Source organism: Vibrio sp. 2-Bac 85, from assembly GCF_037546705.1.
Lineage (GTDB): Bacteria > Pseudomonadota > Gammaproteobacteria > Enterobacterales > Psychromonadaceae > Psychromonas.
This window is the reverse complement of sequence record NZ_JALAAB010000010.1, coordinates 57,672-115,342: the sequence shown is the minus strand read 5'-3', so window position 1 is coordinate 115,342 and position 57,671 is coordinate 57,672. Positions and strand designations below refer to the sequence as shown.

The following is a 57,671-nucleotide window of genomic DNA, read 5'->3' as shown; positions in this document are numbered from 1 at the left end:
AATGGTGATTTGAGTGAGTGGGCGAAACAAGGTGTGTTATTAATTAATGCGGTGTTAACCGTTGAAAAGAGTAATGCAGGCAGTCATGCCAAACGAGGTTGGGAGCAATTTACGAATAATGTAATCCAACATATTAATGATAATAATGAAGGGGTCGTATTTTTATTGTGGGGTAGTTATGCAATAAAAAAATCGACTTTGATAGATTCAAACAAGCATCATATTTTAACTGCTGTGCATCCTTCTCCATTATCTGCTTATCGTGGATTTTTTGGTTGCCAGCATTTTTCTAAAACGAATAATTTATTGATTGTGCAAAATAAGACACCAATAAATTGGAAAGCTGACTGATTATACGAATCTAGATTATTAATTGGTTTCTTGATTTACTACAGGTATTTAAATTGTCACTTTGATTATAATTTGACCTTGTTATGAGTGATTAAATACCATCCATATATTGTTCTATTACATTCGAGGCTTAACAAATGATTGCAAAAATTCAACAAGATCACCGCAATATGATGCAGTTATTGCAGGTTCTAGAGGCTAAAGTCAATTTATTAAAAGAAGACAAAGAAATTGATTATCGACTTATTAAATCAATTATCAGTTATCTGAAAAACTATGCGGACAAATACCATCATCCGATGGAAGATCTTATTTATGCTTATTATTTAAAATATCGAGTAGTAAAAGACCAAGTTGCTAATCGTTTGGCCGATGATCATCAACATTTAAAAGTCATGACTCGTGAGTTAGATGATATGTTAGATATGATTTTGTTGGATGCAATTATTCCTAAAGAACTCTTCACTGAAAAATTGGCTCAATTCGTCAGTAATCAAAAGTCGCATTTGAATTATGAAGAGCAAGATATTTTGCCTGCTATCAAAAAAAGTTTAACTGCCGATGATTGGATCCACCTCAGTTTGGAATGGAAACATAACGAATATGCTGACCCACTATTTGGAGCTAACATTAGCCATGAGTTTAAATCTTTAGCGGCACGTATTAACTTAACCTAATTCAACTTAATTTAACCGAACCGAACTTAACTTAGTGGTATAACTCTTTTAAGACTAATTCTTTTAAGCCGCTACCTGTACCACTATTACCATTAAGCTAATGGTTAAAAAGACATATTAAATGTTGGCTTAGATTTAAATGATAAGTGTTTAGATAACAGTTTTTCATCTCAATTTTAGACTTCTCAAACTTCAATCTTAGATTCGCATAATAAAGCTTTTCTTCTGATGTAAAAGTGGCATTATGCGCTCCCGTTAAAAGTAGTAAAAAGACAGTCAACAATTGCCTAATAGCTTTGTTGATAAGGCATTTCATCACCCCCAGTTCATGGTGATAAACGCTCTGCCAATTATGCACTCGCTACTTTTGAGTTAACTTATTATCTATTCATACTTATGTTAAGGCCACCACTTTGCTAGCAGCAAAAAAGATCAGAGAAATAGGCGGAAATAAAATAATTGATGAATCTCTATTTGCATTGATCGCAAAAGATATCCATCAACAAGGTTACAGTATTAGACCAACAGCTTTGCCTGAACAGTTAACTGAAACGCTATTTATGCATCAACAGGCCATGGAGGCTGATAAGTTTAAAAATGCTGGTATTGGTAGGGGGAAAGAATATTTAAAAAATGAGTTTGTTAGAACTGATGCTATCAGTTGGATAACGGGTGAAAGCGAAGCTGGTAAAGAATGGCTGGAGTGGACAGCTAGTTTTCAACGTTATTTAAATAGACGATTATTTTTAGGATTATTTTCATTTGAAAGCCATTTCGCCCATTACAGTCCTGGCGATTATTACAAACGCCACTATGATGCTTTTAAAGGTGAATCAAATCGCATTTTGTCACTAGTGGTCTATTTTAATAGCCATTGGTTAGCGACTGATGGTGGTGAATTGGTGTTATACAAAAGTGACCATGATAAAGAAGGCATTAAAGTTGTGCCATTAATGGGGACTGTGGTGGCTTTTTTAAGTGAAGAATTTCCTCATGAGGTGTTAGCGGCGAATCGTGACCGTTATTCTATTGCTGGATGGTTCAGGGTTAATACATCAGTGACAGACCGCGTTGATCCACCACGTTAATTAGTCCTGTTAATGTAAACGATATACTCGTGGTGATTTAAAATACAAAAATCATCAAGCCATGAACTGAGCAGATACTCAGTATACAGTTCAAGGTCTAATGGGGTAAATCGAACCTTTATTGCCATTTTATAACTACAACTAACAGGGTTACCTCGCGACTTGCCACATGGGTCGTTTACTCAAAAATACCTGTTTGTAAAATGAGGGCGCATTGTAACATTCGATAATGCCTTACAAGATCATCAAGTTATTACTTAGAGTGGCGTTTTGTCTTTTTAGCCTTGTGTGAAAAACAAACAAATTATTAATATTTTACTTTTATTTTCATTGCTAACCCGTCATTACTGGCTTTTCGCTAAAAGCCCCTCTACAATTCGCCGCCAATTTCCGTCTTTATTTGATCCGCTTTGTTAGCTGTCCGCTTTCACGACTTGAGCAATGATCAACAATTATAAGTAGATAATTCATGACTAGTCTCACGACACTACCTAAAAAACGCATTCGCCATGCCAAAGGCCCTTTTGCTATGACCGTTGTTTATAGTTTTACCGGCGCATCTATATTAGCTTCTATTATTTTTTCATTGTTATTATTCTTATCGATTGATGATGGACTGTGGATGCAAGTTTTGTTTGGTTCGTTAGCTGTTATATTTGAATTGGGCAAATTCTTTGCTTGGTACGAGTTTGGGGAGCGTTTAGCAAGGCACAATATTAGCGCAGCTTTTTCCGCTTTTATTTTCTATAGCATTTTAGCCATTATCTCCATTGGCGGTAGTATCGGTGGGATCAATAGTGCAACTAATACTGCGCAGAGCCACTTAGATGTACAAAACAATAAAAAGGCGACATTTGATTTTCAAATTGCGGCAATTGATAAACAGATTGCGCTTAATAATGTTGCAGCAGAAAAATACATTGAGTTAAATCGTATCGTCACTGGTGTTGCGCGTATTCAAAAAGAGAATACTGAATTACGTCAACAACAGTTAGCACTTGCGATTGAACGCGATAAACAACCTGTTGCAAGCCAAGGTTCAGTATTAGGGTTAATCGGTAGTGTGGCAACGGCATTAAATATTGAGACTAAGACTGCACAATTATCACTGGTCATATTTCTATCGGTATTATTAGATTTATTTGCCGCTTTCTTTGTGGGATTAATTGGCGAAGAGCTGCGTTTTACCCGCACCTTAAAATTGCAGGAAGTTGAACAAGATAAGCAATCGTTATCTGACCCCGACTTACTTGATAATACTACAAACCATAAAGCGAGCACCTTGTCTCGCAGTGAAGAACTATTACAACAAGCCATTCCATTATTAAGTAGCGGTAGTGTGCGTTGCTCTAAAAAGGCATTGTCCGACAAACTAACATTGAATGCTGAAGATACGGATCAAGTGTTTACTGCTTTATTAGCAAAGGGATTGATTAGGCAAAAGCCGAATCGCCATTTTGTTTGGCAAGGTGAGGGTGGGCAAAATAGTAATAAACAAAGCGTATCTGAAAAATTACCATCGATGCTTGAACAGGCTGCTTAATCGGTAGCGTTATTTTTAAATAAACGTTACTAGATTAAGGGTTAATAGGTTCAGGGTTAGTAGGATTTACTTATGCTTGTCAACGCAGTGAGGCTAGCTAATAAACATAAAGTCATCACATAATGATTGCTAATAACTGCTGTCATTCATTTGATTTTAACGATACTAGAGGACCTTTACCCTATTTAATCTATTTTAGGATAAAGGTTTTTTGCTTTGTTATTTAATCTATAACCTATAACTTCTGCAGTGCTTCAATAATATCCGAAGGTTCAGAACGAATACGGTAATCAAGGTCAACAAAACGCCATGTCACTTCACCGTCACTGTTAAGGATAAAGGTTGCGGGAATTGGAATGATATTAGCATTACCATTATTAATGGCTTCTAAGTCTAGTTGACGGTCATTACGCATATGATCCAGCAAAAAATCTGGTACTTGCCATGCTACGCCATATTCAGCAGCCACTTTTGCATCTTGATCTGATAATACTGTAAATCCCATATTGTTTATTTCATCGGCAGTTAATGAACCATCGGGTATCTGTGGACTAATTGCGACTAAGGTTGCGCCTAATGTTTGAATGTCTGCTAATTGAGCCTGCAATGCTTTTAGTTGTAGATTGCAGTAAGGGCACCAACTGCCTCGATAAAAAGTGATCACAACAGGGCCTTTTATTAGTAAATCCGCTAGTGAAATAGATTTACCCTGTGCATCAGGAAGTTCAAAATTAGGCGCATTTTTACCCGCATCGAGTGCATCTTTACCTTGCTGAAAAGATTTTGCTTGGGCAATAACCTGATCAACACCGGCCATAAAATCAGGATTACCTTTACGTCCAGCTTCTACTTTTGCTTCAGTTTGTTGTTTTAACGTTGTCATATTTTATTCCTGAGTGGTTGATATGGCGGCCTTGGTATTCCCAATTACATTGAGGTTATAATTACATTAAGGTTATATAGGCGTTATTGTTCCAAGTCTTAAGGTAACAGGCTGTAAGTTATCATGAATAACTCGTTAGTATTCGGATAAATTTTTTGTATTAAATCTTTAAGTGGTTGTAATTTCATTGCTTCTTGTTGAGCATGAAATTCATTAATATCCTCAAACTTTAATGGTGTCACTGATTCAATCTTTATATTACATACCTTTTGATCTGTTTCTAAGGTAAAGACTTCTACCTCAGAACCTACGACATAGTGACTCTCAGATTTATCGCGAATGGTAATGGTTTTTTCACCCGATGCGACAGATGGCGTTAAAAACTCAAAAAACGTAATTTTATTAGTTATCGGGATTGTCATTATTTATATCCAGTTTTGCGATGCCTTTGAAGGGCATAAATTGATTATTTTAAGTTAACCTTTAAACAGTTTTCTTATCTGCGACCAACGGCTAATGAGCATTGCCATAAAAATGAGGAAACACCCAAAAATTTGCCCTAATGTCATCACTTCTCCAAACCACAAAACAGCAAAAATAGCAGCCCATACCGGCTCTAAATTCATAATCACTGCTGCATGACTAACGGGTGTTAAGCTCATTGCATACATTTGAAGTAGGTAACGTAAACTGGTTGCGATTAAAGTACTGGCTAAAAACCAAAGGGTAATACTAAAGGTAATGCCTTGTGGCATTGCTTCAGTAAATAATGACATGATCAGTAATAAAACACCTGCACTGGTTAATTGAATACTGGTGATCACTAAAGCATGCATACGCATTAAAAAACGAGACAGTAGATTAAGCTGGAATGCGACACCGATAGCCGTACCTAAGAAATATAAGTGAGCAATTTCAAAACTCATACCATTACTTAGTGCTAAAAAAATCAAGCCTGTTACGGCAACGGGTAGCGCAACCCAAATGCTGGTGGCGGGCCTATCACCAAACATAAAGCGTCCAATAATAGGAACAAAAACAACACCAAGACAGGTAATGAATGCGCCAACACCAAGGTTAGAGGCTTGATCTAACCCTAATACCCAGCACATCATCGCCAAGCCCATAACGCCACCAATTAACATAATGGGTTTAACATCATTCCATTTCAGGTTTCGAAAATAGCGGGGGCCAATTAAGAACAATACAATGCCGCCAATTAAAAAACGCATGGAAACAAAAAATAGAGGTGTCATTCCCGCTAAGGCTTCTTTAGAAAAAATCCAACCAAGGCCTGCTAAAATAGTCACTAGTATTAAAATCAGTTCTGCTCTGAATGCAAATTTTTGTTGCAAAATGTACCCTTATTTTTAAGGTTGACTGTGTTTGAGTGTTGATAAGGAAGCACATTAGAGTAAACTATTTTTTGCAATAATTCAGTAATAAAAACACGGTTTTATTTTTTTAATTTACTAATGTTAATTCTGTAATGGAAGAATTGTTGCCAATTAAATCATTTAGTTAATTGGCAATAATCGTATTGAACTGTTTCGGATGTTACATTTTATGCAGCTTTATTTTGTACAAGGCAGAGGTTAGATATTAAAGTCCTCTGTCGTTGACCGTTTATGTTTTTGATGCTAATAACTCCGCCAATGCTGTGGGCAGTTTACTTCTCACTTTTTTAGTGAGGATTGGTTCATGTTTTTGCCAAAGAATACCAAGGTAAATGACTAATAAACCTAATGCCGTTAAGATAATTGGAAATAACCAACTGTCTTCAAAAATACTAAAGGCTAGGTGAGCTAAATAACCACTACTCCCTATTGCACCAAAGATAACAAATACACGACGAACTAATGTTACGCCTATAACAATCATCAATAAATTAATGCAAAGGTAAATAAATTTAGATAACTCACTATCGGAATACTGAAGTGACATTCCGCTCCAAAATGCTATCACGCCAAATAAATAGATCCAAAATGCATAGTCTGCTTTATTTCTCGCGCGAATATCGACCCAGAAAGCTAAACTAATCATCACTAATCCACTAATCATTGAAACTAGTTTCCTTAGTTCCCAGTTAAAATCACCGCCTGTCAGCATTGCGGTAATATCCATTGATAGGTACCAAAGTGTCACGGCAATCGGCATCATTAAAAACGGATATTTATATTTCCAAGCTAAAATAATACCGACAACTAATGTGCCTAGCTCCATGTAAAGCCAGTGCCATTGAACATAGCGATGGTAATCACGATAGACACTGTCGTCAGGCCAAAAACCTAATGATTGTTGTAGCCCATAGATAGTTAAAGGAGTCAATGCGATCACAAAAGTAGCACATATTCCAGCGGGTATTGCATAACCTTTGGCTTTAAACTGATGAGTAAGTTTAATACCTATCGCTGTGTATAATAAAGCGATTACAGTAATTCCTATGCCTCCGAAGGACTGCCAGCCTAAATTCATAAAAAGTGTCATGGCACCGATTGCGATCATGCCACCTACATAATAAAGCACATGAGTGAAATCGAATTTAGGTCCCGAGTGGGGTTGTTTATTGAGAAATTCAATTAACTTTTCTGATTGCTCAAAGGAAATTATATTTTCATTTACAGCATTTTTAAGATCTTGTTTTGTTAAGTTCAATCTAATCTCCCTTGTTGCTATATTTAGCTGTTATATTTTACTACCGTATTTCGCCGTCTATTTCGTTATTAAACTGTGCAGTGAGTTATCAGTTTATGCCTATTGGATCATTTTTGGATACAGAATTCTAGCTTTGACTATAAAAGCACATACTTCCCTGAATTACTATAAAACTGAATGCTGCTAGATTTAAATTGGTTACTTAAAACTCAGTAAACCCAAGTTCGGTGATACTGCTTTAACAGTTCCATCTTAAATTCAATAAAACATTAACAGTAATACTGAGGTAATAACAAGGGCATAAAAGAAAGTAATAACAGGGTGAGTTCTTTCAGGTACTTTTGATGAGTTGGTTGTTATGGAGGCAGTAAGGAAATATATAAAGGGTTATCACTTTGACAATGAAAACCCTTTACGTTTTAAATGAAGTTACTTTTCTAATAATAACTTAACGGCTAACCCAATTAATACGACACCGGTTAAACGTTCCATTATTACTTGCGTTTTACCACCATCAAATCGTTTTTGCGCGGTAACAATCATGCGGCTGATGAATGCTTGCCAACACATTGCAATCGCAAAGTGAATAGCTGCCATTAGTAATGATTGCATAAATGCAGAATATTCAGGATTGATGAACTGTGGTAAAAAAGCCAGATAAAAGATAGCTGTTTTAGGATTTAAAACGTTTGAGAGTAAACCTTCTCTAAAACTTTTTGTTAATTTAAAGTTACCCTGTGCTGATAGCTTAGCGGGACCTTTAGTTGAAGCAAAGAAACTGTGTCTTAGTCCCTGAACTCCTAAATATAAAATATACAGTGCACCAATCATTTTTACTGCTTGGAACAACTGCGGTGATTGTGACAATACTAGTGAAATACCTACCGCAGACAAAGATGCATGAAAAAATAATCCTGTACATATACCCAGACTAGTAACAAAACCATCTTTTTCGCCGCCACGACTAGTATTTCTAATCACCAAGGTAGTATCTAGGCCTGGTGTCATCGTTAAAATAGTAATCGCAATTAAAAACGCTTCAATGTGTAAAATAGGCATCAGTAGTCCGTTAATTGTTGTGGGTTATAAAGGTTCACATCTAATGTGACTTGATTTTCTTCAGCAAGCTCATTAAGCTTATTTTCAAGGTGAGTTAAGTGGTTAATAGTTAATGTATTATTGTCTAATTGCCAAAGTTGGCGAGATCCTGCGTAATTAAAGTGTAAAATTTGCATCGCAGTGGGATCACCTTGCTGCGCAGCAGATTCTATTTTTTTCATACGTCGATTAATTCTATTTAAAGCTTGTTTTAAATGCCAAACATAAGTGACCTCGCGGAAATAGGCATGGCTTTTAAGTTTATTTAATATAAATAAAAGTGCCCCTGCAGTAACAATAACACCCAATAAATTCCAGTAAAAATGACTACCGTCGGGCGAAGGCATTAGTCGAATAAGTAATTGGCTAATACCTAAACTGCCAACAGTAAGCGTACCAATACAGGCAAAAATGACTTTGTTTAAGCGTTTACGATAGCGCTCTGGATCTATTTCAATAAGTTGCATTCTGGTTATATATTCCTTTAACAAAATGGGCAAACATGGTTATGAAATGTTAATCCTGAATGTGATGAGAGGGATTGACACTGATTATCAACATAGATTACTAACAATAGATTACTGGTATAGGTTATTAAGAGTGTGAATAATCGCTCATAGGTTATGTAATGTAAATAATTTATAGTCATTTATGGACAGTAATTTATAAGCAGTTATTCATTGATCGCACTGTATTTGTTGCGCTTTGTTTATTGTTATGTGTTTATTGATATTTATTACTATGCTTTTATTGCTATGCACTTATTGATAGTAGCTTTCCATCCAGCTTTCTAAAATAAGAGCTGCAGATACACTATCTACTTTTCCTTTTTCAAGCGCTTTAAATCCGCCGCGTTCAAAAATGAATTCTTTAGCGCTTGCCGTTGTTAAGCGTTCGTCTTGAAAAGCTATTTTTACACCAAAACGCCCAGTTAAGCGATTGCCAAATTTTTTTGCTCTTTGCGTAATAGGTTGCTCGGTTCCATCCATATTTAATGGTAATCCTACGACGACTAAATCCGGTGCCCAGTCTTTAATAACAGCTGCAACCGTATCCCAATTAGGAATACCATCATTTGCTTTAATGGCTGCTAGTGGTTGTGCAGTCGCGGTGATCATTTGCCCTGTTGCAACACCAATACTTTTTGTACCAAAGTCAAAACCTAATAAAGTACTTGGCACTTTAGGCTCGTTTGCTGAGGTGTTCTTTTCTTGTTCTGAATCGCTTACTGATGTCATTATGCGTGGCCTACGTCGCTACTTAATTGTGATGGGTCGACGCCTAAACGTTGTAAGGAAGTATTCCAACGTTGTTCGACCGGTGTGTTAAAAATAATGTCATTTTCACAATGAATGATTAACCATTGATTCTGGTTTATCTCTTCTTCTAATTGTCCCGAGTCCCAACTTGAATAGCCCAAGGCTACCATATAGTGCTCAGGTGCGTTATCTGTCCCTAAACTAGACAGGATCTTATTCGAGTTAGACATCATTAATTGTTCATTAAGCATAGTGCTTTGTGATATGTCAGATGTCGGGCTGTGTAATACAAAACCTCTGTCCATGTCTAATGGACCACCTAAAAAGACGGGGTCAATCAAAGGTGGGCTAGGTTCATGTTCAATGCTTTCTGCATTTTCTAATAACTCTTGTAACGTTAACTTAACCGGGTAGTTAATAATAAAGCCCATCGCACCTTGATCATCGTGCTCACATAAATAAACAACAGATTGCTTAAAGTATGGGTCTGTTAATGAAGGCATAGCGATTAAAAAATGATTCTTTAATGAACTTACGATTTCAGTTTGAGTATTATTTTCCAACTGTTTTTCTTGATCTGTTGGTAGGGGAACTGAATGTTCATCACTCATGTCAGAATCAGAAAAAGGGTTTTTAGTTTTATCTATTGTCATTTGATTCTCCATCAGGAATGAATATATGCCGGTCACTATTTAAGAGGCAAAAATCAGCAAGCCAAGAAGTGAATAGACTTTAGGTATTAAGACTTGTATTTACACCTACCAATACAGGATTAATCTAGTAAACCGCTCAAAAGATCATCATGTTAAGTCTTATCTTGATTGGTCACATGTATATTACCCGCGGTAATCGCGGGTAATATATTCAATCGAATAGCGATCGTTTTGTTGGCCTTAAGTACAATATCTTTTAAGCGCCTTTGATACGTTTTTCAATTGCATCCATTAATTTGCCGCTGATATTCGTCCCATAAGCATTATCAATTTCTTGAATACAAGTTGGGCTAGTCACATTGATTTCTGTCACTTTGTCACCGATAACATCTAAGCCAACAAAAATGAGTCCTTTTTCTTTTAACTTTGGACCAATGGTATTAGCAATATGCCAATCAGACTCAGAAAGAGGTTGAGCAACACCAGTGCCGCCAGCCGCTAAATTACCACGTGTTTCACCTTTTGCAGGAATACGTGCTAATGCATAAGGCATTGGCTCACCATCAACAATCAGAATACGCTTATCACCGTCTTTAATTTCTGGAATAAAAGCTTGTGCCATACAGTAACGTTGCTGATGCTCTGTTAGTGTTTCAATGATCACACCAACATTGCTATCATTTTCTTTAATACGGAAAATAGAAGCGCCGCCCATACCGTCTAATGGCTTTAAAATTACATCTTTATGTTGTTGATGGAAAGCACGAATTTTTGCTGCACTTCTTGTCACTAAGGTGATCGGAGTGAATTCACTAAACCAAGCGGTGAATAGTTTTTCATTTGCATCACGTAAGCTTTGTGGTTTATTAACGATTAAACAACCTTCGTCTTCAGCACGCTCTAATAAATAAGTAGCGTAGATATATTCTGTGTCAAAAGGTGGATCTTTACGCATTAATACAGCATCAAGGTCTGAAAGAGGGTGATCTACTGCATCTTCTAATTGATAAAAATTGCCAGCTTCACGTTGTACCGTTAATTTTTTGCTGGTTGCAAAACAACGACCATTTTCTAGATATAAATCTTTCATTTCTAAATAATAAAGTTCCCAACCACGAGATTGAGCTTCTAATAACATTGCAAAGCTTGAGTCTTTTTTAATGTTGATGTCTGCGATGGGATCCATCACGATGCCAATTTTTATGGTCATATCTATTCCTGTCGTTAATCTATTAAGTAATAAAAGCTATGCTAAATCGCCAAAGCGACATTGCAATGCTGTGATTGCAGTTAATGCTGCTGTTTCTGTGCGTAATACGCGAGGGCCTAATAATGTTTCAGTAAAGTCCAAGTTTTCAGTGAGGCTTATCTCATCATCGCTTAAGCCTCCTTCAGGACCAATTAATAAACGCACATGTTTGATATCGTTGGGTAATGTATTAATTGAATATTTTGCGCGAGGATGCAAGGTTAATTTACAGCAATCAATCTCATATTCACACCATTGTGTTAAAGCTTGTGTTGTATGTATTGTTGGTACAATATTTCTACCCGATTGCTCGCAGGCTGCGATGGCTATTTTTTGCCACTGTTGTTGCTTTTTTGCCATCCGTTCTGCGTTAAGTTTTACACCACAACGTTCACTGATCAAGGGAGTTATTTCATTTACACCCAATTCGACTGCCTTTTGGATCACAAATTCCATGCGGTCACCACGTGAAATAACTTGCCCTAAATGTAAATGAAGCGGGCTTTCATTGTCAGTTTCTTGGAATGAAAGAATATTCGCTTGGCAAGTTCGTTTTTGGACTTCATGCAGTTGTGTTAAATACTGACCACCTTGACCATTAAATAAGGTAATACTATCGCCAACATTTAAACGTAACACGCGAATATGCTGAGTAGCGTCGTCTGATAATGTGATACAGGTGTTTTCGGTCAATGATTGCGGTTCATAAAAACGAGGATTACGCATAAGGTTACTTTTGATTGAAAATAAAAGCTTAGTATAACGCGAAAATTTTTAATATCACTATTGCTAAAGACTGAATTATTACACTTAGTTAGCATAACTTATGTTAATCAGTGAGCATTGAGAGTCTTCCTGGGTAACGGGTATAAACTATTGCTAAAGGATATATTGAATTATTACTTCCTTAATATCAATTTAGGGCAACATATGGGATAATTTTTGCTTTTATTTTTGTGTGATGGTTCAGGAATTTAATATGTACAGTTCTAAGTTAAAAAGTATAACTACTGACGCTAAGCGTGGCGTTTATTTCATTGGTACCACCCCTCCCAAACATGATACTGACCTTGAACTTGTTTCTGGTATTGCCGATAAACTAGTAGGGCGATTAGAAGAAATTGATTACGATGGTTTTATCGTTTACGACATTCAAGATGAAACCTCTCGTATTGATAAACCGCGTCCTTTTCCATTTAGATATACGCATGATTCACGCTTATATTCAAAAATATTACACGATAAAGTCGGTAAGCCGGTGATCACTTATAAAAGTGTTTCACAACGCGATGAAGCTGACTTTTCACGCTGGTTGTCTGATGCTTGGCATCAGTTTTCAGTGCGGGATATCGTATTGGTAGGCTCGCCATCATCGGACGGTGAAATCAAACTATCGCTTTCTGATGCTTACAAAAGCTTAGCGGCACATCCTCAAGAGTTTTACCTAGGCGGAGTGACAATTGCAGAGCGCCATGTTGCTAAAGGGGATGAGCATGTCCGTTTACGTGCTAAGCAAGAGCAGGGCTGTGAATATTTTATTACACAAGCTGTTTATAATGCACAGGCCACCATTGATTTATTAACTCGCTATGCGAGTGAATGCCGACAACAGGGTGTACAACCTAAACGGGTAATTTTAACTTTTTCTCCTTGTGGCAGTGCTAAAACATTAGAATTTATCGAATGGTTGGGGATTTCCGTGCCGGAAGCGACGTCGTTGCGTATTCTTGAGTCAGAAAATCCACTCAAAGAGTCTTTGCAAATTAGTCGAAATAACTTCGAGCAAATTTTATTAGCGGTATTACCACTAAATATTCCATTAGGTTTAAATATAGAAAGTTTAACCAATCGCAAAGAAGAGATAGATGCTGCTATATTATTATTTAAACTTCTTAAAGCCACGTTGGATTTAAAACTGGCTGAATCACAACTATAAGTCGATGAAATAATGATCTTGTCAAAGGAACAACAAACAGAAATTACACGGATAGCAGTATTCGCTGGGCAAATTTTACATCAGCATGGTGCAGAAAGCCGTTTGATTGAACAAACGACCCAGCGTTTAGGCATTGCGCTTGGGGCAGAGAGTATAGAATTAGCGATTACTCCAGATGCAATTGTGATCACTAGCTTGGTTGAGGGGCATTGTGTAACAACCACAAGGCGTTGCGGCGACCGTGGCATTAATATGCAAATGGTTTGTGAAGTACAGCGTATTTGTGTGATGTTAGAAAAACAGCTAATTGATATAAAAGAAGTCAAAAAACGATTGCACCGTTTAAAACCTTATAAATACAATCGCTGGTTAGTGGTATTAATGATTGGTTTTTCATGTGCCAGTTTTAGTCATTTCTTTGGTGGTGATCGCGCTGTTTATTGGACTACTTTTATTGCATCCAGTTGCGCAATGGTAATACGTCAAGAACTTGGCCATCGTCAGCATAACCCTTTTGTTAACTTTGCTTTAACCGCTTTTGTTGCGACTACCATTACTTGTTTAGCCTCAGTTTTTGAAATAGGTGAAAACCCGAAAATTGCGATGGCAGCGAGTGTATTATTACTGGTTCCTGGTTTTCCTTTGATTAATGCAGTGTCAGATATGCTTAAAGGTTACGTGAATATGGGTATTGCACGTTGGGTGTTTTCAACATTATTAGCGGTCAGTGTATCGATTGGTATTGTTGCTGCGATAGAATTAACAGGCGTTTCAGGGTGGGCACTATAATGATGGCATTTTTTGATCTTTTCATCTTATTTTTAACCGATGCTTGGTTTGCTTGGATACCTGCAGTGGGTTTTGCTATGGTGTTTAATGTGCCGCGTAAAATGTTAGTTTATTGTGCCGCAGGTGGTGCATTTGCACATAGTTTGCGCTTTTTATTAATGCACTTTAGTTTACCGATTGAGTGGGCAACATTTGTTGCATCTGCAAGTATGGGATTTTTAGGTTTGTATTGGTCGCGTAAACACCTGATCCCTCGTCCTGTTTTTACCGTTGCTTCTGTTATTCCAATGATTCCTGGTAGTTATGCTTTTACTGCGATGATTGGTTTAGTGGAGATCAATACCAGTGGTTATAGCTTAGAGATCATGCGTGTAGTGATGGAAAATGGTTTACGTACTTTGTTTATCTTAACGGCATTAAGTTTTGGTTTAGCTATTCCATCTATTTTAATTTATCGCGGTCGTCCAATTATTTAATCATAATTTAATACTAACAGTGAGCATATAATTGCAAGGATTAGTTTAATCGCAAAAAATAGGTAAGTGGATCAGCGAATATTACGCTAGATTGGTCTAAGGAATACTGTACACTGTGCGAAAAATACTAAGTACATAAAGTGTGCAGAACAAAGTGTGTGGAATAAAAAAGGTCCAATATGTCAGATAAATTTTTCTTTAAAGGTAAAAAAGAGAAAAAACCAAAACATTCAAGTTATGGTTTTAATACAAAGCGTGCAGTAAAAATAGGTACAGAAGAGCTACCTTTACAGGTTGTTGTTAATACTGATGCCCGTGCTGAAGAAATACAAGCACTAGCTGAAGAACATAACTTAGTTATCGCTATTACCGTTGATGCTGAACAAGCTGAGAATACTACCGAATTAGATGTGTTGATTAATAAACCAGTCACTACTCGTTTTGAAAAAATGCCTGCTCGTAACGAACCTTGTGTTTGTGGTAGTGGTAAAAAATATAAAAAGTGCTGTGGTTAATTGGTACTATTAATTTATTAAAGAGTTAATAGAACAAGCGTAAAGCAGACATTAAAAAGCCCCGATAGAGTAATATTTATCGGGGCTTTTTTGTGGCTGCTATTTTATGTTTTTGTATTGGTTATCTTAATAAGAGCAACCTTAATCAGTCATCACTTATTTTAACCTTGCTCTAACAAACGTCTTAAATCAATCAGTGCTGCATTTGCACGAGAAACATAGTTTGCCATGACCAAGGAGTGGTTTGCTAGGAAACCGAAACCATTACCATTTAATACCATTGGGCTCCAGACCGCTTGTTGAGTTGCTTCCAAATCACGAATAATTTGTTTTAAACTAACCTGTGCATTTTTCTTTTCGAGCACATCTTGAAAGTCAATTTCTACTGCTTTTAAAAAATGCAGAATAGCCCACGTTGAACCGCGGCTCTGATAAAAAACATCATCAATCTTAAACCAATTTGTTTTGATCTCAATTTCGTCAGCACTGGCCGTTGATTGTTTTGCTGAAGTATCACCTGCTAGGTTCGTATCAAATATATCATTACCGACACTAGCGCTTAAGTTTTGTGAAATGGAGCCTAATCGTTTTTCAATCTCACGTAACCAATCACTTAGATTATCCGCACGCGTATAAAATTGCGCTTCTGTTTGGTCTGTTGCAGAGAGGCGAGCACGATAGCGTTTGAAGGCCTTAATTGCATCTTTATATTCACTTTCTGCGCTAGGTAAAACCCAGTTAGTATGTGAAATATTCATTTTATTCTGTGCTATTTCTAAATCTTTATCACCCGTCGATTGTGATTGTGAACGACTGAAGTCTAAACGCATCACCAATGCTAAATCTCGAACTTGCTCTAATACACCGTACTCAAAGGCAGGCATATTATCCATAAAAAATCCTGGTGGAGTGACATCGTTAGATAGGAAACCACCGCGTTTATCTACTAACCAACTAGTTACATCAATAAGCGTTGTTGTGGTTGCATAACCAGGTACTATTTCACTATTGGATGCAGTTGCTGCTTCTTGTGTTTTTGCTTTTACATCAAATGTTGATGGCATCCAGCCAGACCAAATAGACATTATCCATAATAAGAAAACAATGATCAGCAGTATTGGAATGATGCTTTTTTTAGTTAAAGTAGCCATGATCTATTCCTTAATATCATGTTGAATGGGTATTAACTTTACCATAACCCTATTTGTTATTTCACCTCAATTATCGTTAATGGGAGTGTAAAATCATAAAGTTATAAATATTATTCTATTTCGTTATTTTTCATGTTGATTGGTGCGTTTAGTTGTGTAGATTTTAAAGAAAATATTGTCGTCATTGCTCGAATACAAATAATTAATACTTATAAATAGTTGGCGCTAGGGTTAAGTGTTAACGGACAAAAAGATTAAAAAATTAATAAACATAATGGTATTCACCTGATTACCTATCAATAAGGTCATTTCAGAAGAAGATAGTAATTAAATAGATGAATTTTAAAACGTAATTGATAAACTCATGCTCAATATGTAAAAATTTGGAAAATAAATGAAAATTTCAATGATAGTAGCCATGGCGAATCATCGTGTAATTGGTTTAGACAACAAAATGCCATGGCATTTGCCAGCAGATTTACAATATTTCAAAAAGACAACACTAGGAAAACCGGTGATAATGGGACGAAAAACCTATGATTCAATAGGTAGAGCATTACCAGGGCGTTTAAATATTGTTGTTTCTCGTGATGATAGTTTAGAGATTACTGGTGTAACCTGCGTGACTTCGGTTGAACAAGCATTATTAGCTGCTAAAGGTGTTGCAGAAGTGATGATTATTGGTGGAGCAACTATATATGAACACTTTTTACCGGTCGCTAATCGCCTGTATCTAACATTTATTGATTTGGAAACTAAAGGTGATACGCACTTTCCTGATTACCTAACTCAAGGTGAATGGGAAAAAGTAAGCAGTGAACATTATTTAGCAGATGAAAAGAATGCGCACAATTTAGAGTTTGTAACCTTAGACCGAGTAAACTAAGCGTTAATTAACCGTATGCAGGGCAGGATAATGAAAATAGTTTCTTATCTTGCCAGCGTATCATGGTAAGACTGTTTCCCCACACACACCCCGTATCTAATGCATATAAGTTTTGTTGATTTGTTTGGCCTAATAATGCTGCCCAGTGACCAAATAAGATAGGCTGATTATGATCTCTTGGCGTTATTTCGAACCAAGGTTTTAATACACTGCTATCTGTTTCCGCTGGTGATAGTTTGTTATAGAACTCTAGCTCACCATTCAATGTGCAATAACGCATACGAGTAAACACATTGATAATGTAGCGTATACGCTCAATACCTGACAGTGACGCTTGCCATTTAGTAGGATGGTTACCGTACATATTTTTAAGCAGTGATTGGTAATCTTCACCATGCAACTGTTGTTCAACTTCTTTGGCAAATTGTTTTGCTTGTGGGATTGTCCAAGAAGGCAATATACCCGCATGAACCATAATAAACTTATGTTCAGGATGTTCTAATAATAAAGGTTGCTTACGTAACCATGTTAGAAGTTGTTGACTGTCTTCCGCTTCTAAAATAGGGGATATTTTGTCTTTTTCCTTGGCTTTATGAATGCCTAAAGACGTCGCTAATAAGTGCAAATCATGATTACCTAGAATCACTTTTGCCTTTAGCTTTTTAAGGTAGCGTAATGTTTGTAATGACTTAGGGCCGCGAGCGACTAAATCGCCAGCAACCCATAATTCATCATTTTTTGGATCAAAATTGGCCAAAGATAGAAGCTGCATCAATTCGTCATAACAACCTTGAATGTCACCTACTATATAAGTTGCCATCGTTATTTGATCCTATTAAAAAATGTTATTGAGGTTTAATCTTCTTTTTGTAAACGATCATAAACATAGTTTGCAACACGCACATACTCTTCAACAGAGATGTTTTCTGCACGGTGGCCAATATTAATGCCAAGATCAGTTAATTCTTCAGCAGTTAATAAATCTCTCCAACCATTACGTACTGTTTTACGGCGTTGGTTAAAGGCCATTGAACAGACTTGGTTTAATACTTTCATGCTCTTGGCAACAAAAGGCGGCGTATCGTAAGGCTCTAATCTTACTACTGCAGAATCAACTTTAGGTGCGGGTTTAAAAGCCGTCGGTGGTACTTCTAATACTGGAATTACATTACAGTAATATTGCGCCATTACACTTAAACGTCCGTAAGCTTTACAATCTGGACCTGCACATAAACGATTTACAACTTCTTTTTGCAACATGAAATGCATGTCAGAAATTTTGTCTGCAAACTCAAATAAGTGAAACATTAAAGGCGTTGAAATGTTGTATGGTAAGTTACCAAACACACGTAATTGTTTGTCACCTTGGACTAATTGCCCAAAGTCAAAACGCATGGCATCTGCTTGGGTTATTTTTAATTTATCACGTAACGTTGGATGTTGCTCTAAACGTGCCGCTAAATCACGGTCTAATTCAACTACATTTAAGCAGTTTACTTTACGTGCCACAGGCTCTGTTAATGCGCCTAAACCGGGGCCAATTTCTACAATATTATCGTCAGGTTGTGGTGCGATTGCAGCTACAATTGAGTCGATGATGTAATCGTCGTGTAAGAAGTTTTGTCCAAATCGTTTACGAGCGGTATGGCCTAGGTGGGTTTTATCATTCATTTTATTCATTAACCTTGTTGATGTTACTTTGGACCATGGTGATAGCCTCGTTGACTGCACATAATAAACTACCTGAGTCAGCTTTTCCTGTTCCTGCTAAATCTAATGCGGTGCCATGGTCAACCGATGTACGTATAAATGGTAAACCTAATGTGATATTAACGGAGCGACCAAAACCTTTATATTTTAAAACAGGTAGGCCTTGGTCGTGATACATAGCTAATACCGCATCGGCATGTTGCAAGTATTTATCTTGAAATAAAGTATCAGCAGGCAGTGGACCTACTAACTGAATTCCTTGTGCTCGAAGGTTGTCTAGTGCAGGTTCAATGGTATCTATTTCTTCTCTGCCCATATGACCTCCTTCTCCTGCGTGTGGGTTTAATCCACAGACATAGATAGTAGGCTGTTTAACGCCGTATTTTTCTTTTAACTCAGCATTTAAAATGGTAATAATATTTGCTAATAGAGGTTTTGTAATCGCGCTGGGCACAGCTGAAAGTGGTAAATGCGTAGTTGCTAAGGCAACACGTAAACCCGTTGTAGCAAGCATCATTACCACTAAATCAACGTTAGCTTGCTCAGCAAAAAATTCAGTATGGCCGCTAAAAGTAACGCCGGCATCATTAATAATGCCTTTATGTACTGGTGCTGTCACTACCGCAGAAAACTCACCACTTAAACAACCTTGGCTTGCAAAACGTAAGGTTTCTAAAACATATTCACCATTGCGAGCATCGAGTTGCCCCATCTTTACGGGGACGTCAGTCGCAATGTGGGCTACGGTTAATTGACCTAAAGTCGGTGTCGCTTGAGGTTGTGCAGCATCATATTCAATAAAATCGATTTTTTTATTTAAATACTGTGCACGCTCTTTTAGCAGTGTTAAGTCAGCACAAATAACTAATTCAACCGGCCAAGTCTGTTCTGCTAATTGTAAAACTAAATCAGGACCGATGCCGCTTGGTTCACCAGCAGTGACAACAATACGAGGTAACATTATTCTTCCTCAATAATATAAGCAGGATTATTAATTTTAATATACGCTTCTTGGCGTATTTCATTTAACCAAGCGTAAGCTTCAGCAGGAAAGCGTTGTCTAAATAACATGCTATAAGCTTTTTGTTTAGTGGCACTCTCTGTCGTATCAGATTCGCGCTTATCAAGCACCTGAAGAATATGCCAGCCATGCATTGTATGGAAAGGCTGACTGATTTCACCGATTGCTTGGGATTGTGCTAAATCACGAAATTCAGGTACATACATGTTCGGATCAGCCCAACCTAGTTCACCACCTTTTACGGCAGAGCCTGGATCTTGAGAATACTCTTTGGCTAATTCATCAAAGGTTTTTGTACCTGATAATATTTGCTGACGTAAAGTTGATAACAATAATTTGGCTTTTTCATCACTCAAGATAATAGTGGGCTTAACCAGAATATGACGTGCATTCACTTCTTCCGTTATCACGTTATCATTACCTTTTTTATCTAATACTTGAATGATATGTACTCCCATTCTGGTATTGAAAGGACCAATGATATCGCCTTTTTTATTGCTCTCTTGTAGGTTATCTACAAATAAACTTGGAATGGAATCTAGTTTACGCCATCCCCAATCACCACCTTCTAAGGCCTTTGGTCCTTCAGAATTAGCAATCGCTAATTGTTTGATATCTGCACCGTTTTCTATTTTTTCTACTAACGAGTTTGCTTCATTGGTTACTGCGATTCGTTTTTCTTCAGAAGCTTCCGGTGATAACTTAAGTAGAATGTGTGCAAAATGAAATTCAGTGGTTTGCTCACCTTGTTCTTTAATACGATCGACCACTTGTTGAATTTCTTGATCGGAAATGTTGATACGGCGACGAACCTGCACTTGACGTACTTCATTAATAGTCAGTTCGTCACGAATGTTAGCAACGAATGCCTTATAATTAGTACCCGATGCTTCTATATCGGCACGTAGTTCGTTTAATGTTTTATTTTGTTTTTTCGCCATTTCGGTAATGGTTTGATCAAGTTGTGCATCACTGATACGCAAGCCTATACGTTCTGCAATTTGTAACTGTAATTTGTCACTGATTAATTTATCAAGAATTTGCTTATCAATATTTTTTGGATCCGGTAATGTTTGACCACTATCTTGATAGCGTGTGATTAAGTCTCGCTTAAGGTTACTCATATCACTGCTTAAAATCAGTTCTTTGTTCACTACTGCTTCAATCTTATCTAGTTGTACTTCCGCAGCCGTTGCCAATTGAGGTAAAGTACTTGCTAAGACCAATACACTTAAAAATCGTTTTGTTAATTTCATTTTTTACCCATTACTTTAAATAAAATGGACGACCGTAGTCGAATAAACCATCTTCACTATCTGAATAACCGACACCACCTAACCCCATTAATTCAATTGTTAAGTTGATGCTGTTCTCTGTTTCCATATCATCGTTAAAATCAGATTCTGTTCCATAATAAGATTGCATATGTTTATCGTAGCTTAAACCAAGAGCCCAACAACAAGATTGATACTTGATACCTATGATACTTTCATAACTATTTTCAAATTCAAGATCATAATAATAACTTGCATAGGCTGACCATTGCGTGTTGATTGACCAGTTTACTTTACTGCCAACTTGGTTAACAATTTCATCCCACTCCGCATCTTCATCTTCTTTATAATAACGGTAGCTTAACTGCATAAAAGTATTGTAAGCCCAACGTTTCTCAAGCGTAGTATTAGCACGTTTAAGAAGGTTTTCATCACTGTCCCACTCTATCCCTGCATGAAGGAAATAATCATTTTCAAAGTTAACATCAAACTCAGCAATAATTGAAGAACGGCTGACAGATTGGCTGTCATCATCGTCATCGGTTGGTAATACGGTACGAGATTTCGATAAATAATAATTTTGCCCAATAGCAAAGCGTAATTTTTCTTCACCTTGTTCATTTAAGAAGCTACTTGAAACCCCCACAGTGATCTGGTTTGCTTCGGCAATACGGTCATAACCAGAATAACGATTATCTCGAAATAAGCCGTAATAATCCTGTTGTAATGTTGTTGTATCGTATAAACCAATATCTGATTGATTTTGGTATGGCACATATAAATACTGCATTTGCGGCACTAATGTTTGTCGGTAACTATTACCAAAGACTGAAAAGTCGCGTTCTAAGTTGATACCTGAATGTATTTTAAATGACGGAAGGTAGCGCACAACAGATTCATCTAATTCATCATACCAACTGTATTTTGTTGCGTTATCTAAGTCCTGTTGATAGACGCTAAGCATGTACTTTAGTTCAGTATTGATAAAGATAGAGTCGTAATAAAGAGGTAAAGATAACTTCGGTTCAGCATGAATACGCGTACCGGTATATACATCACTGTCACTGTGTTCAAAGCGCGTGACTTCTGAGTACCAATCAAATTGTAGGCTTTTCCAGTTGAGCGGCTGGTAAGCACTTATGGCTAATTTAGGTAATACAATGTGTGGTGTATCGTCATCGCCTAATATTTGGAAATCGCGTACTTCCAGTTCACTATTCCAATTACTTTTTGTATAACTTAATTTAGCAGTTTGTAATAATTGGTTATCTGTACTGGTACCGTACTCGGTATCAATATCGGTGAAATAATAATCATCACTGACTTTGTTGTAATCTGCAGTAAACGCCCAATCTTGGGAAAGATTCACGTGATGCTCAAAATGAAATAAATAGCGCTCTCCAATTAAATCGCCATCATCGTCTTCACGTATTCTATCGTCGCCAAGATATTCAGCTTGAATCTGACCTGAACCAATATCAAACAAATAACGATATTCAGTAGCAACTAATAGACCCCGGTTTTCCATATAAGTCGGTGTGATCGTTGCATCTTGATTGGATGTTAAATTCAGGTACAAAGGCTGGCTGTAAGAAAAACCATTAACTGATGAAAACTCATATTTTGGAAATAAAAGCCCGGTCTTTCGTGTGTCGGATAAAGGGTAGCTGATATAAGGGAAGTAAAATACAGGTACATCTTTTATTCTTAATACTGCATTATAAGCTGTCCCCATATCATTTTCTTTATCAATGTATAGGGTCGATGAGTCGATACTCCAAGTAATATCTCCCGGTGGACATGCTGTGTAACTAGACGAATTTAACTCATAAAAGCCTTGGCCATTATCATACACTCGATCTGCATTACCACGACCAGACTGCCCGTGAAACTGATACTGGGTTTGTAACAACGATGCTTCATCGGTTTTAAAATTAGCATCAATTTGGTCCGCTAACAGGGTAATTTGTCCATCGACATAGCGCGCATTGCCAGTTGCATTTGCTTGTTCAGTATTGCGGTTATAAATCAATCGGTCTGCATCGAGGCTCTTTTCGCCTTGAACTACATTGACATCACCTTGATAAATTATCTCGCCATTAATACCTCGTAATGAATTGGCATTGATACTGATTGGAATTTGGTTTTTATCAAGATTGCTATTACGTGTTGTTACGGGAGGGACTTGGCTATAACACTGCTTAAAGAATACTTGTACGTCACGTGGCGCTGATTTTTCTTCTAAGCTGGCAATCTTAGTTGTTGCATTGCTCTTGGTGCTAACACTACTATCTGTATTACTTTGCGTTCCAGAAGTGTTTTTATTTTCAATTTCCTGTGCAACCGCACTAGCAACTGGAGATAAGACAAATAATAAGGGGATTAGTTTTAACATTAATAACTCACTACAAGGGCTTAGAAAGAAAAAGGAGACGCTAAGCAGAAACAACAATATAACCCCTTATAATAAAGTAATCTTTTGCTGTCTCCAATCTTTGATTGGCTAATACTCGAGTATTTTGGCTATTTATTACAAATAATTGGTAAATCTTCACATAGTTAGTCAAAATAATAGAAAAATTCAATATTTTCTTAATTTTAAAGGTAATGATTAATTATGCGCATATGGGGCAAGTTATTAGGTGGTTTTTTTGGATTTATGTTTGGTCATTTCTTTGGCCTGCTGTTAGGCGTTTGGTTAGGGCATCGTTTTGATGTGGCCGTAGGGCGTAACTTTAATATGCGTGATGGCATGTTAGGTGGACGAACCAACAGTGCGGATAAACAAAAAGCATTTTTTGAGACTGCTTTTTCGGTGATGGGACACGTTGCCAAAGCAAAGGGGCAAGTCACTCAAACCGATATTCAAGTCGCTAATGCCTATATGGACCAAATGAATTTGCACGGTGATGCAAGATCGCAAGCTCAACATGCCTTCAATAATGGTAAAAGTGCTGACTTTGCACTAGTAGAAACATTGCAAGAATTTGTTCGTAAATTGCACGGCGAGCGGAATGTACTGCAAATGTTTTTGGCCATTCAAGTGCAAGTTGCTTATTCAGATGGTGTGATTGATGATAACGAAAAAGCCTTGCTGTATACCATTGCTGAAAATTTAAACTTCTCTCGTTTTGAACTAGACCGCTTGATTCAAATGATTCAGGGGCAGCAACACTTCCATCAAGGTAAGCAGGGTGGTCAGCAATACAATAAAGCGGAAGTTGAAGATGATGCTTATCAAGTCTTAGGGGTTGAAAGTACCGCTACGGATAAAGAAGTGAAACGAGCTTATCGTAAGTTAATGAGTCAAAACCATCCTGATAAACTAGCTTCAAAGGGGCTGCCGGAAGAAATGATGGAATTAGCTAAAGAGAAAACGCAAGATATTCAAAAAGCCTATGAAGTACTGCGAAGCAGCCGAGGTTTTAAATAACATGCTATCGGTAATAAAACGTTATAGTTTACAGCTAGTATTTACTATTAGCTTATTATTAGGTTTACAGTTACCGAACTTTTTACAACAATACGAATTACGTTTGCAGGGCCATTTTACTGAGGCAAAAATGCAACTGGGTAAGTTTCAGTCATTAGCGGATCAATATTTTCAAGGTGACTTGCAAGCACTTATTGCACAACATAAAAGTAGTGATGTGCGAGTATTCCAAGATGAAGCCCTGTTAATTGAATCACATTATTTACGTGTGCAACAATTACAGAAGCAAATAGATGTTCTTGACCAGCCCATATGGTATCGACTTTGGTCATTAAGCCAACAAATAAAACAGCCTATTGTTAAAGAGGCTTGGTTTGGCTATCAAGCTAATATTATACTTAATCAACAGGCTATTTTAGTGGGAGTCGTGGTAGCTGTGTTGATGATGTTATGCCTTGAGATGTTATTAGGATTGGGTAAGTATTGTTGTTGTCGTATTTTTCATTATGTTAAACAAAAGCCGAAAAAACCAAAGAGAAAAATTGGCTTATAAGCCAGAGAGCACATTGTAGGAGCTGCAATAAATCTGTTCTATTAATCATCAATCTGAATACTCAATAATTAACCTGTCATCAATTATTAACCGAACAATTCTCGAGGATTCCTTCTCTCTTTGTCTTCCTGTCTGCAAAAGGTTTCTATAAAAAGTAGCCACATAAAGCGACGCTAGAATAATTAATTCACTCATATAACATTTTAGTTTTGCATCTGTCGTGGTGCTTCTCTATTATTGGCTATTTATTATTTTAGTAATCAATTACGGTGTTTCACCGAATAGACCTTAAATCGGAGCTCAATACATGTCTACATTTTCACTTGCGTTTGGTACTGCGACTAAAAACCGTGACCAAAAAATCATTGAAGCATTTTTTCCAAACCCAATTTTAAATCCAAACGAAGATCTAGTTGCAACTATTGGTGCAATTGCTGGTTATGAAGGTGGCAATCAAGTTATCGAAATTAAACCAGCTGTTGCTGAGCAACTGGCTGCCGCTTTTAATGGTGAAGACGATGCTGATAATGCAGATTTTGCAGTTGCTGCAGCTAAATCAAAACAAACATTAGTGTTAGTTATTTTAGCCACTGACGAAGCACCACAGAGTGTCGCTGAAGGTTACTTAAAACTGCAACTTATCTCGCATCGTTTAGTTAAACCGCACGGCGTAGTGCTAGACGGTATCTTTGGTTTATTACACAATATCGCATGGACAAACAAAGGTGCTATCGACTTACCTGAACTTAAAGAACGTCAAATGAAAGCGCGCTTAAAAGGCAAAACGATCATTGTAGATTGTGTTGATAAATTCCCTAAAATGGTTGATTACGTGGTGCCAGCGGGCGTACGTATTGCTGATACTTCACGTGTTCGTTTAGGTGCTCACGTTGGTGAAGGTACAACAGTCATGCACGAAGGTTTCATTAACTTCAATGCTGGTACAGCGGGTGTTAGCATGGTTGAAGGTCGTATTTCAGCGGGTGTTATGGTTGGTGAAGGAAGTGACATCGGTGGTGGCGCTTCTATTATGGGCACTCTGTCTGGCGGTGGTAAAATGGTTGTCGCTATTGGCGAAAATAGCTTATTAGGCGCGAATGCTGGCTTAGGCTTCCCACTGGGTAACCGTTGTACTATTGAATCTGGTTTATACGTTACAGCGGGTTCTAAAGTTAAAATGTTAGATAACGAAGGTAATGACGCTGGATTTGTTAAAGCACGTGATTTAGCAAATAAAGATGACTTATTATTCCGTCGTAATTCAACGACAGGTCAAATTGAATGTCTAGTTAATAAAAGTGCAGTAGAATTAAACAGCATGTTGCATTCTAACTAATACCCTAACTAATATTCTAAGTATTATTTTAGGTAATATTTAAATGTGCATTTAATCATTGAGGCTACTATTTAGTAGCCTTTTTTATGGTCGTCTATTTTTATAGTTTTTTATTTTTGCCTACCTACTTTTAAACCTATCTATTTTTATATCGCTGTATTCCTCTTTATAAACTGAAACCACTGTTAAATAGAGTTTGCTGCTTTAGTGCCTTAAAGCGTCACATGATTGTCATGCTGGGGCTATACCATGCTTGGTAAGCAAAGCGCTAGGGGAAGTGCAAATGTCAGTCAATAATAAAACGTCATTCAAATTGAATGTGGACTTTAAAAATAAACTGATCAAACTCAAGGCAACCTTGAGTCGAGTCTTTGATATTCAGTTACCGATTGATAAATTAGTACATGATTCTGTGTATAGGCTAAATGTTTTTGATGAATTACTGAGCCTAGGTAATGAGCAAGTTACGGCACAAGTAAAATCATTGCAGCAAACTGCTGTGTATATTGAGCCAGCAACTGGGAATGTGAGTAAGCAAGAAACAACAGTTAAACTCAATAACCAGCGTATTAAACACGCTAATACGATAAGAGAGCATACACTTAATAAATCTTCTTTCGTTATTTTACTGTTGGCGAGTATCATATTTATCTTTATCGTTTTATTACAGACAAATATACTGCAAGTAACTGTTTCGGCAGAGCCTAATGCAATTCAACATTATTCCCCAAATATTTCAGATAGCTTATTAGCTGAAGCATCGCCTGTTGTTAAGTTAGCGAAAACTATTCAATTACCCGTTGATAATGCGATGTTGACTATGCGTTTACATGGCTCAAATACCATAGGGGAGCACCTTGCACCTGCTTTATTAACTGCCTATTTAAAAACAATGGGGGTCTCTGAAATGCGTTGGTTAAAGGGGCATTCAGCGGTGGAACGTCAATTACAATATACTCATAACAACCAAGCCTATGAGATTGAACTGCAAGCTCACGGGTCATCTACTGCATTTACAGACTTAGCAAATGGGGTTGCCGATTTGGCCATTTCATCGCGAAAAATTAAAGACAGCGAAGTGGCCTTATTAAAGGCGCAGTATGGCAACCTTGGTTTAGCTGGTAGCGAAGTGATCATCAGTCTAGATGGCGTTGCTATCATTATAAATAAGAACAACCCACTTAACTCTCTCACATTATTACAGTTAGCAAAAATTTTTTCAGGTGAAATTAATAACTGGAAGCAGTTAGGCGGCGAGGACTTAAGTATTAATGTTTATGCGCGAGATACAAATTCAGGTACCTGGGATAGTTTTAAAAGTTTAGTCTTTAGTGACGGGGATCATACCTTATCGACAAATGCGAGTCGTTATCAATCTAGTAGTAAACTGTCTGACTTAATTGCAAAGGATAAGGCCGGTATTGGTTTTATAGGATTACCCTATATTAATAACAGTAAGGCAATCTCGATAGCGGCATCTGTAACTTCCCCGCCTATTTATCCAACACAATTTACGGTGAGTACAGAGGATTATCCTTTAAGCAGACGTTTGTATCTGTATGTTCCTGCTTCTAGCAGTGAATTTATTAAACGTTTTACACATTTTGTGACTTCGGCAGCGGGGCAAAAAATTGTAGAGCAGGTAGGCCTCGTTTCTCAAAATATTCAATTACAAGGTATTTACCCTAATAAACAAGCGCCACAAATTTATAATGATTATGGTGAGATAGCGCAGCGCCTTTCCCTGAATTTTCGCTTTCAACAGGGTAGTAATCAATTAGATAGCAAAGGTAAAGAGGATTTATTGAGGGTCGTTGAATACATACGACAGCATGCTGGCCTTAGGGTGGTTTTGATGGGTTTTTCCGATCCCTCAGAAGAGCAAAATAAGCAATATCAGTTATCGTTAAAGCGTGCCCAAATAGTAGAGCGAGAGTTACAAGCTCGAGGCTTAAATATTACTGCGGTGGAAGGGTTTGGTTCACAATTGCCTATCGCTTCAACAAAAACGGTCATCGGTCGCAGTAAAAATAGGCGCGTCGAGGTATGGGTTTTTTAAGTTAATTTTTATAAAAGGTATGCGATGAGTATTTTATTAAAAAAATCACAATATTTGATGACATTATTCAGTGATTTAAGTTATCAAGATAATGTAATCATTAATAAAAATATTAACGACACTGTTTATCTTTTAAAAGTTGCTTCTACAAAAACTCGACAATTAATGGCGGAGCAAAATGTGCCCATAGAGGATCTATTAGCAGATAAGTGTTTACCATTAACACGTTTCTATTTGTCAGATGAGCAAACTCAAATTGCTTACTTTTTAAATAGTGAGCGTTTAGCTTTATTTTTTAGCGCATTACCTATGGCAGAAGCAACTATCTTTCAACAATATGTAATACGCGCAAAAAATTCCTTAATTTTACCTGAACGGCAGCTACAGCAATCTTCTGGAGTAGGGGATGTTACGTCTTTTTCACTAACTTCCGATGAATATGATGAAGGTTATCAACAATTAACTTATCTACAGTCTTTACAAAATTTAATAAAGGTGGTGAATGTTGAAACTGAAGTTGGTTATAAGGGGTTGTTTTACTCTTTACAGAGTTTGAAAAATTCTAGTGAAGAAGTTGATACAAGGCTTCTTGTGTATTCTGAATATCAAGAGAACTTATTATTTTACTGTGAGTTGTCGCCATTATGGCAATTAAAAGCACAACAGTTATTTGCAGAGCAAGCGGTTATCTGACGATTCAGTCATATTAATTTTATTGATTCTGAGAACAATAAAAAGCCCGTTGCGTAGTGCACACAACGGGCTTTATTGTTAATACTATCGAGTCATTAAAGCGTTTTTATTCGGCTTCTTTTTTAGTGTCGACCTTTTTCTTTTTATCTTCATTAGGCAGGTATTTATAAATATATAAACCGCTTAATAATGTAAAGACTAAAGTCGCCCCTAACAATCCAAATACTTTAAAGTTAACCCAAACTTCTTGCTCTAGGCTAAATGCAACATAGATATTAAGTAACCCTAATGCTAAGAAAAAGACTGCCCAAGCGATGTTTAATGTTGACCATACTTTTTCCGGTAAAGTAATTTCTTTACCCAGCATCTGTTTAAGAATTGGTTTTTTAAAGATAAATTGGCTAGCTAATAATGCAATGGTAAATAACACATACACCACGGTGACTTTCCATTTAATGAATACATCATCATGCAAAATTAGCGTTAATGTTCCAAACACCAACACCATTAAGAAAGTGATGATATGCATTTTTTCAGCTTTGCCGTGCTTAAAGTAATTGTAAGCTAACAATAAGCCCGTTGTTACAATTAATGATCCCGTTGCGGCATAAATGTCGACCATTTTATACACGGCAAAAAAGATAATTAAAGGAATAAACTCAAAAAATTGTTTCATGACACTCTCTTCTTTAAAAAATTAAATAATGATAGTCCGTTATTTGAAGGTTGCTGCCTTCATTGCACTAATAAATTCAAACATTTCTGTTTTCATTGTAGCGGGATCATCAAGGTTACGTTGGATTATTTTCACCACCGCTGAGCCAGAAATTGCACCTGCCGCTCCTGATTTAATCGCGTTAGCGACCTGTTCAGGTTGTGAAATACCAAACCCTAACAATGATGGTGGTGCATTATACTGGCCTAATGTTTCAAGCATATGTTCAACGGGCATGCCTGCTTTTGCATCCGCACCTGTTACACCGGCACGACTTAATAGGTAAGTGTAACCTTGGCCATATTCTGCTACTTGTTGTAACGTTGCTTTATCACCATTAGGTGGGGCAATAAATATTTGCTGTAAACCAAATTTCTCTGCTGCCGCACGGTATGGGGCACTTTCATGTAATGGCACGTCTGCAATTAAGATCGAATCTACACCGGCTTCTTTGCAGCGCTGATAGAAATTCTCTATGCCATTGCAATAAACTAAGTTCACATACAGTAATAGACCAATAGGTATTTGTGGATGTTGAGTACGGATCTCTTTAATTATTTCAAAACAAACCTGTGGTGTGGTGCCTGCCTCTAACGCTCGAATTGAAGCATCTTGAATGACGATACCATCAGCAACGGGATCTGAAAATGGAATGCCTAATTCTAGTGCATCTGCGCCAGCTTCTATTAGTGTATTAATAATACTTAATGATTGCTCACGGTTTGGATCACCGACAGTGACGAAGGGAACAAATGCACCTTGATTTGCATCTGCTAGGCGATCAAATAATTGTGCGTATCTTTGCGTCATTAAATCGTGCGTCATTAGATCATCCCTCTTTTTTCAAAAATATCGGCAACGGTAAAGATATCTTTATCACCACGGCCTGACAAGTTAACAATAATGATTTGCTCTTTATCATCGTGTTCAATAATTTTTAATGCATGTGCTAGTGCGTGAGCAGATTCTAATGCGGGGATGATACCTTCCTGTTCTGCTAATGCTTTAAACGCCATTAGTGCTTCATCATCGGTTGCATTCACATACTGTGCTCGACCTGTTTTGGCCAAATGTGCATGTTGTGGTCCTACAGATGGGAAATCTAATCCGGCTGATATAGAGTAAGACTCTTCAATTTGTCCATTATCATCCTGCATCATTAACGACTTCATGCCAAAGAATATGCCCTTAGTACCACAGGCAATAGGACAACCATGTTCACCGGTCTCGATACCATGTCCGCCTGGCTCAACACCAATTAACTCGACGTTCTGATCGTCAATAAAGTCAGCAAAAATACCAATGGCATTCGAGCCTCCACCCACACAAGCGATGACTTTATTCGGTAGAATACCTTCTTTACGTAAACATTGTTGTTTCGCTTCTTCGCCAATTATTTTTTGGTACTCACGTACAATTGTTGGGAATGGATGCGGTCCAGCAGCTGTACCTAGTAAATAATGTGAATTTTCATAGCTGCCTGCCCAGTCTCGTAATGCTTCGTTACAGGCATCTTTTAAAGTAGCCGAGCCGGAAGTCACCGGAATCACTTCTGCCCCCATTAAACGCATTCTAAATACGTTAGGTTTTTGTCGCTCACAGTCCACTTGTCCCATGTAAACACGGCATTTAAGGCCTAATAATGCACAGGCTAGCGCTGTCGCAACTCCGTGTTGTCCCGCGCCGGTTTCGGCGATGATCTCAGTTTTACCCATGCGTTTTGCTAATAATGCTTGACCTAATACCTGATTCGTTTTGTGTGCACCACCGTGTAATAAATCTTCACGTTTTAAGTATAATTTAGTTTTTTTACCTTTGGTTAAATTACGGCATAAAGTTAATGGGGTCGGGCGTCCTGCATATTCAGTCAATAACTCTTCTAATTCTGCTTTAAATCCATCATCTTGTTGTGCTTTTAAAAATTCAGTTTCAAGCTGTTTTAATGCAGGAACCAATATTTGTGGTACATACATACCACCAAAATCACCAAAATAAGCGTCTAACGTTTTCATTTTTTTTACCTTCTAAAGCGTTTATCGTTGCATGTAACGACGAATTGCAGCAAAGCTACGATTTAATTTGTCAGCGTCTTTTTTACCAGGTTCAGATTCAACACCTGAATTAAAATCTAATCCTGCACAACCTATTAAAGCAGCTTGTTGTGCATTGTCTGGATTAAGCCCACCGGCTAATATCAGCTTGCTTTTATTTATCTTGTTTTGTTCGCTATCATCATTGGTTAATAGAGACCAATCAAAAGCTTGTCCTGTACCACCACTTTGTTCACCAACACGTGTATCGACTATGTGTTTGCTAACATTATATTTTTCAAATGCCGGCAAGCTATCACTAACACCATGTGCTTTCCATACTTCACAGCTTTTTGGCAGCGCCGCTAATAATGCTTTAACATATTTAGGTGTTTCATCACCGTGTAATTGCACTGCGCTCAAACCTAAACTTTTTGCTGTGTAAGCAACTAGTTCGATCTCTTCATCTTGGAATACACCTACAAACTTTAAAGGGGCACCTAGCATCACTAAACGAGCTTGTTCAAGAGCGACGAAGCGTGGTGATTGCTCAACAAAAATTAAACCACCATAAACTGCACCAGCTTTATGTGCATCAGCTGCATCTCTGGCATGTGTTAAACCACAGACTTTATTCTCACCTAGGATCAGTTCTCTACACGCACGGTCAATATTGTTTTTTGACATGATTGAACTGCCAACTAAAAAACCATTCGCGAATTGGCTTAATTCTTTTACTTGCTGGTGGTTATAAATACCTGACTCAGAAATAACGATCCTGTCTTTTGGTATTTTAACGGCGAGTTCTTTAGTACGGTTTAAGTCAATAGTAAGATCACGTAAGTCTCTATTATTAATGCCAATTACTTTTGCATTTAAGGCTATTGCACGAACCAATTCCTGCTCATTACTCACTTCGGTTAATACGCCCATATTTAAGCTATGTGCGGTATCACGGTATGCTTGGTAAGCGTCATCATCCAACACCGAGAGCATTAATAAAATAGCATCGGCTTTGTAATAACGAGCCAGATAAATTTGATATGGGTCGACAATGAAGTCTTTACAGATAACTGGTTGTGTTACTTGCTCACGTACTTTGTTGATATATTCTAAATCACCTTGGAAGTACTTCTCTTCAGTGAGCACAGAAATAGCTGATGCATAGTTTTTGTAAACATTAGCAATTAAATCTAAATCAAAATCTTCACGGATCAAACCCTTTGATGGTGAAGCCTTTTTACATTCTAGAATAAATACACTGTGCTCTTGATCTAATGCTTGATAAAAGTGACGGTCACTTTCCACCAAATCATCTTTAAAGGTAATTAAAGGCTGTTTCACTTTACGTGCGGCAACTGATATTAATTTGTCATCAACAATTTTACCTAAAATAGTATCTTGTAAACTTTGGTCGTTAAGCATTGCTTTGCTCCGCAAGTTGTTTGAGTAATGAAAGGGGTAAACCTGATTGCATGCTAGCTAATGCTATTTGCGTTCCTTGTTTAAAGTTATCTGCTTTGCCATTTAAGACTAACAGGGCTGAGACATTAATCGCCACAGCGACTTGTTGTGCCTCGGTGCCTTTACCCTGTAAGATCTTTTCAATAATGACTTTATTCTCTTCGGGTGTGCCACCAAAAATACTTTCGACAGGATAAGATTCAACACCAAAATCCTGCGGTGTTAATGTGTATTCTTTTATTTCACCGTTATGCAACTCGGCAACCTGTGTGCTGCCATGCAAGGCAACTTCATCTAAGCCACTGCCATACACAACCATCACTCGCTTCATGCCCAATTGTTGATGCACTTTAGCAATCGGCAATAATAGCTCTGGCGCATAAACGCCCATTAATTCAAAATCAGGGCGAGCTGGGTTAACTAAGGGACCTAATACATTAAATATCGAACGTGTTTTTAAAGCGGCTCTCACTGGTCCCGCAAAACGCATACCTGCGTGGTAACTAGGTGCAAAAATAAAGCAAACGTTTAAATCATCCAAGCATTGGCGTGCTGTTTGTGGTGACATTTCTAGGTTAATACCAAACGCAGCTAATAGATCTGATGAACCTGATTTGCTAGAAACGCTACGACTACCATGCTTACATACTTTCACTCCGCAGGCGGCAGCAACAAAAGCACTGGCAGTCGATATATTGATGGTGCCTAAACCATCACCGCCGGTCCCGACGATATCGGTAAATGGATAATCAGGACGAGGAAATGCTTTAGCCTGCGCTAATAACGCTTTCGCAGCGCCGGTAATTTCAGTCGGTGTTTCACCTTTAATTTTTAACGCGGTGATCACTGACGATAATACGATAGGGTCAATCTGCCCTAATACAACTTGTTCAAAAAAGGTTTGGCTTTGTTGCTCAGTCAGTGACTGCCCTTGATAAAGTTGTTCTAAAATCGGGTGTACATCATATTGGCTCATTTAATTTTTCTCCGATTCAGTCAGTAAGTTAAGACTGTTTTCTAAAAGCTGTGCACCTTCACAGGTTAAAATAGATTCAGGGTGAAATTGAAAACCGATCACCTTATCTTGTTGGTGGTAAATAGACATACACATGCCATTATAATCTGCCACGGTTTGTAAAGTATCAGGCACGGTTGTACCTACTAGTGAATGGTAACGAGCAACGGATAGAGGCTGAGACAAACCTTGAAACATTTTATCTCCACAGTGCTGAATGAGAGACGACTTACCATGTTGTATTTCATCCGCTTGTCCAACGACACCGCCGTATTGCTCTATTAATGCTTGATGGCCTAAACATATGCCTAAAATAGGTACTTGACCTTTACATAATGTGATTAAATCTATCATACATCCCGCTGCACTTGGTGTCCCAGGACCTGGTGATAATACTAAGACTACTTCACCTACGCAGGCATCAATATGCGCTTTAATGTTCTCGGCACTTTGATTATTGCGATAAATTTTAACCGGATAACCTGCTGCTTTGAACTGATCCACTAAGTTATAAGTAAATGAGTCAAAGTTATCAAGAAAAAATAAGGTTGCTTTAGTTGTGTTTTGATTGCTTTGAATAGTCATGGCCTTATTCTCCTTGCTTGTTGGCATTTTTGGAATTGTTTGTCGCGGAGGTTACCGCCGCGAGTGTTGTTCCGTGTGCGAGCGCTATCGCATTTAATACTGCCGCCGCTTTACTACGTGTTTCATCGGCTTCTAATTGCGGCACTGAATCATAAACAACACCGGCACCTGCTTGTGCTTGTGCAATACCATCTTTTACAAATGCTGAACGGATCACGATACAACTATCCATATCACCATTACCATTAATATAACCAACTGCACCGCCATAACTTCCTCGGCGTTTTTTCTCTACTTTTCGAACTAGATTGGAAGCGCTAATTTTTGGTGCGCCTACTAGGGTGCCCATATTCATGCAAGCTTGGTAGGCATGTAAAGCATCTAAATCTTTTCGTAACTTTCCTACAACGCGTGACACTAAATGCATCACATGGCTGTAACGATCTACCTGTAAGAGTTCAGCTACATGGCGAGTACCTGGTTCACTAATACGTGCAACATCATTACGCGCTAAGTCGACCAACATTAAATGCTCAGAGGTTTCTTTTTTATCTAAGCGAAGCTCTAATTCTAAGCGGCTATCTAGGTCTTTATTGATACTACCATCTGGGTTGAATCCGCGACGGCGAGTACCTGCAATAGGATAAATTTCGACATCTTTAGAACTCTGAGTGAACTTAATAGCGCTCTCTGGTGAAGCGCCGAACAGAATAAAATCACTGTCTTTTAGATAAAACATATACGGGCTTGGATTAGTTTCTTTTAACTTTTGATACGCTGAAATAGGATCTGGGCAAGGCAGTGAGAAGCTACGAGAGGGCACTACCTGAAAAATATCCCCTTTGACGATGTTGGTTTTTAATTGTTCAACAATTTCGCAATATTGGGCATCGGAAACATCAACACTAACTTTTGCATCAATGGTTATTTGTTGATTGATTGGCGCAATGAAGTTATCGCAAAAACCTTGTAATTGAGCAATACGTTTGTTTATTCGTAACTTACTTTCGTCTGAATATAAGCCACCAAAAATACTGCCTAAAATCTCACCTTGTTTGCTTTGATGATCGTGGATCATTAATGTTTCGGCTACATAGAATACATAGTCTGGAGTCGTGTTTTCGCTGTCTTCAACTTCTAATAACTGTTCAAAGGTTGCAATAAAATCATAAGCAAAAACGCCACCTAAAAATAATGCCTCAGAATGCGAAGAGTGTTTTTTAATGCGGTCAACTAAACAGCGAATTGCATCCATTGGTGAGGCAGATTTTAAACGTTGATCTTCATCGCCACTGGTATCTGATTGAGGAAAAGTGAGTTGCAATCGGCTAGGGCTTTGTGCGCTGATCAATTGTGTTGAAAATTTAGGCGTGATGAAAGTAAGTAAATCTTTGCCGTTGTCAGTTAGTGTATCAAGTGTCACGACTAAACCTTGGCAGGTGATCTTCAAACAGGCATCAACAAGTATCAGACTTTTCAAGTGCGCTTTACTTTCTATTTCAGCAGAGTCGAACAATAAATGGTTATCGCTATTCGCGCTGATTTGTTGAAATAATCCTAATGAATCTTGAATGTAGCTGCAGGGTGCTTCAATGGTTTTTAATACGCCGATCGGGTGTTGAGTATTCATGTTTAAATCCTTAATAATTAGTGAGCAAATGTTGAAATAGTTATTATTTGATTTGCCATCGCCAATTAAGGACTGTGTTTAAGATTATCATTGAATTTACCTGTTTTACTTTTGTTGGTTCCAAATATGAAAAAAGCCCGCAATATGCGAGCTTTAGAATTGGTTTTGTTGGGAAAATTTAATATACAAAAACCTCATTGCTCGCTTATGAGAATGAGTGCCACCAAGAATCTTTAAGAGTAATTGTAGAAAAAATCATATATTATGCGTCCCGTAATAATTAGAAGCTATTTTTTTGCATTCTGCTTTTAATGTCAAGGTGTTTTTAGGATATTCATGTTAATTGATCTTCACTCTCATACGAAAGCCTCAGATGGACAGCTCACGCCTAGTGAATTAGTGCAACGTGCTGAAAACAGGCAAGTTCACTTTTTAGCCATTACTGATCACGATACAGTAGATGGATTGGTTGAAGCAAGCCAATACATTAAAGATAATAATTTAAAGTTGCAATTGATTAATGGTATTGAAGTGACAACTAATTGGTTGAATCATGAAATACACGTCGTAGGTGTCAATATTGACCCGGAACACCCTGAATTAATTAAATTAATTGAAATACAAAAAGAAAAGCGCGAACAGCGTGCCATGGAAATGGGCCGTCGTTTAGCGAAAGCGAATATAGACAATGTATATGAAGGGGCAAAAGCCTTGGCCGGTGATGGTGCTATCACGCGCGCGCATTTTGCTCGTTATTTAGTCGAGATAGGCGTGGCGCCTACTTTCCCTAAAGTTTTCGATAAATATTTGAGCCGCGGAAATACCGGTTATGTACCCCATGATTGGGTGGATTTAGCGAATGCAATTGAGGTCATTCAATCAGCAGGAGGACAAGCAATACTTGCCCATCCTGATGCTTATAGCTTATCGAATAAATGGTTAAGAAAACTATTGATTACATTTAAAGCGGCTGGTGGTGATGCAATGGAAGTGGCTATCGGGCAGCAATCACCACAAATGCGCTTGCAATTAGGGTTGTGGAGCAAAGAATACGATTTATTAGCTTCTCAAGGCAGTGACTTTCACTTTGTTGGACGTTGGCGTGATTTAGGAAAAAGTTTATTTTTACCTGAAATTTGTCAGCCAGTTTGGCATAATTGGACTGTTTGTCAGAGTACCGAATAAAAGGCGTTTTTTGTGCCATTTTTAGCGTAATATTATCAATATTGAGATACAAGAGTAGTAGAGACTTATGAGTCAGTTTTTTTATGTACATCCTGAAAATCCCCAAAAACGATTGATGAAACAGGCTGCTGAAATAATAGAGCAAGGTGGGGTGGTTATTTATCCTACCGACTCTGGTTATGCATTAGGTTGTGGCATTGATAATAAACGCGCTCTAGAGCGTATTTGTCATATTAGAAAAATAGATAAAAAGCATAATTTCACCCTGGTATGTAAAGATTTAGCTGAGATTGCTATTTATGCGCGTGTTGATAATGCGGCTTATCGTATGCTGAAAAGTAATACACCGGGTCCTTACACGTTTATTTTTAAATCCACCAAGGATTTACCAAAGCGTTTAATGAATCCTGCTAAGCGTACTATTGGTATTCGCATTCCAGATAATGCCATTGCCTTAGCGTTATTGGAGGAATTAAGTACTCCATTGATGACCACCAGTCTGATTTTACCCGGTAAAACCAGTACTGAGTTTGATCCCGAAGATATTCGCGATCATTTAGAGCAACAGGTCGATCTGATTATTAATGGCGGTTACTTAGGTGAATCACCCACTACTGTGATTGATTTGTCCGACGATGAAGTTACTATTGTCAGAGAAGGTGCTGGAGATTTAACACCGTTTATTTAAAGCTGTGTATCTCGGCCTGTTTGTTCAATAAAAAGCAAGTTGTGAGTGCGTTAATATGGATAATGAATATTAATGTTTTTACAATGAAAATGTAAAGAAAACCCGCTGGCAGTGTGTTGCTGTTGGCTTTTAATGAAGATATTAATGGTTAGTGATTGAAGCTCAATAGAAGTGCAAATAGCTAACATTATTTATTGGCATAATGTGAATTACCCAAAGGAAAAGAATATGAGTGAAAAATTACAGAAAGTATTAGCCCGTGCAGGATTAGGCTCTCGCCGTAAAATGGAAGCAGTTATCTCTGAAGGACGTGTAAGTCTTGATGGTAAAATTGTTGAATTAGGCGAACGTGTGACACAGGATCAAGTTATCCGTGTTGATGGGCATGTTGTTAAATACCAAGCTGCAGAAAGTGTTGTTTGTCGAATTCTGGTTTATAACAAACCCGAAGGTGAAGTTTGTACGCGTAGTGATGAAGAAGGCCGTAAAACTGTTTTTGACCGTCTACCACAGATGAAAGGCGCTCGTTGGATTTCGATCGGACGTTTGGATATTAACACGTCAGGTTTATTACTGTTTACCACTGATGGTGAATTTGCTAACAAAATGATGCATCCGAGCCAACAAATTGAACGTGAATATGCAGTACGCGTATTTGGTGATGTAACGGAAGCAATTTTAAACCGCTTACGTACCGGTGTTCAACTTGAAGATGGTGAAGCAAAATTCTTAGATATTAAAGAACATGGCGGTGAAGGCATTAACCGTTGGTTCCACGTTGTATTAACCGAAGGCCGTACGCGCGAAGTTCGTCGTTTATGGGAAAGCCAAGGTTTGCAAGTTAGCCGTTTGATGCGTGTTCGTTACGGTAATATTATGCTAAACAATCAATTACCGCAGGGTGGTTGGCAGGAGCTTTCACTGAAAGAAGTGAACTACTTACGTAAGTTAGTGAGTATGCCACGCGAAACAGAAACTAAAGTTCGCATTGATACCAATAAAGTATCTAATCCACAAGCAAGAATTCGTCGTGCCGTGAAGAAACATAATCAGCATCGTAAAGCCGGTGAACGTCGTCGAGTGACACGTACAAGAAGCTAATTCATTAATATATAACGCTATTATGGTACGTGTTTTATCTATAAAATGATGATAAAGTAGACTTAGGTCAAGTAAATGTATTCATTAAGTGAGGGATTATGATTAAAAAATGTTTATTTCCAGCAGCTGGTTATGGCACACGCTTTTTACCTGCTACTAAATCAATGCCAAAAGAGATGATGCCACTGGTTAATAAACCTTTAATCGAATTTGGTGTCGATGAAGCAATTGAAGCGGGCATGACCGGCATGGGGATTGTGGTTGGCCGTGGTAAGCACTCTATCTCAGACCATTTTGATCATAATTATGAATTAGAGAAAGAAATTAGTGGTACACCAAAAGAAGAAAAGTTAAAAGATATTCGTAAAATTATGGATACTGCTACTTTTTCTTTTATTCGTCAGCGTCAAATGAAAGGCTTAGGTCATGCAATTTTAGTAGGGCAAGAGCTAATCGGTGATCAACCGTTTGCGGTCGTATTAGCTGATGACTTATGCATCAACCAAGGTGGTGATGGTGTATTAAAGCAAATGGCTGCTTTATATGAGCAGTTCCGTTGTTCTATTGTTGCCGTTGAAGAAGTACCTGAAGATCAAATTCATAAATATGGTGTGATCAAAGGTTCGGTGATCAGAGATGATATTTATCGTGTTGATGACATGGTTGAAAAACCAGCGCCAGGAACAGCTCCAAGTAACCTTGCGATTATCGGACGTTATATTTTAACGCCAGATATCTTTGAAATATTGAAAAATACTAAACCTGGTAAAGGCGGTGAAATTCAAATCACTGACGCTTTATTAGCACAAGCTAAATCTGGTTGTGTATTAGCTTATAAATTTAAAGGTAAACGTTTTGACTGTGGTAGTGTACCGGGCTATATAGAAGCAACAAACTTCGTTTATGAAAATTTATACGAAGAGTAAATGTTAACTTCTTAACTTCTTAACTTCATAAGTTATTATTTATAATGCCGTTCATTTACCTGAACGGCATTTTTTTGCTTTATTTAAAATAAAAATTAAAAGCAATTAACCACGAAGACACGAAGGGCGCAGAAGGTTAGATCAAAAAACTAATGGAAAAGATAAGAAATTAATTTTAGCCAACAAGTTTATAATTCCTCGTTTTTTAATTTTTCTTCGTTTCCTCTGTGCAGTGCAGCGGCTTCGTGGTTGCTTTATGTTTTTAAAACTTAAACCAAAAGCGAAAAGCAATTAACCACTAAGGCACGAAGGTTGAAGAAGGTTAAGTCAAAAAACTAATGGAAAAGATAAGAAATTAATTTTAGTTTACAAGTTTATAATTCCTCGTTTTTAATCTTTTTTCGAGTTCTTGGACGCTGCTTATTATAATCAACGTTTACTTTTTTAAGTATTATGAGTATTTTACTAAATACATTGACGTATAAAGCCTTTATGTTGTTGCAGACTTGCTGTTGCTTGCTCTACATTAGTGTTAGTTAATATCATGACGATCGCTGTTTTGCAGTGATGACCTGACTCGGTTAGCGCCAATTCGGCTGTCTCTCTGCTGCAGTCTGTCGCTTCCATTATTATCTTTTTTTGACGCTCAATTAGTTTGGCATTGGTCGCTTGTACGTCCACCATTAAATTGCCAAATACTTTACCACTTTTAATCATGGCACCTGTGGTGAGCATATTAAGCACCATTTTTTGTGCTGTGCCAGCCTTCATTCTTGAGGAGCCAGTGACTACCTCTGGTCCAACAATGACATCTAAAGCGATATCGGCAATTTCAGCCATTTTACTGCCTTCGTTACAACATAAACTGATCACCTTACAACCTTGTTGTTTAGCATATTGCATAGCACCGATCACATAGGGAGTTCGTCCACTGGCAGCAATACCAACAACAACATCGTTTTCTTTTAAGTCGATGGCTTGTAAATCTTGTTGCCCAGCGTGAAGGTTATCTTCTGCATTTTCAACCGCTTTTAAAATAGCGGGTTTGCCACCTGCGATTAAACCTATCACTTGTTCAGCGGGGCTACCAAAGGTTGGCGGGCATTCACTGGCATCTAAAATACCTAAACGGCCAGAAGTGCCTGCTCCGCAATAAAGTAAACGGCCTCCTGCAGCAAAGGCTGATTGAATTGTATCTACTGCTTGTGCAATAGCAGGTAAAATCTTGGCCACTGCAAGTGCAACTTTTTGATCTTCATTATTAATAATGGTGAGCATCTCTAAGCTTGATAAAGTATCAATATTGGCACTGGTTTGATTACGACTTTCGGTAGTAAAGTGTTTTAAAGATAAACTCATAATAAGGATTTCACTATAATTGCTTGTCACATTAGGGGCGTAAGTTGTTATAATAACAGCTCACTGAAATGAGTTGAATTGATATCATGACCAAGCCTTCGAAAACACCTTTAACGCATCATAAAACAAACGCAGGTCAAGCAGAGCAAAAAGATAGCTCTGTAAAGAATGTGTCTAATAAAAAAAACAAAAATGTTGAGTTATTATTTAACCTATTAGCTTTGCTGTTAGGTTGCTTTATTATTTTACTTTTTCTAAGTTTAGCAAAAGCTATTACTACTTACTTTCAAATTACTTTTCCGGCTTCTATTCTTGGTATGTTGCTGTTATTTTTAGCATTATCTTTAGGCTTAGTTAAATTAAGTTGGATAGAGTTTACTGGTAACCTAGTGCTTAAATATTTAGCTTTATTATTTATTCCGATCGGTGTCGGATTAGTCAACTATTTTGAATTAATTGCAACACATTGGTTAGTTATTGTTTTCTCATTGTTTTTCACAACGTTACTTACTTTATTTATGGTCGGGCATTGTTATCAATGGTTAGTCAAGGAGGGGGAATAATGTTTATTTATGTTGCAGCTCCACTGACACTATTATTTTTCTTTGCTTTTAAAAAGTTGTATCAAGTAAAGCCGACTGCGTTATTAAACCCTGTGCTTGTCACCATATTTTCTCTGATTGCTACGTTATTAATATTTGATATTCCTTTTGCTGAATATAAGCAGGGGACCTCTATTATCACAGCATTATTAGAGCCTGCTATTGTTGCGCTTGCAGTGCCATTATATTTGCAGCTTAAATTGATCAAAGCTCGCCTTAAGTTTATTTTGATCAGTTGTTTATTGGCTGTTTTTGTTGCGTTTTTCTGTGCATTTTACATTATGCCGCTATTGGGTGCTGATTTAGTTACCGCTGCTTCTTTTGCTGGACAATCGGTTACCACACCTATTGCCATGGAAATTAGTGCGCATCTTAACGGTATTGTTTCTTTGACTGCTGCGATGGTTATTTTTGCCGGCATTATTGGTGCCAGTATTGGCCTACCATTTTTATCGCTGTGTAAAATTAAGCATCCTCAGGCAGTTGGTGTTGCAATTGGTTGTGCCTCTCATGCCTTAGGCACTTCTAAAATATTAGAAGAAGATGAGGAAGCTGGGGCTTTTTCATCGATAGCGTTAATTATTTGTGCGATCCTTTCAGCCCTGATCATGCCGGTTTTATATCATTGGTTGATTGAATAATGCTCACTGGTTGTTCAAATTCACTACTTAATACAAATCAGAAATCGAGTTTAATTACTGATCATTTCTTTTCTTGCCTTGTTTTTGTACAAACACCCTGAAATATTGACTTATTCGATAAAATGTCATGATAATCAATCTATTTTATGGAAAATAAGCTTCGTTATGGTAGTTTGTTTCCCTTACTTTTAGGTGTTAAGTAGGAATTAGCTACGTATGAGTGGTTTAAATAAGCAATATTTAATACCTAATAAGTCCTTTATCTATAAATACTTAGGAGTTGAATGACATGGAAAGGCTCAAAAATAAAATTACCCAAGCAGTTTTATTAAGTGTTGGCTTAACGTTGGCAAGTACTTCTTTTTCTGCCTTTGCTGCGGATGTGCCTGCGGGTACCCAGTTGGCTAAAGTACAAGAACTAGTACGTGGCAATGGCACCGAAGTAGCTTCATTAGACCCACATAAAACTGAAGGTGTGCCTGAATCACATGTTATTCGTGATCTGTTAGAAGGTCTGGTTAATCAAGATTCACAGGGAAATACTATTCCTGGTGTCGCTTTATCATGGGAAACGACCGATAACAAATTATTTACGTTTCATTTGCGCAAAGATGCTAAATGGTCAAATGGTGACCCTGTGACTGCTGAAGATTTTGTATATAGCTTTAAACGTGTCGTTGATCCTGCTACGGCTTCACCTTATGCATGGTATTTAGAAATGACTAATATGGTCAATGCCAAAGAAATTATCGAAGGAACAGCTGATAAAGAAACACTAGGTGTAAAAGCGATTGACCCTTATACCTTGCAAGTGACGTTAACTACAGCGGTGCCTTATTTTGTTAAAATGATGGGCCACACCACGGTTAAACCCGTGCATAAGGCAAGCATTGAAAAGTTTGGAGATAAATGGACTAAGCCGGAAAACTTTGTTGGTAATGGGGCGTTTACTATTGCCAATTGGGTGGTTAATGAACGTATTGAATTAGTACCAAATAACTACTATTGGGATAATGCACATACGGTGTTAACTAAAGTGACATTTTTACCGATCGAAAATCAAGTGTCTGAAATGAATCGCTTTCTCTCTGGCGAGATTGATATCACCAATGAACTGCCTAATGAACATTATAAACGTCTAGCAAAAGATCATGCGGAATCAGTGTCGATTCCTGGTAATTTATGTTCTTACTATTATGGTTTTAATAATGCTAAGGCACCTTTTAACGATGTGCGCGTTCGTAAAGCACTTTCCTATGCGATTGATCGCAATGTGATCACCAAGTTTTTACTTGGGCAGGGGCAAAAACCGGCTTATTTCTTAACGCCTGAAATTGTTGCTGGATTTCATCCGCAAATGCCTGCTTATGGAAAACTTACTCAAAAGCAACGTGTTCAAGAAGCAAAAGAGCTGTTATCAGAAGCGGGATTTAACAAACAAAACCCACTTAAATTCACACTGCTATACAACACATCTGAAAACCATAAAAAAATTGCTGCTGCGATTCAATCAATGTGGAAAAAATCATTGGGTGTCGATGTGCAGTTAGAAAATCAAGAATGGAAAACGTACCTTGATACACGTCGCCAGGGTGATTTCGATGTGACGCGTGCTGGGTGGTGCGGTGATTACAATGAAGCATCATCATTTCTTTCTTTAATGCAGAGTAATAACAGCTCAAACGATCCTAAATACAAGAGTGCTGAGTACGATCAAATCATGAACAAAGCACTATTATCTACAGATGACCAAGAACGTAATGCTTTATATGCCGAAGCGGAAGTTCTTTTAGCCAAAGATATGCCGATTGCGCCTATTTATCAATATGTTAAAGCGCGTTTGGTTAATCCTCATGTTGGTGGTTTCCCTACTAATAATGCTGAAGATAAGATCTTTTCAAAAGACCTTTATATCAAACAGTAAATTCATTAATTGATAATACACATCAGCCGATATAGCACTACAGCATATCGTCTGATGTATTTATTAATTGTCATTTAATACACAGAAAGAGTGCGTTTATGTTTAAATTCATCGCTAAAAGAATATTAGAAGCGATCCCTACACTGCTGGTGTTGATCACTATCTCTTTTTTCTTAATGCGCTTTGCACCGGGTAATCCTTTTTCTACGGAGCGCCCGCTCCCACCTGAGGTGATGGAAAACATTAATGCTAAATATGGATTAGATAAATCTGTATTTGAGCAGTATACGACCTACTTAACTAATGTGTTACAAGGTGATTTTGGTCCTTCTTTTAAATATAAAGATTTTACCGTCAATGAATTAGTGGCTAGTGCACTGCCTGTTTCAGCAAAAGTCGGTGCAGCTGCTTTTGTATTTACATTAATAATGGGCGTCGGGGTCGGGACGATAGCTGCGTTGAAGCAAAATACTTGGATAGATTATACGATCATGTCCACGGCCATGATCGGGGTGGTGATGCCCTCATTTGTACTTGCACCTGCCCTCATTTATGTTTTTTCTATCTATCTCGGCTGGTTTCCCGCGGGCGGTTGGTTAGATGGCTCTTTTCAATATATGTTTTTACCGGTGATCGGTATGTCGTTACTTTACGTGGCCACTTTTGCTCGAATAACACGCGGCAGTATGATTGAAACTTTAAATAGTAACTTCATTCGTACCGCTAGAGCCAAAGGTTTAAGTTACACCTATATCGTACTTAAGCATGCATTAAAACCCGCTATGTTACCTGTGGTTTCTTATATGGGGCCTGCTTTTGTTGGGATTATCACCGGATCTGTGGTGATAGAAACCATCTTTGGTTTACCGGGTATTGGTAAATTATTTGTTAATGCCGCATTTAATCGTGATTACTCGCTAGTGATGGGCGTAACCATTTTAATTGGCTTTTTATTCATTATATTCAATACCGTTGTTGATATTTTACTCGCGGCGATTGATCCTAAAATTCGCTATTGATTGGGACAGAAATGATGTTAACAAAAAAAGAAAATCTAGACGCGATAGAAAAATTCTCAGAAAACTTAGAAATTGAAGGACGTAGTTTATGGAAAGATGCGCAAATTCGCTTTATGCGCAACAAAGCGGCCATGATCAGTTTAGTGATATTAACAATAATGGTGTTAGCCGTTATCTTTTTACCTATGTTTGCGGAGTTTACTTACGATGATACCGATTGGTATGCATTGCATGAAGCTCCTTCTGCTTTGCATCTTTTCGGTACAGATAGTTTAGGTAGAGACCTTTATGTTCGCACCTTAATCGGTGGTCGAATATCGCTAATGGTGGGAGTGTTAGGCGCCTTAGTTGCGGTATTGATTGGAACGCTTTATGGCGCGACATCGGGTTATATAGGTGGTAGAACAGACCGCATTATGATGCGCATATTAGAGATTTTATATGCCGTACCATTTATGTTCTTAGTGATTGTATTAGTGACCTTTTTTGGACGAAATATTGTATTAATATTTGTCGCTATCGGCGCGATTGCTTGGTTGGATATGGCACGTATTGTACGTGGCCAAACATTGAGTTTACGCAGTAAAGAGTTCATTGAAGCGGCGCACGTTAGTGGGGTTAGTAATTGGAAAATTATCACCCGTCATATTGTACCTAATGTATTAGGGATTGTAGCGGTGTACTCAACATTATTAATTCCTAGCATGATCTTAACTGAATCATTTTTATCTTTTCTAGGTCTTGGTGTACAAGAACCGATGACCAGTTGGGGCGCTTTGTTGCAAGAGGGGTCACAAACGATGGAAGTGGCGATTTGGCAGTTGATTTTCCCTGCTTGTTTTATGATCGTGACCTTATTTTGCTTTAATTATGTGGGTGATGGTTTACGTGATGCTTTAGACCCTAAAGACAGATAGTGTAAAGCAATAACAAATAGGTACGGACCGATAGTAATAAACGTTATCGGTTCACTCTACAAATAACTATTATTGGACATAAAAATGAGTTTATTAGATGTCAAAGACTTACGTGTTGAGTTTAGCACTCAAGATGGCACGGTCACCGCAGTAAACGATTTAAACTTCTCATTGGAACCCGGTGAAACCTTAGGTATTGTGGGCGAATCAGGCTCAGGCAAATCGCAAACAGTATTTGCTATTATGGGGCTGCTGGCGAAAAATGGTCTAATTAAAGGCAGTGCAAAGTTTGAGGGTAATGAGATTCTTAACTTACCAGAAGCTGCATTAAATAAAATCAGAGCAGAGCAAATTGCGATGATTTTCCAAGATCCAATGACGTCTCTTAATCCTTATATGAGGGTGAGTGAGCAACTGATGGAAGTATTGATTCTGCATAAAGGCATGAGTAAAAGTGAGGCCTTTGAAGAATCAGTGCGTATGTTAGAAGCGGTTAAAATCCCAGAAGCGAGAGCGCGTATTAAAATGTATCCACATGAGTTTTCAGGTGGAATGCGACAGCGCGTTATGATTGCAATGGCATTATTATGTCGTCCTAAATTATTAATTGCCGATGAGCCGACGACCGCACTGGATGTAACGGTACAGGCGCAAATAATGGATTTACTCAATGAGCTAAAAAAAGAGTTTAATACTGCAATCATTATGATCACTCATGACCTTGGAGTGGTGGCTGGTAGTTGCGATAAAGTGTTGGTGATGTATGCAGGACGCACCATGGAATATGGTGCTGTTGATGATATTTTTTATCGACCAAGCCATCCTTATACAGAAGGATTGTTGAAAGCTATTCCGCGTTTAGATGCTGAGGATGACGTTTTACCTACTATTCCAGGTAATCCACCTAATTTATTACGATTACCCGTGGGTTGCCCGTATCAAGAGCGTTGCCACCGTGTCACTCAAGAGTGCATGCAAACAGCACCGCCATTAATAACATTTGCAGGCGATCGGCAACGTGCTTGTTTTTCTGATTGGGAGAGTTGGGTGAAATGAACGAGCAAATAAAAATGGAAAAAAAACTCTTACTGGATGTTAATAACCTAAAAGTATATTTTGACATCGACTCTAAATCCTTATGGCCCTGGGCTAAACCCGAAAAATTAAAAGCCGTTGATGGTATTAATGTGCGTTTATTTGAAGGTGAAACCCTCGGCGTTGTAGGTGAGTCCGGCTGTGGAAAGTCAACGTTTGCTCGTGCGATTATTGGTTTAGTTGCGGCGACTGAAGGTGAGGTGATGTGGTTAGGTCAAGATTTAACTAAAATGCAAGCCGTTCAGCGTCGTGAGACTCGTAAAGATATTCAAATGATTTTCCAAGATCCATTAGCATCACTTAATCCACGGATGAATATTGGTGATATTATTGCTGAACCATTGCAAACCTTTTACCCAAAACTAAGTAAGCAAGAGGTGAAATTACAAGTTAAAGAGATGATGGATAAAGTAGGGCTTCTGCCGAATTTGGTTAACCGTTATCCACATGAGTTTTCTGGAGGTCAATGTCAACGAATTGGTATAGCGCGTGCACTTATACTGAAACCTAAAATGATTATTTGTGATGAACCCGTTTCAGCATTAGATGTTTCCATTCAAGCGCAAGTAGTAAATTTATTAAAAGAATTACAGCAAGAGTTAAGACTGAGTCTAGTTTTTATTGCACATGATCTTTCAGTGGTAAAACATATCTCTGACCGAGTATTGGTGATGTATCTTGGTAATGAAGTCGAGTTGGCAGAATCTGCCTCTTTATTTAAAAATCCTCAGCATCCTTATACTAAAGCGTTGATGTCTGCGGTACCTATTCCTGATCCTAAAATAGAACGCACTAAGGTGATTCAAATGTTGGAAGGGGATTTACCGTCACCTATATCACCACCTTCTGGATGCGTATTTCGTACACGGTGTCCGATCGCAACAGTGGCATGCAGTCTCGAGAAACCTTTACTGAAAGGCACCTCAACTCATTCAGTGGCTTGTATCCATGTCTAATTAAGTGAAGAGTTAGTTGGTGAGCATTTCTAATAAGAAAAAACCGAAGCAAGCTTCGGTTTTTTGATAGATAGCAGAGGCATTAATGATTGCCACTACTAACGTTATTAATTAACTATTTACTTAATCAGCAGCGTAACCAAATTGCTCTAGTTGTTTACCATCTAAATAAGCAAATTGATCTTGCATTTTTAAACGATCACCAACAAACCAAGAAGCAGCAAGGGCATATATTTGATGCTCTTGGGTCAATACGCGATCCGCTAAGTCCTGCGCAGTATCTTCAGCAAAAACAGGTACTTTTGCCTGTAATACTGTAGGGCCACTGTCTAACTCTGGCGTCACAAAGTGTACCGTTGCGCCGTGAGCCTCATCACCTGCATCAATAGCACGTTGATGTGTATTAACACCAGGATATTTTGGCAACAAAGAAGGATGAATATTGAGCATCTTGCCCTGATATTGATTAACAAAATCAGACGTTAAAATACGCATAAATCCAGCTAACAAAATAAGATCAGGTTGTAACTGTTCTAATTCAGCGGCCAGTAGTGCGTCGTATTGATCACGCGATGCAACACCTTTACTAGCGACTAAGATAGCCGGAATATTCGCTTCTCGAGCACGCTCTAAACCATAGGCATCTGCTTTATTGCTGATCACTGCAACAATTTCAACGTGCTGGTTATTTATTTGCTGTTTATGCAACTTATCCATGAGTGCTTGTAAATTACTACCGCTACCAGAGATAAGTACCACTATTTTTTTGCTGCTCATACTATTATTTAATCTCTACTTGAGATTCACCTTCAGCTGCATCTTCGATATGACCTAATACCCAAGCGTTTTCACCCTGCGCATTTAAAATCTCAACCGCTTTTTCTTTTTCAGCGTCAGGAACAACAATCATAAGGCCAACACCACAGTTGAACGTGCGGTACATCTCTTCCGTTTCAACGTTACCATTTTCTTGTAACCAGTTGAAGATAGCAGGCCATTCCCAGCTCTTACCGTCAACAACCGCTTTACTACCAGCAGGTAATACACGTGGGATATTTTCCCAAAAACCGCCACCAGTAATATGCGAAATAGCATGAACAGGGCAGTTTTTGATTAACTCTAAAGTTGATTTAACGTAAATTTTAGTGGGTGTTAATAACGTATCACCTAACGTTGAATCGCCAAATGGTGCACTGGTGTCGGCTTTTGATACTTCTAAAATTTTACGTACTAATGAATAACCATTTGAGTGAGGACCACTTGATGCGACAGCAATAAGTGCATCTCCAGCAGCAACTTTAGTGCCGTCAATCACTTCTGATTTTTCAACTACACCCACACAGAAACCAGCGATATCGTAGTCATCGCCTTCATACATACCTGGCATTTCAGCAGTTTCACCACCGATTAATGAACAGTTAGATTGTAAACAACCTTCACCTATACCTGTTACTACGTCCGCTGCTACATCAACATCTAATTTACCTGTTGCGTAGTAGTCTAAGAAAAATAATGGCTCAGCACCTTGAACGATTAAGTCATTTACACACATTGCAACAAGGTCAATACCGACAGTGTCATGTTTTTTAAGATCAATTGCTAAGCGCAATTTAGTGCCCACACCATCAGTACCTGCAACTAATAATGGCTCTTTATAACCCGTTGGTAGTTGACATAAAGCGCCAAAACCACCTAGTCCGCCCATTACTTCAGGACGTTTAGTGCGTTTTGCTACACCTTTAATACGTTCAACTAATGCTGTGCCTGCGTCAATATCGACACCAGCGTCTTTATAGCTTAAAGAGTTTTTTTGGTTGCTCACTTGTATTCCCCACAAAATAGAAGTTAAAAGCGATAATCGCTTTAGAAAGTTAAGGTAAAAAATTGTCGGCATTTTAACATCTATATGACACGGGTCGAATTATTTCTGAAAAGAATTGTCTATTTCGATGAAAGTTAGGTGGAAGTGCCCCTAAATTAAGGAAATATTGTTTAATATTTCTTCCTTTTTACATATTTACTACCGGATACTTGCATTAGTAGAAGATCTGCTTATGATCCGTTGCATAGTAATAAATGAAATGGTTGTATAAGTAGATGAAAATGAATGTCTTGGTACGTTTCTGCGTAATAATAAGTATGCTTTTTTCAATGCATAGTATGGCGTTACCTGAAATAAGCCCATACCAAGGTGTCGTCCCAGCACAAGGTGCAACGGAAACACAATTAAGTGAGCAAGCACTTAAGCAAGTATTAATAAAAGTATCAGGTAATGTAAACATTAATAAACTGGATGATAGTAAATTACTGACTAAGCACTTAGATGATTTATTAGCCCAATTTGGTTATCAAGAATTAAATAAAAAACGCTTCTACTATGCCCTGTTTGATAAGCGAAAAATTAATAGTGCACTGATTGCAATGCAACAACCTATCTGGGGTGATACTCGTCCTAAGCCATTAATTTGGTTGGTAGATGAAAATAAACGTTTAACTTCTGAAGATATGATAAAGAGCCGGCAAGATGAAGCAGTAGCTAGCGGGCTGCAACAGGCTCAATTAGAACGTGGGGTTGATACCCAATTTCCATTAATCGATTTAGATGATGCATTAGCTGTTTCAGCCTCAGATATCAGCGGTCGTTTTTATCAAACCGTGGCAGATGCTTCTCAACGTTATGACGCCGAGTATTTTGTAGTTGCTAATTTGAACAAAGCAAACAATCAACAATGGCAATTAAGTTGGGAGTTAGTACAGCATCTTGCTAAAAATAAGAATAATCAAGTTGTGATTAAGCAAACTAATACGGGTGATAAGACAGCTGTTATGCAGGCGATGCTCAATCAAATTGCAGATTATTACGCACAACGATTTGCTATTTTAGAAAATAAAGGCCAGAAAGCAACACAGGTTTTAAGTATTAATAATATTCATTCATTGGCGCATTTAATGCGTTTAAACGCATTGCTTGAAGAATTAAATGCAGTGGATACGTTTGAAGTTATTAATATTAGTGAACAGCAAGTACAAATATCAGTGACATTAAAAGGTGGCTTAAATAGCTTACAAAATGCCTTAAATGCACATTCACAGTTAGAGAGTAATGGTTCGACTATTTCTCCATTTCACTATAATTGGCAACCGTAGAGTACTTAATGCCTCAAGATGAATTAAGATTTCAATACCCTTTATTAGCGTTAAAGTTTCCTGACGATGAAACCTTTGCAAGCTTTTATCCAGGACAAAATGCTGAGCTGTTGACGCTCCTTAAGAATAATGTGGTAGGTATCGGTGAGCCGATACTCTATATGTGGGGAGAATCCGGTAGTGGGCGCTCCCATTTGTTGCATGCATTATGTTCTGAAGTTGATGAACGTGGTGATAGTGTTGCTTATATTCCATTACATCACCATCGCAGTATGACCTTAGATATTTTTGAAAATATGGAAAATATCACTTTAGTGTGTATTGATAATGTGGATGCAATTGCAGGTAATAAGGAATGGGAAAAAGCGTTATTCGATTTTTATAATCGCTGGTTAGACAATAAAGATAATCGCACACCTGGCGCTAATTTAGTGATAGCTGCCAGTGATTTACCAAAACAAATTGGCATTGAATTGGTAGATTTAGTATCTCGCTTAGAGTGGGGGGCTTGTCATCATTTGCAATCACTCAATGATGAGGAAAAACTGGGTGCTTTGCAATTACGAGCACAGTTAAAAGGCATGCGTTTACCCATCGATGTCGGGCGCTTTTTGTTAAACCGACTTTCTCGTGAAATGTGTATGTTGCTGAATACTTTAGATCAATTAGACAATGCTTCCCTAGAAGCAAAACGGAAACTGACTATCCCCTTTGTTAAAGAAGTGTTGCGCTTATAAGTGAATGCTTAAAAAATTATTGTCTTTTTGTAAATTTTTCACTTAGATGAGTAAATTTTGATATAAATTAATGAAACTTAGTATAAAAAGGATTATAACTGTCTGAATTCAGTTCATAACTCGAAGTCACTTTTCACTGATTGATTTCTCTGGTATGAATTTACTCATATTATATTGCAAGGAAACATAAACATGAAAAAATTCGTTGTGTTGGTCTGTGGTGTGTTGATGACAGCAGGTGCTTTTGCCACTGATACTGAAACCAATAGTTCAGTAATAGATAGCTCAGTAATAGATAATTCAATAATAGATAGCTCAGCAATAGTAATAGACAAAAAAGCCGATAAAGTAGTACACAAAAATGCTGAAAAGTTAAAAAAATTTAAAGGCAATTTTTCTACTGAAACGGACAAAGCGGCTAATAAAGTAGAGGACAGCTCAGAAAAATTGATAAAGTTTAAAGGTGACAAATCTAAAGGTAACAAGCTTAAAGCAGCCTCTGCTGAACAAGTCGCAGCTAAAAATGAAGCCGTCTTTAATAACATGGACTCTGATGCTGATGGTATGGTTTCAAAGGCTGAATATATGCATTTTAAAGAGCAGCAATTAATCATTCAAAACGCTAAAATGAGTCAATAGTTGAAGCCTTGGAATTAAGAGTTACAAATAAGGTGTGAGTCGATAAAGCCATTATTAATCTATAATAATGGCTTGTTTTTTTATCCGCTGCTCGAAGTATCAGGAGAGTTGTAGTGTACGGGTGAGGAGTAAGAAGTAGGTTACTTTTTAGCTTTCTTTTTACGAATACTTAACCCTAACTCTTGTCCTTTATATTTAGCAAAATAGATATTCCCTGCCAAAAATAAACTCGCTAATACTAGTTCAACTACTGCTAGCCATCTTTCTTGTTCATCGATCATTATAATGACACATGCATGCATGACATAAATCAGAGCAATGAATCCACTCCAAGCATAAGTATAAGGGTTACCTTGAACGATCCCTTTTAAAGGAAACAGTAATGGAATCAACCAAATCAGCATCACTAACCAGGGATTAATATCTAGTGTGGGGGGGGACAAATAAAAATGCCAAGTTGGAACCAAAATCAATAAACCAAAATACCCACATTGTGCAAGACGTTGAAAATGTACGGTGTTCATCTAAAGCCTTATATTTTTTGCTGTTGTTAATATCACTATAAAATGGCTAAAACAGATTCAGGTGGACGACCTATCGCCGCTTTACCGTTAGCCACTACTATTGGTCGCTCAATTAATTTTGGATTAGCTTGCATCGCAGTAATTAATGCTGATTCATTATCTTCATTTGCAAGATCTAACTCTTTATATAACGTTTCTTTAGTGCGCATTAATTGGCGAGCTGAATCAAAACCTAATTGCGTGATCAAAGTCTGGATTGTCTCAACAGTAGGGGGCGTTTCTAAATACTTTATTATTTCAATATTGTTTTGTTCATTATCGACTAACGCTAATGTTTCTCGGCTTTTTGAGCAACGTGGATTATGATAAAAAATGATGTCTGTCATAGTAACCTCTGTTATATAATTTATTATTTTTAATGCCGGTGTTTAGTTGGGTATTTATTCTGCAGGCCAAATGGCGATATAGTCTTCTAAATTATCAGGATCAACTTGTGTTTCTGAAATAATTTTTCCACGAATAGAGTGACCACCTTTATGCATTGCTGATTGACTACCTGTTAACAAAGGATGCCATACTGGTAATGGTTTTTCTTCTATTAATAATTTATAGGCACAACTTGCAGGTAACCAGTGAAATTGTTCTATATCATCCAATGAAATTTTGACGCAGTCAGGGACCAGTTTTAAACGCTTTTCATATTTTTTACATTGGCAAGTTTTAGTATGTAATAAATGACAAGCAACATTAGTGAAATGCAGTTCTTCTGTTTCATCATCGATTATTTTATTAAGACAACATTTACCACAACCATCACAAAGTGATTCCCATTCGTTTTGTGACATTTGTGATAGTGTTTTTGTTTCCCAAAATTTTTCCATTTGTTTTCTACTTACCTTTTTAATCGACTATTATTTTTTGCGATGGGTAATGCTTATTACCCATTTTATTACTTATTACTTATTTATAGCCTCTACTTATAAGAGCGCTACTTAAATTCTATTCAACGACGATGCGTGGTGAAAGAATACGTTCTGATAAATAACTTACCGCTGTCGCAAAGTAATAAGAACGGTTCCAATGCATTAGCACTTTGTAGTTATTATAAGCTAAGTAAACACGTCCATTTTGATCGTCAGGAATAACAATTGATGCCTGTAAATCAACATTTGGCAAGTCAGTTCCCTCGTAACGGCGGACGCCTAAAGCTTGCCACTCTGCTAATGATTTTGTTTGTTTAATGCCTGCTAATTCAGTATCAAAATCAGCAGGTAACTTAACTTGTCGTCCCCATGTTTGCTGGTTATTCCAACCTTCTGTTTTTAAATAATTTGCTGCAGAAGCAAAAACATCGCCTGGTGTATTCCATATGTCCTTTTTACCATCACCATCGTAATCAACGGCATAATTCAAATAAGAGGTAGGCATAAATTGAACTTGTCCCATTGCCCCCGCCCATGAACCAATAAATTTATCTTGGCTAATATGTCCTTGCTCTAAAATCGTTAAGGCCGCAAATAATTGTTTTTTAAATAATGCTTCACGACGACCTTCATAAGCCATTGTCGTTAATGAAGAGATCACGTAATGACGCCCAGTCAAACGGCCAAAATTTGTTTCAATGCCCCATAACGCGACAATGAACCGTGGTTGAACGCCATATTCTTTACCAATCTTTTGTAAAAGATGATAGTTATCAGCATAGGCTTGTCGTGCTTGTTTTATTTTCCAATCCGGCACCGCACGAGGAATATAAGTATCCAAGGTCATCTTAAATTCAGGTTGTTGCTTGTCAGATGAAACACTACGTTGCAAAAATTCTACTTTTTCAAAAGCATTGTTAATGATCGTTTGATCGATCCCTAACTCGGCGGCTTCCACTTTAAGATTTTCAACATATTTAATAAAGGAAATGTCATCTTTTGCAACGGCAAAACTACTTGCTGAGAAACTACACAGGGTGAAAACAGATATCGTTTTGAGTAAGTACCCCATTTTATTTGAAAATTGCTTTATTACATTCATTCCGCTATTCCCCGTTTTTGTTGTTGACGTTTTTTATGATCCTTTAAATGATCAACTGGAGGTGGTGGAAGTTGTAAATAAAAACCTGATCTGGCCACTTCTTTGATCACCTTAGGTGCTTCAGCCATCGCCATTTTGGTGGTTTCAGTGATATTTAACACGGTCACTAATTTTGGTGGACCAAATTGTTCTAACAAAGCAGTCGGGACTTGTGAAAAGTCATCTCGTTTTGCTACAAAAATGTAGGTTTGTGGTTTACGGATACTTTTATATACAGCACATAACATAATACTTATCTAGCCCTTTACTTGCCTAATGTTGATGCAAACTATAACATGCATAAGCGTTTATTTTTTATAGAAATCCGCTGAATTTTATGTCAAATAATAAAGATTTAATAAGAAAGGACAATTATGACGTTAAAATCGTTAAATTTTACCTTGTTAGTAGTCAATCTTGATAATGAAACACTTTCAGACCTAGCCGATGAATTAAATAGAAAACGGTTAATGGCGCCTGAATTTTTTGCTCTGACCCCGATGGTGGTCAATATTGTTGAAACATCGTTAGCTATCGATTTTTTACAATTACGAAATATCGTGGAAGAGCATGGTTTTATCTTGACAGGTATAACTGGCAAAGTGTCAGAACAGCAAAAACAACAAGCGAGTGAACATTCAATTGCGGTTTTACATGGTTCTAAGAGGCAGGTTGTAAATACTTCTCCTGTGCCAGAGCCCATGGAAGATAATAAAGAAGTTGCTGATGTTTTACCTACCGAGCAAGACTATACCGTCAGCGAAGTAAAAACAAAAATACATGTTGGCCGCGTTCGGTCAGGTCAGCAAATTTATGCAAAAGAATGTGATTTAGTTATTCGTGGTGATGTGGGAGCCGGTGCAGAAGTCATTGCCGATGGCAATATTCATATATATGGCACCTTAAGAGGTAAAGCATTAGCTGGAGCGATGGGAGATACCGATGCGGTTGTATTCTGTACGGTTTTGCAACCTGAGTTAGTGTCAATTGCAGGTGTTTACAAATTAAGTGATACCTTGCCTGAAGATATGTGGTCAACCTCTTGCTCAATCTCTTTAGAAGATCAAAACATGGTTTTTTCAAGTTTAAATAAAATTTAAAATTAGGAAGGAAAGTTATATGGCAAAGGTAATTGTTGTCACTTCAGGTAAAGGTGGCGTTGGCAAAACAACGAGTAGTGCTGCTATCGGCACCGGTTTAGCCAAAACAGGTGCTAAAACGGTGGTTATCGATTTTGATATTGGCCTAAGAAATTTAGACTTGATCATGGGATGTGAGCGACGAGTAGTTTACGATCTTATCAATGTGATTAATGGCGAAGCTAATCTACAGCAAGCTTTAGTAAAAGATAAACGTGTTGATACCTTATTCATTTTACCTGCATCGCAAACACGTAATAAAGATGCGTTATCTCAAGAAG

General features: G+C 37.7%; 61 protein-coding genes (2 of these 61 cut by a window edge). 30 read left to right on the top strand and 31 right to left on the bottom strand.

The annotated features are described in order from the left end of the window. The 4 genes from ung to MT390_RS12105 form a co-directional block, all read left to right on the top strand. Nucleotides 1-351, top strand: partial view of a uracil-DNA glycosylase gene (ung, locus tag MT390_RS12120; protein ID WP_166372027.1) — the 3' portion only. It extends 309 nt beyond the left edge of the window; 351 of the gene's 660 nt are visible here — the last part of the coding sequence; its start codon lies off the left edge, out of view; the stop codon is at nt 349-351. Between the two features lie 137 nt (nt 352-488). After that, the gene (locus tag MT390_RS12115) at nt 489-1,028 is read left to right on the top strand and encodes a hemerythrin domain-containing protein (RefSeq protein WP_299661161.1); all 540 of its coding nucleotides are present in this window, start codon (nt 489-491) and stop codon (nt 1,026-1,028) included. A gap of 413 nt (nt 1,029-1,441) precedes the next feature. After that, on the top strand, nt 1,442-2,116 hold the full coding sequence (locus tag MT390_RS12110) for a 2OG-Fe(II) oxygenase (protein WP_299661159.1): 675 nt from the start codon (nt 1,442-1,444) through the stop codon (nt 2,114-2,116). A gap of 469 nt (nt 2,117-2,585) precedes the next feature. Next, nucleotides 2,586-3,659, top strand: a complete 1,074-nt coding sequence (locus MT390_RS12105) for a Preprotein translocase subunit SecY (protein WP_499441371.1) — start codon at nt 2,586-2,588, stop codon at nt 3,657-3,659. A 235-nt stretch (nt 3,660-3,894) separates the two neighbouring features. On the opposite strand, the gene MT390_RS12100 is transcribed toward MT390_RS12105, so the two are convergent. From MT390_RS12100 to rsmE, 10 genes are all read right to left on the bottom strand, one after another. Continuing rightward, on the bottom strand, nt 3,895-4,542 hold the full coding sequence (locus tag MT390_RS12100) for a peroxiredoxin-like family protein (RefSeq protein ID WP_499441369.1): 648 nt from the start codon (nt 4,540-4,542) through the stop codon (nt 3,895-3,897). A 98-nt stretch (nt 4,543-4,640) separates the two neighbouring features. After that, nucleotides 4,641-4,964: a N(4)-acetylcytidine aminohydrolase gene (yqfB, locus tag MT390_RS12095; RefSeq protein WP_499441367.1), complete on the bottom strand. Its 324-nt coding sequence runs from the start codon at nt 4,962-4,964 to the stop codon at nt 4,641-4,643. A gap of 54 nt (nt 4,965-5,018) precedes the next feature. Further along, nucleotides 5,019-5,897 carry a DMT family transporter gene (locus MT390_RS12090; RefSeq protein WP_166372031.1) on the bottom strand — a complete coding sequence of 293 codons (879 nt, stop codon included), beginning with the start codon at nt 5,895-5,897 and terminating at the stop codon, nt 5,019-5,021. A gap of 271 nt (nt 5,898-6,168) precedes the next feature. Next, on the bottom strand, nt 6,169-7,197 hold the full coding sequence (locus MT390_RS12085; RefSeq protein ID WP_499441366.1) for a hypothetical protein: 1,029 nt from the start codon (nt 7,195-7,197) through the stop codon (nt 6,169-6,171). Nucleotides 7,198-7,626: 429 nt separating this feature from the next. Further along, a complete protein-coding gene (locus tag MT390_RS12080) occupies nt 7,627-8,256 on the bottom strand; it encodes a LysE family translocator (protein WP_166372033.1) in 630 nt (209 codons plus the stop codon). After that, nucleotides 8,256-8,762 (bottom strand): DUF3087 domain-containing protein, encoded by a 507-nt coding sequence (locus MT390_RS12075; RefSeq protein ID WP_499441365.1) that lies wholly within the window; start codon nt 8,760-8,762, stop codon nt 8,256-8,258. The genes MT390_RS12080 and MT390_RS12075 overlap by 1 nt, the downstream gene beginning before the upstream one ends. A 294-nt stretch (nt 8,763-9,056) precedes the next feature. Then, nucleotides 9,057-9,533 (bottom strand): Holliday junction resolvase RuvX, encoded by a 477-nt coding sequence (gene ruvX / locus MT390_RS12070; protein WP_166372035.1) that lies wholly within the window; start codon nt 9,531-9,533, stop codon nt 9,057-9,059. Beyond that, a complete protein-coding gene (locus MT390_RS12065) occupies nt 9,533-10,207 on the bottom strand; it encodes a YqgE/AlgH family protein (RefSeq protein WP_277344381.1) in 675 nt (224 codons plus the stop codon). The genes ruvX and MT390_RS12065 overlap by 1 nt, the downstream gene beginning before the upstream one ends. 256 nt (nt 10,208-10,463) lie before the next feature. Continuing rightward, the gene (gshB, locus tag MT390_RS12060; protein ID WP_166372036.1) at nt 10,464-11,417 is read right to left on the bottom strand and encodes a glutathione synthase; all 954 of its coding nucleotides are present in this window, start codon (nt 11,415-11,417) and stop codon (nt 10,464-10,466) included. A 36-nt stretch (nt 11,418-11,453) separates the two neighbouring features. Further along, nucleotides 11,454-12,182, bottom strand: coding sequence for a 16S rRNA (uracil(1498)-N(3))-methyltransferase (rsmE, locus tag MT390_RS12055; protein WP_166372037.1), 729 nt, complete (start codon nt 12,180-12,182; stop codon nt 11,454-11,456). A 253-nt stretch (nt 12,183-12,435) separates the two neighbouring features. Here rsmE and MT390_RS12050 point away from each other — a divergent pair, with 253 nt between their 5' ends. The 4 genes from MT390_RS12050 (at nt 12,436) to MT390_RS12035 (ending at nt 15,172) form a co-directional block, all read left to right on the top strand. Further along, nucleotides 12,436-13,392 (top strand): methylenetetrahydrofolate reductase, encoded by a 957-nt coding sequence (locus tag MT390_RS12050; RefSeq protein ID WP_166372038.1) that lies wholly within the window; start codon nt 12,436-12,438, stop codon nt 13,390-13,392. Between the two features lie 12 nt (nt 13,393-13,404). Further along, nucleotides 13,405-14,181 (top strand): threonine/serine exporter family protein, encoded by a 777-nt coding sequence (locus tag MT390_RS12045; protein WP_205963058.1) that lies wholly within the window; start codon nt 13,405-13,407, stop codon nt 14,179-14,181. Nucleotides 14,182-14,183: 2 nt separating this feature from the next. Further along, nucleotides 14,184-14,657: a threonine/serine exporter family protein gene (locus MT390_RS12040; RefSeq protein WP_166372059.1), complete on the top strand. Its 474-nt coding sequence runs from the start codon at nt 14,184-14,186 to the stop codon at nt 14,655-14,657. Between the two features lie 179 nt (nt 14,658-14,836). Next, nucleotides 14,837-15,172 (top strand): PBPRA1643 family SWIM/SEC-C metal-binding motif protein, encoded by a 336-nt coding sequence (locus MT390_RS12035; protein ID WP_499441363.1) that lies wholly within the window; start codon nt 14,837-14,839, stop codon nt 15,170-15,172. 161 nt (nt 15,173-15,333) lie between these two features. Here MT390_RS12035 and MT390_RS12030 read toward each other — a convergent pair whose 3' ends face one another. Beyond that, on the bottom strand, nt 15,334-16,323 hold the full coding sequence (locus tag MT390_RS12030; protein ID WP_166372040.1) for a DUF2333 family protein: 990 nt from the start codon (nt 16,321-16,323) through the stop codon (nt 15,334-15,336). Between the two features lie 394 nt (nt 16,324-16,717). On the opposite strand from MT390_RS12030, the gene folA reads away from it, so the two are divergent. Further along, nucleotides 16,718-17,209, top strand: a complete 492-nt coding sequence (gene folA, locus MT390_RS12025; protein WP_166372041.1) for a type 3 dihydrofolate reductase — start codon at nt 16,718-16,720, stop codon at nt 17,207-17,209. A 7-nt stretch (nt 17,210-17,216) separates the two neighbouring features. Here folA and MT390_RS12020 read toward each other — a convergent pair whose 3' ends face one another. The 5 genes from MT390_RS12020 to lptD are packed head-to-tail and all read right to left on the bottom strand — an operon-like array spanning nt 17,217 to nt 23,609. Continuing rightward, complete coding sequence (locus tag MT390_RS12020) at nt 17,217-18,029, bottom strand: symmetrical bis(5'-nucleosyl)-tetraphosphatase (RefSeq protein WP_499441361.1); 813 nt, start codon at nt 18,027-18,029, stop codon at nt 17,217-17,219. Between the two features lie 35 nt (nt 18,030-18,064). After that, on the bottom strand, nt 18,065-18,889 hold the full coding sequence (rsmA, locus tag MT390_RS12015) for a 16S rRNA (adenine(1518)-N(6)/adenine(1519)-N(6))-dimethyltransferase RsmA (RefSeq protein ID WP_499441360.1): 825 nt from the start codon (nt 18,887-18,889) through the stop codon (nt 18,065-18,067). After that, nucleotides 18,882-19,880, bottom strand: a complete 999-nt coding sequence (pdxA, locus tag MT390_RS12010) for a 4-hydroxythreonine-4-phosphate dehydrogenase PdxA (protein ID WP_499441359.1) — start codon at nt 19,878-19,880, stop codon at nt 18,882-18,884. The genes rsmA and pdxA overlap by 8 nt, the downstream gene beginning before the upstream one ends. Further along, a complete protein-coding gene (gene surA, locus MT390_RS12005) occupies nt 19,880-21,196 on the bottom strand; it encodes a peptidylprolyl isomerase SurA (RefSeq protein ID WP_499441357.1) in 1,317 nt (438 codons plus the stop codon). Before surA ends, pdxA begins: the two co-directional genes overlap by 1 nt. Nucleotides 21,197-21,206: 10 nt before the next feature. Beyond that, on the bottom strand, nt 21,207-23,609 hold the full coding sequence (gene lptD, locus MT390_RS12000; RefSeq protein WP_499441355.1) for an LPS assembly protein LptD: 2,403 nt from the start codon (nt 23,607-23,609) through the stop codon (nt 21,207-21,209). 222 nt (nt 23,610-23,831) lie between these two features. Here lptD and djlA point away from each other — a divergent pair, with 222 nt between their 5' ends. From djlA to MT390_RS11975, 5 genes are all read left to right on the top strand, one after another. Further along, entirely contained in the window at nt 23,832-24,647 is an 816-nt protein-coding gene (gene djlA, locus MT390_RS11995) for a co-chaperone DjlA (RefSeq protein ID WP_166372047.1), read from the top strand. A gap of 1 nt (nt 24,648) precedes the next feature. Beyond that, on the top strand, nt 24,649-25,200 hold the full coding sequence (locus tag MT390_RS11990; protein ID WP_499441354.1) for a DUF2937 family protein: 552 nt from the start codon (nt 24,649-24,651) through the stop codon (nt 25,198-25,200). Nucleotides 25,201-25,507: 307 nt separating this feature from the next. Further along, on the top strand, nt 25,508-26,536 hold the full coding sequence (gene dapD, locus MT390_RS11985; protein WP_166372049.1) for a 2,3,4,5-tetrahydropyridine-2,6-dicarboxylate N-succinyltransferase: 1,029 nt from the start codon (nt 25,508-25,510) through the stop codon (nt 26,534-26,536). Nucleotides 26,537-26,819: 283 nt separating this feature from the next. Continuing rightward, nucleotides 26,820-28,595, top strand: coding sequence for a substrate-binding domain-containing protein (locus tag MT390_RS11980; RefSeq protein WP_499441353.1), 1,776 nt, complete (start codon nt 26,820-26,822; stop codon nt 28,593-28,595). 24 nt (nt 28,596-28,619) lie between these two features. Then, a complete protein-coding gene (locus tag MT390_RS11975) occupies nt 28,620-29,288 on the top strand; it encodes a hypothetical protein (RefSeq protein ID WP_499441352.1) in 669 nt (222 codons plus the stop codon). A gap of 106 nt (nt 29,289-29,394) precedes the next feature. On the opposite strand, the gene MT390_RS11970 is transcribed toward MT390_RS11975, so the two are convergent. From MT390_RS11970 to MT390_RS11940, 7 genes are read right to left on the bottom strand one after another with little or no spacing between them, the layout of a single operon-like run. Beyond that, nucleotides 29,395-29,964 (bottom strand): septation protein A, encoded by a 570-nt coding sequence (locus MT390_RS11970; RefSeq protein ID WP_166372761.1) that lies wholly within the window; start codon nt 29,962-29,964, stop codon nt 29,395-29,397. A 39-nt stretch (nt 29,965-30,003) separates the two neighbouring features. Further along, nucleotides 30,004-30,828 (bottom strand): tryptophan synthase subunit alpha, encoded by an 825-nt coding sequence (gene trpA / locus MT390_RS11965; protein ID WP_499441351.1) that lies wholly within the window; start codon nt 30,826-30,828, stop codon nt 30,004-30,006. Beyond that, entirely contained in the window at nt 30,828-32,015 is a 1,188-nt protein-coding gene (gene trpB / locus MT390_RS11960) for a tryptophan synthase subunit beta (RefSeq protein WP_499441350.1), read from the bottom strand. The genes trpA and trpB overlap by 1 nt, the downstream gene beginning before the upstream one ends. Before the next feature lie 21 nt (nt 32,016-32,036). Then, nucleotides 32,037-33,458, bottom strand: coding sequence for a bifunctional indole-3-glycerol-phosphate synthase TrpC/phosphoribosylanthranilate isomerase TrpF (gene trpCF, locus MT390_RS11955; RefSeq protein WP_499441348.1), 1,422 nt, complete (start codon nt 33,456-33,458; stop codon nt 32,037-32,039). Continuing rightward, a complete protein-coding gene (gene trpD / locus MT390_RS11950) occupies nt 33,451-34,473 on the bottom strand; it encodes an anthranilate phosphoribosyltransferase (protein ID WP_499441347.1) in 1,023 nt (340 codons plus the stop codon). Before trpD ends, trpCF begins: the two co-directional genes overlap by 8 nt. Beyond that, a complete protein-coding gene (locus MT390_RS11945; protein ID WP_499441345.1) occupies nt 34,474-35,097 on the bottom strand; it encodes an anthranilate synthase component II in 624 nt (207 codons plus the stop codon). Nucleotides 35,098-35,101: 4 nt separating this feature from the next. After that, entirely contained in the window at nt 35,102-36,727 is a 1,626-nt protein-coding gene (locus MT390_RS11940) for an anthranilate synthase component 1 (protein ID WP_499441344.1), read from the bottom strand. Nucleotides 36,728-37,063: 336 nt separating this feature from the next. Here MT390_RS11940 and rnm point away from each other — a divergent pair, with 336 nt between their 5' ends. From rnm to galU, 4 genes are all read left to right on the top strand, one after another. Then, nucleotides 37,064-37,912 carry an RNase RNM gene (rnm, locus tag MT390_RS11935; RefSeq protein WP_166372767.1) on the top strand — a complete coding sequence of 283 codons (849 nt, stop codon included), beginning with the start codon at nt 37,064-37,066 and terminating at the stop codon, nt 37,910-37,912. 67 nt (nt 37,913-37,979) lie between these two features. Further along, complete coding sequence (locus MT390_RS11930; RefSeq protein ID WP_166372768.1) at nt 37,980-38,600, top strand: L-threonylcarbamoyladenylate synthase; 621 nt, start codon at nt 37,980-37,982, stop codon at nt 38,598-38,600. A 228-nt stretch (nt 38,601-38,828) separates the two neighbouring features. Further along, nucleotides 38,829-39,701 (top strand): 23S rRNA pseudouridine(2605) synthase RluB, encoded by an 873-nt coding sequence (gene rluB / locus MT390_RS11925; protein WP_299661065.1) that lies wholly within the window; start codon nt 38,829-38,831, stop codon nt 39,699-39,701. Between the two features lie 98 nt (nt 39,702-39,799). Continuing rightward, nucleotides 39,800-40,627, top strand: coding sequence for a UTP--glucose-1-phosphate uridylyltransferase GalU (gene galU, locus MT390_RS11920; RefSeq protein WP_299661063.1), 828 nt, complete (start codon nt 39,800-39,802; stop codon nt 40,625-40,627). 465 nt (nt 40,628-41,092) lie between these two features. Here galU and murQ read toward each other — a convergent pair whose 3' ends face one another. Further along, nucleotides 41,093-41,986 carry an N-acetylmuramic acid 6-phosphate etherase gene (gene murQ / locus MT390_RS11915; RefSeq protein WP_499441340.1) on the bottom strand — a complete coding sequence of 298 codons (894 nt, stop codon included), beginning with the start codon at nt 41,984-41,986 and terminating at the stop codon, nt 41,093-41,095. An 86-nt stretch (nt 41,987-42,072) separates the two neighbouring features. On the opposite strand from murQ, the gene MT390_RS11910 reads away from it, so the two are divergent. The 7 genes from MT390_RS11910 to oppF all read left to right on the top strand — a co-directional run bounded on the left by MT390_RS11910 (nt 42,073) and on the right by oppF (nt 49,140). Then, nucleotides 42,073-42,549 carry a CidA/LrgA family protein gene (locus MT390_RS11910; protein ID WP_166372772.1) on the top strand — a complete coding sequence of 159 codons (477 nt, stop codon included), beginning with the start codon at nt 42,073-42,075 and terminating at the stop codon, nt 42,547-42,549. Continuing rightward, the gene (locus tag MT390_RS11905; protein ID WP_499441338.1) at nt 42,549-43,229 is read left to right on the top strand and encodes an LrgB family protein; all 681 of its coding nucleotides are present in this window, start codon (nt 42,549-42,551) and stop codon (nt 43,227-43,229) included. Before MT390_RS11910 ends, MT390_RS11905 begins: the two co-directional genes overlap by 1 nt. Nucleotides 43,230-43,518: 289 nt before the next feature. Then, entirely contained in the window at nt 43,519-45,153 is a 1,635-nt protein-coding gene (locus tag MT390_RS11900) for an ABC transporter substrate-binding protein (RefSeq protein ID WP_499441336.1), read from the top strand. 98 nt (nt 45,154-45,251) lie between these two features. Further along, complete coding sequence (gene oppB / locus MT390_RS11895; RefSeq protein WP_028869979.1) at nt 45,252-46,172, top strand: oligopeptide ABC transporter permease OppB; 921 nt, start codon at nt 45,252-45,254, stop codon at nt 46,170-46,172. Nucleotides 46,173-46,186: 14 nt separating this feature from the next. Further along, nucleotides 46,187-47,089: an oligopeptide ABC transporter permease OppC gene (gene oppC / locus MT390_RS11890; RefSeq protein ID WP_166372820.1), complete on the top strand. Its 903-nt coding sequence runs from the start codon at nt 46,187-46,189 to the stop codon at nt 47,087-47,089. Nucleotides 47,090-47,173: 84 nt separating this feature from the next. Then, nucleotides 47,174-48,145 (top strand): ABC transporter ATP-binding protein, encoded by a 972-nt coding sequence (locus MT390_RS11885; RefSeq protein WP_499441334.1) that lies wholly within the window; start codon nt 47,174-47,176, stop codon nt 48,143-48,145. Beyond that, nucleotides 48,142-49,140, top strand: a complete 999-nt coding sequence (gene oppF, locus MT390_RS11880; protein WP_499441333.1) for a murein tripeptide/oligopeptide ABC transporter ATP binding protein OppF — start codon at nt 48,142-48,144, stop codon at nt 49,138-49,140. The genes MT390_RS11885 and oppF overlap by 4 nt, the downstream gene beginning before the upstream one ends. Nucleotides 49,141-49,263: 123 nt before the next feature. On the opposite strand, the gene purN is transcribed toward oppF, so the two are convergent. Together purN and purM are read right to left on the bottom strand one after the other, a co-directional pair. After that, nucleotides 49,264-49,917, bottom strand: a complete 654-nt coding sequence (gene purN / locus MT390_RS11875) for a phosphoribosylglycinamide formyltransferase (RefSeq protein WP_499441331.1) — start codon at nt 49,915-49,917, stop codon at nt 49,264-49,266. A 4-nt stretch (nt 49,918-49,921) separates the two neighbouring features. Further along, nucleotides 49,922-50,962 (bottom strand): phosphoribosylformylglycinamidine cyclo-ligase, encoded by a 1,041-nt coding sequence (purM, locus tag MT390_RS11870; RefSeq protein ID WP_166372778.1) that lies wholly within the window; start codon nt 50,960-50,962, stop codon nt 49,922-49,924. A 275-nt stretch (nt 50,963-51,237) separates the two neighbouring features. Between purM and MT390_RS11865 the strand changes: the two genes are divergently transcribed. From MT390_RS11865 to MT390_RS11855, 3 genes are all read left to right on the top strand, one after another. After that, complete coding sequence (locus tag MT390_RS11865) at nt 51,238-52,287, top strand: DUF8605 domain-containing protein (protein ID WP_499441329.1); 1,050 nt, start codon at nt 51,238-51,240, stop codon at nt 52,285-52,287. An 8-nt stretch (nt 52,288-52,295) separates the two neighbouring features. After that, nucleotides 52,296-53,024, top strand: a complete 729-nt coding sequence (hda, locus tag MT390_RS11860; protein ID WP_028869986.1) for a DnaA inactivator Hda — start codon at nt 52,296-52,298, stop codon at nt 53,022-53,024. Between the two features lie 192 nt (nt 53,025-53,216). Next, complete coding sequence (locus MT390_RS11855) at nt 53,217-53,663, top strand: hypothetical protein (RefSeq protein WP_499441327.1); 447 nt, start codon at nt 53,217-53,219, stop codon at nt 53,661-53,663. A gap of 140 nt (nt 53,664-53,803) precedes the next feature. Here MT390_RS11855 and MT390_RS11850 read toward each other — a convergent pair whose 3' ends face one another. The 5 genes from MT390_RS11850 to MT390_RS11830 all read right to left on the bottom strand — a co-directional run bounded on the left by MT390_RS11850 (nt 53,804) and on the right by MT390_RS11830 (nt 56,499). After that, nucleotides 53,804-54,187, bottom strand: a complete 384-nt coding sequence (locus MT390_RS11850) for a DUF2069 domain-containing protein (RefSeq protein WP_499441326.1) — start codon at nt 54,185-54,187, stop codon at nt 53,804-53,806. Between the two features lie 35 nt (nt 54,188-54,222). Continuing rightward, nucleotides 54,223-54,573, bottom strand: a complete 351-nt coding sequence (gene arsC, locus MT390_RS11845) for an arsenate reductase (glutaredoxin) (protein ID WP_166372782.1) — start codon at nt 54,571-54,573, stop codon at nt 54,223-54,225. A 54-nt stretch (nt 54,574-54,627) separates the two neighbouring features. Beyond that, the gene (locus MT390_RS11840; protein WP_166372783.1) at nt 54,628-55,068 is read right to left on the bottom strand and encodes a YcgN family cysteine cluster protein; all 441 of its coding nucleotides are present in this window, start codon (nt 55,066-55,068) and stop codon (nt 54,628-54,630) included. Nucleotides 55,069-55,186: 118 nt separating this feature from the next. Continuing rightward, entirely contained in the window at nt 55,187-56,212 is a 1,026-nt protein-coding gene (locus MT390_RS11835; RefSeq protein WP_240923703.1) for a lytic murein transglycosylase, read from the bottom strand. Further along, on the bottom strand, nt 56,209-56,499 hold the full coding sequence (locus tag MT390_RS11830; protein WP_166372784.1) for a YcgL domain-containing protein: 291 nt from the start codon (nt 56,497-56,499) through the stop codon (nt 56,209-56,211). Before MT390_RS11830 ends, MT390_RS11835 begins: the two co-directional genes overlap by 4 nt. A gap of 126 nt (nt 56,500-56,625) precedes the next feature. Between MT390_RS11830 and minC the strand changes: the two genes are divergently transcribed. Both minC and minD read left to right on the top strand, forming a co-directional pair. Beyond that, the gene (gene minC, locus MT390_RS11825) at nt 56,626-57,351 is read left to right on the top strand and encodes a septum site-determining protein MinC (protein ID WP_166372785.1); all 726 of its coding nucleotides are present in this window, start codon (nt 56,626-56,628) and stop codon (nt 57,349-57,351) included. A gap of 19 nt (nt 57,352-57,370) precedes the next feature. Further along, on the top strand, nt 57,371-57,671 hold the 5' end (the start) of the coding sequence (gene minD, locus MT390_RS11820) for a septum site-determining protein MinD (protein WP_166372786.1). 512 nt of this gene lie beyond the right edge of the window; only the first 301 of its 813 coding nucleotides appear in the window; it begins with the start codon at nt 57,371-57,373; its stop codon lies off the right edge, out of view.

What these genes read in the sequence shown, in the direction of transcription:
- MT390_RS11900 (WP_499441336.1), top strand. Translation starts at nt 43,519, where the DNA reads ATGGAAAGGCTCAAAAATAAAATTACCCAAGCAGTTTTATTAAGTGTT.
- galU (WP_299661063.1), top strand. Translation starts at nt 39,800, where the DNA reads ATGATTAAAAAATGTTTATTTCCAGCAGCTGGTTATGGCACACGCTTT.
- lptD (WP_499441355.1), bottom strand. Translation starts at nt 23,609, where the DNA reads ATGTTAAAACTAATCCCCTTATTATTTGTCTTATCTCCAGTTGCTAGT.
- MT390_RS11855 (WP_499441327.1), top strand. Translation starts at nt 53,217, where the DNA reads ATGAAAAAATTCGTTGTGTTGGTCTGTGGTGTGTTGATGACAGCAGGT.
- MT390_RS11850 (WP_499441326.1), bottom strand. Translation starts at nt 54,187, where the DNA reads ATGAACACCGTACATTTTCAACGTCTTGCACAATGTGGGTATTTTGGT.
- MT390_RS11980 (WP_499441353.1), top strand. Translation starts at nt 26,820, where the DNA reads ATGTCAGTCAATAATAAAACGTCATTCAAATTGAATGTGGACTTTAAA.
- trpD (WP_499441347.1), bottom strand. Translation starts at nt 34,473, where the DNA reads ATGAGCCAATATGATGTACACCCGATTTTAGAACAACTTTATCAAGGG.
- oppB (WP_028869979.1), top strand. Translation starts at nt 45,252, where the DNA reads ATGTTTAAATTCATCGCTAAAAGAATATTAGAAGCGATCCCTACACTG.
- MT390_RS11865 (WP_499441329.1), top strand. Translation starts at nt 51,238, where the DNA reads ATGAAAATGAATGTCTTGGTACGTTTCTGCGTAATAATAAGTATGCTT.
- MT390_RS12020 (WP_499441361.1), bottom strand. Translation starts at nt 18,029, where the DNA reads ATGGCAACTTATATAGTAGGTGACATTCAAGGTTGTTATGACGAATTG.
- MT390_RS12065 (WP_277344381.1), bottom strand. Translation starts at nt 10,207, where the DNA reads ATGACAATAGATAAAACTAAAAACCCTTTTTCTGATTCTGACATGAGT.
- MT390_RS11975 (WP_499441352.1), top strand. Translation starts at nt 28,620, where the DNA reads ATGAGTATTTTATTAAAAAAATCACAATATTTGATGACATTATTCAGT.
- MT390_RS12115 (WP_299661161.1), top strand. Translation starts at nt 489, where the DNA reads ATGATTGCAAAAATTCAACAAGATCACCGCAATATGATGCAGTTATTG.
- oppC (WP_166372820.1), top strand. Translation starts at nt 46,187, where the DNA reads ATGTTAACAAAAAAAGAAAATCTAGACGCGATAGAAAAATTCTCAGAA.
- MT390_RS11830 (WP_166372784.1), bottom strand. Translation starts at nt 56,499, where the DNA reads ATGTTATGTGCTGTATATAAAAGTATCCGTAAACCACAAACCTACATT.
- djlA (WP_166372047.1), top strand. Translation starts at nt 23,832, where the DNA reads ATGCGCATATGGGGCAAGTTATTAGGTGGTTTTTTTGGATTTATGTTT.
- MT390_RS11885 (WP_499441334.1), top strand. Translation starts at nt 47,174, where the DNA reads ATGAGTTTATTAGATGTCAAAGACTTACGTGTTGAGTTTAGCACTCAA.
- MT390_RS12045 (WP_205963058.1), top strand. Translation starts at nt 13,405, where the DNA reads ATGATCTTGTCAAAGGAACAACAAACAGAAATTACACGGATAGCAGTA.
- MT390_RS11840 (WP_166372783.1), bottom strand. Translation starts at nt 55,068, where the DNA reads ATGGAAAAATTTTGGGAAACAAAAACACTATCACAAATGTCACAAAAC.
- trpA (WP_499441351.1), bottom strand. Translation starts at nt 30,828, where the DNA reads ATGACGCACGATTTAATGACGCAAAGATACGCACAATTATTTGATCGC.
- purN (WP_499441331.1), bottom strand. Translation starts at nt 49,917, where the DNA reads ATGAGCAGCAAAAAAATAGTGGTACTTATCTCTGGTAGCGGTAGTAAT.
- ruvX (WP_166372035.1), bottom strand. Translation starts at nt 9,533, where the DNA reads ATGACATCAGTAAGCGATTCAGAACAAGAAAAGAACACCTCAGCAAAC.
- rnm (WP_166372767.1), top strand. Translation starts at nt 37,064, where the DNA reads ATGTTAATTGATCTTCACTCTCATACGAAAGCCTCAGATGGACAGCTC.
- gshB (WP_166372036.1), bottom strand. Translation starts at nt 11,417, where the DNA reads ATGACCATAAAAATTGGCATCGTGATGGATCCCATCGCAGACATCAAC.
- MT390_RS11905 (WP_499441338.1), top strand. Translation starts at nt 42,549, where the DNA reads ATGTTTATTTATGTTGCAGCTCCACTGACACTATTATTTTTCTTTGCT.
- trpCF (WP_499441348.1), bottom strand. Translation starts at nt 33,458, where the DNA reads ATGCTTAACGACCAAAGTTTACAAGATACTATTTTAGGTAAAATTGTT.
- rsmE (WP_166372037.1), bottom strand. Translation starts at nt 12,182, where the DNA reads ATGCGTAATCCTCGTTTTTATGAACCGCAATCATTGACCGAAAACACC.
- MT390_RS11930 (WP_166372768.1), top strand. Translation starts at nt 37,980, where the DNA reads ATGAGTCAGTTTTTTTATGTACATCCTGAAAATCCCCAAAAACGATTG.
- MT390_RS12080 (WP_166372033.1), bottom strand. Translation starts at nt 8,256, where the DNA reads ATGCCTATTTTACACATTGAAGCGTTTTTAATTGCGATTACTATTTTA.
- minC (WP_166372785.1), top strand. Translation starts at nt 56,626, where the DNA reads ATGACGTTAAAATCGTTAAATTTTACCTTGTTAGTAGTCAATCTTGAT.
- MT390_RS12100 (WP_499441369.1), bottom strand. Translation starts at nt 4,542, where the DNA reads ATGACAACGTTAAAACAACAAACTGAAGCAAAAGTAGAAGCTGGACGT.
- yqfB (WP_499441367.1), bottom strand. Translation starts at nt 4,964, where the DNA reads ATGACAATCCCGATAACTAATAAAATTACGTTTTTTGAGTTTTTAACG.
- MT390_RS11945 (WP_499441345.1), bottom strand. Translation starts at nt 35,097, where the DNA reads ATGACTATTCAAAGCAATCAAAACACAACTAAAGCAACCTTATTTTTT.
- pdxA (WP_499441359.1), bottom strand. Translation starts at nt 19,880, where the DNA reads ATGTTACCTCGTATTGTTGTCACTGCTGGTGAACCAAGCGGCATCGGT.
- MT390_RS12050 (WP_166372038.1), top strand. Translation starts at nt 12,436, where the DNA reads ATGTACAGTTCTAAGTTAAAAAGTATAACTACTGACGCTAAGCGTGGC.
- MT390_RS12075 (WP_499441365.1), bottom strand. Translation starts at nt 8,762, where the DNA reads ATGCAACTTATTGAAATAGATCCAGAGCGCTATCGTAAACGCTTAAAC.
- dapD (WP_166372049.1), top strand. Translation starts at nt 25,508, where the DNA reads ATGTCTACATTTTCACTTGCGTTTGGTACTGCGACTAAAAACCGTGAC.
- MT390_RS11990 (WP_499441354.1), top strand. Translation starts at nt 24,649, where the DNA reads ATGCTATCGGTAATAAAACGTTATAGTTTACAGCTAGTATTTACTATT.
- surA (WP_499441357.1), bottom strand. Translation starts at nt 21,196, where the DNA reads ATGAAATTAACAAAACGATTTTTAAGTGTATTGGTCTTAGCAAGTACT.
- MT390_RS12035 (WP_499441363.1), top strand. Translation starts at nt 14,837, where the DNA reads ATGTCAGATAAATTTTTCTTTAAAGGTAAAAAAGAGAAAAAACCAAAA.
- MT390_RS11970 (WP_166372761.1), bottom strand. Translation starts at nt 29,964, where the DNA reads ATGAAACAATTTTTTGAGTTTATTCCTTTAATTATCTTTTTTGCCGTG.
- MT390_RS11835 (WP_240923703.1), bottom strand. Translation starts at nt 56,212, where the DNA reads ATGAATGTAATAAAGCAATTTTCAAATAAAATGGGGTACTTACTCAAA.
- MT390_RS12105 (WP_499441371.1), top strand. Translation starts at nt 2,586, where the DNA reads ATGACTAGTCTCACGACACTACCTAAAAAACGCATTCGCCATGCCAAA.
- rluB (WP_299661065.1), top strand. Translation starts at nt 38,829, where the DNA reads ATGAGTGAAAAATTACAGAAAGTATTAGCCCGTGCAGGATTAGGCTCT.
- hda (WP_028869986.1), top strand. Translation starts at nt 52,296, where the DNA reads ATGCCTCAAGATGAATTAAGATTTCAATACCCTTTATTAGCGTTAAAG.
- MT390_RS11910 (WP_166372772.1), top strand. Translation starts at nt 42,073, where the DNA reads ATGACCAAGCCTTCGAAAACACCTTTAACGCATCATAAAACAAACGCA.
- oppF (WP_499441333.1), top strand. Translation starts at nt 48,142, where the DNA reads ATGAACGAGCAAATAAAAATGGAAAAAAAACTCTTACTGGATGTTAAT.
- arsC (WP_166372782.1), bottom strand. Translation starts at nt 54,573, where the DNA reads ATGACAGACATCATTTTTTATCATAATCCACGTTGCTCAAAAAGCCGA.
- folA (WP_166372041.1), top strand. Translation starts at nt 16,718, where the DNA reads ATGAAAATTTCAATGATAGTAGCCATGGCGAATCATCGTGTAATTGGT.
- murQ (WP_499441340.1), bottom strand. Translation starts at nt 41,986, where the DNA reads ATGAGTTTATCTTTAAAACACTTTACTACCGAAAGTCGTAATCAAACC.
- rsmA (WP_499441360.1), bottom strand. Translation starts at nt 18,889, where the DNA reads ATGAATAAAATGAATGATAAAACCCACCTAGGCCATACCGCTCGTAAA.
- MT390_RS12030 (WP_166372040.1), bottom strand. Translation starts at nt 16,323, where the DNA reads ATGGCTACTTTAACTAAAAAAAGCATCATTCCAATACTGCTGATCATT.
- trpB (WP_499441350.1), bottom strand. Translation starts at nt 32,015, where the DNA reads ATGAAAACGTTAGACGCTTATTTTGGTGATTTTGGTGGTATGTATGTA.
- MT390_RS12040 (WP_166372059.1), top strand. Translation starts at nt 14,184, where the DNA reads ATGGCATTTTTTGATCTTTTCATCTTATTTTTAACCGATGCTTGGTTT.
- MT390_RS11940 (WP_499441344.1), bottom strand. Translation starts at nt 36,727, where the DNA reads ATGAATACTCAACACCCGATCGGCGTATTAAAAACCATTGAAGCACCC.